Below are 56,049 nucleotides of genomic sequence, written 5' to 3' on the forward strand. Positions count from 1 at the left end.
GTAATCGAGATACGTGCCCATCATCGCCGTGAGCACCACGGCGAGCACCAGGAAGCCGAGGAAGATCGACAGCGGCACGCCGACGAAATAGACCTGCATCTGCGGCATCAGCCGCGCGAGAATCCCCAGCCCGATGTTGAAGACGAGGCCGAACACCAGGAATGGTCCGGAGAGTTGCAGACCGAGCCGGAACGCGGCAGCAAAGGCGCGCGTCGCAAGCGAGGCGACATCGCCGCTGGAGACGGTCTCGCCCGGCGAGAAGATCGCATAGCTGTCGTTCAGCGCGGCGATCACCAGATGATGGCTGTCGGTGGCAAACAGCAGCGTCACCCCGAGCATGGTCAGGAAATTGCCGACCAGCACGCCCTGCTGTCCCTGGGTCGGATCGACCGAGGTGACGAAGCCGAGCCCCATCTGCTGCGCGATCACGGAGCCCGCGACCTGGAGCGCCGACAGCGTCACGCGCGCGGTCGCTCCCAGCACGATGCCGATCACGATCTCATGCAGCATCAGCACCAGCAGCGGCGCGAGCGATCCCATGTCGACCTGATAGGCGTTGCGGTGCAGCGGCAGAATGATGAGCGTGAGCAGCAGCGCGATCGACAGCTTGATCCGCGTCGGAATGTTGGTCTCGCCCAGCCCCGGCAACAGCATCACCATCGCGCCGACCCGGGCGAAGGCGAGCATGAAGGACGCGGCAAGCGCCGGCAGCAGCGAGACGTCGATGCGCATAGCGCTCGCATTGTGCCTCAGCCGCCGATGATTCGCGACGATATCCGCAGCATGTGGGCGTGGAGCGAATCGGCCATGAACGGGAGCGCCAACAGCATCGTGGCGAAGATGGCCAGGATCTTCGGCACGTAGATCAGCGTCTGCTCCTGGATCTGCGTCAGCGCCTGGAACAGTGACACGATGACGCCGACCACGAGACCGACCACCATCAGCGGCGACGACACGATCACGATGGTCCAGATCGCATCACGCGCGACATCGAGGGTTTCAGGTCCGGTCATTTCAAACTTCCATTCTCGTTTGTTCGATACATCAGACAGCGCAAATGGCGCGTAGCGAATGGCGATTGGGAACTCCCTAATTCGCTACTCGCCATACGCCACTCGCCAAAATCAGATCGGCATCTTCATGATGTCTTCGTACGCCGAGATCACGCGGTCGCGGACCGAGACCAGCGTGGACACCGCGACGTCGGTGTCGGCCACCGCGGTCACCACGTCCATCACGTTGGCCTTGCCGGCGGCCATCGCCACCGTCTGGGCGTCGGACTTGCGGCCGGACTCCATGACGCTGCCGACGGCGTCCTTCAGCAGCGAAGCAAAGGACTGCCCGTTCGGCTCGCTGCCCTTGCCTGCTCCGCTGTTCTCCAGCACGCGGGCAAGGCTGGCATAGGCGTTGGCGGCGATTGTCGGTGATGCCATGGCTCAATTGTCCTTGTTCAGCTCTTGAGGATGTCGAGCGTGCGCTGGATCATCCGGCGCGTCGCACTGATGATGTTGAGGTTGGCCTCGTAGGACCGCTGCGCGTCGCGCATGTCGGTCATCTCGACCACCGAGTTCACGTTGGGGTATTTGACGTTGCCGGTCGCATCGGCCGCCGGATTGTTCGGCTCGTATTTGGTGCGGAAGTTGGACTGGTCGGGCTTGATCCTGCCGAGGGTGACGACCTGCGCGTCGAGCGTGCGGTCGAGCGCGGAGGAGAAGGTCGGAACCTTGCGCCGGTAGGGATCGCCGCCGGATGTCTGCGACGTCGAATCCGCGTTTGCGATGTTTTCCGAGATCACCCGCATGCGCCCGGCCTGCGCGCGCAGGCCCGAGGTCGCGATCGCCATCGAGCGGGCAAAGTCGCTGCTGTCATTGGCCATGATGTTCCCCTAGCTCTAGCCCTTGCCGATCGCGGTCTTGAGCAGATGCAGGCTCTTCGAATAGAGCGAGGTCGCCGCCGCATAGTCCATCTGGTTGCTGGCAGCCTTCATCATCTCTTCTTCGAGATTGACGGCGTTGCCCGCGGGACGGGTCTCGAAACCCACATTCTTGTTCTGGTCGAAGCTCGAGGCCGCGCCCGACGGTGTCATGTGGGAGCCGCTGGTGCGGGTCATCGCCAGGGGGCCCATCGAGCCGGTAACGGCGCCCGATTTGTCGAGCTTCGGCTCGACCAGGTCGCGCGGCCGGAACTTCGGTGTGTCGGAATTGGAGACGTTCTCGGACAGGACGCGTTGGCGTTCCTGGTGCCATTGCATCTTGGTGCGAAGCGCCGACAGCACCGGAAGATCGTTGATGGACATCGTTGCGGCTCCTTCCGCCTCTCTTCGGACCTTCAGGCCCGAAGCTAGGCAGAATTTGCCGCGTGTATGGTTAACAGGTGGTTAAGGTTGCTACCGGCACATGTCTCCTGTCGGGACACGAGTCTGTGCCTCCGTGATTCTACGCATCCAAAAGCGGCATTAACCCAACCGTTTGGCGGGCCATGCACAGGCCAAGAAGTCGTTTTGGATCGAGCGATTCATGGGTTATTAAGAGTTGGGGACGGCAAAACTTGCCGTGGGACGTTAAGAAATCGCAGTTTTGGGGCATCCTACGCCGGTGGTTGGCGCATCTGACCATGGGCACGAGAAAAGCGCCATTTGCCGGGGACAAGTATGCAAGGCAGCCCTATCACCTTCATTGTCGCGTTCATCGTCGTTCTGGCGTTGATCGGCCTCGCCGCTTGGCTGGTTCGCCGATTCGCCAACACGCGGCTCGGCGCCAACACCCAGCGTGGCAGGATGCCCCGCCTCGCCGTGATCGATGCGGCCGCAGTCGACGGCCGTCGGCGTCTGGTGCTGGTGCGGCGTGACAATGTCGAGCATCTCCTGATGATCGGCGGCCCTACCGATATCGTCGTCGAGCCGAACATCGTGCGCGCCGCGCCCGGCCGCGACCAGATTCCGCAGCGTCCCAATGCCGCCGAGCCGCCGCGTCTGGCGCCCATGCCCGATACCAGCAGCTGGGCCGACGAAGCGCCGCCGCGGCCCGAGCTGCTCGATCATCCCGAGCCGCAAATGCCCGAGCCGCCGCCGCGGCCCGCACGTCCCTCCTTCGCCGACGAAGTGCGCCGGCCCGCGCCCGCTTTGGCCGAGCGCCGCAACGAGCCGCCGCTGGCCGGCTTTCCGCCCGAGCCGATCGCGCCGCGCCCCGAGCGCGAGCCGCGTCCCGAGCCCATTCCGCCGCGCATCGCCCGCAACGAGCCCCCGCTGATGCCGCGCCCGCCGCGCCAGAGCGAGCCGGTGAAAGTACCGCCGGTGCGCGCCGAGCGCGCGGCCGCGCCGCCGCCTCCTCCGCCCGTGCCGCAGGCTCCGCCCGTTCCACCGCCGGCCCCCGCCGCCGCTGCGCCCTCGAGCGCCGAGCAGAATCTCGCCGAAATGGCGCAGCGTCTCGAAGCTGCGCTGCGCCGCCCCGCCGGCGAGACGGTCGCGCCTCCGGTTGCACCCGAACCGCCCGCTCCGCCGCCGCCCCGCGCCGCACGCAGCGAGCCGCCGGCACCACCGGCCCCGCCCGCAAAGCCGGCCGCGGAGAAGACCAGCTTTGAAAATCTCGAAGACGAGATGGCCTCACTGCTCGGCCGTCCGAAGCCGTCTTCGTGAGGCTGCCGGCCCTCCCGCGTAGAGTTCTTTTTCTTTCTGTCCTGATCGCCGCGGCTTCGCTCGCGAGCCTTGCGTTCGCCCCGGTTGCGCATGCGCAGGACATCAGCATCAATCTCGGCGGCGCTCAGGGTGGCGGCGGCGTCACCGAGCGCGCGATCCAGCTCATCGCGCTGCTCACGGTGCTGTCGATCGCGCCGTCGATCCTGATCATGATGACCTCGTTCACGCGCATCGTGGTCGTGCTGTCGCTGCTGCGCACCGCGATGGGCACGGCGACCGCGCCGCCGAACTCGGTGATCATTGCGCTCGCGATGTTCCTCACCTTCTTCGTGATGGGGCCCGTCCTGCAAAAATCCTACGACGACGGCATCCGCCCGCTCGTCGCCAACCAGCTCAGTGTCGAGGACGCGCTCCAGCGCGCCTCGGTGCCCTTGCGCGGCTTCATGCAGAAGAACGTGCGCGAGAAGGACCTCAAGCTGTTCCTGGATCTCTCCGGCGAGCCGCCGCCGGCCACCCCCGACGAACTGGCACTTCGCATCCTCGTCCCTGCCTTCATGATCTCCGAGCTGAAGCGCGCCTTCGAGATCGGCTTCCTGCTGTTCCTGCCCTTCCTGATCATCGACCTCGTCGTCGCATCCGTGCTGATGTCGATGGGCATGATGATGCTGCCGCCGGCCACGATCTCGCTGCCGTTCAAGCTGATCTTCTTCGTGCTGGTCGACGGCTGGTCGCTGGTGGCGGGGAGCCTGGTGCAGAGCTACGGGGGAGGATGACCTCCCCGCTCCCGCACAATTGCGAGGAGCCCTTGCGACGAAGCAATCCAGGCTGCCTCCGCGGAAAGATTCTGCTTCGCTCCACACAGCAATGACTGAGCATGTGGCGACCAGTCGGGCCGCTCTTGGCGAGGTCGCCGAATTCCTACCGCGTCATCTTGATCTGCCGCACGGCCGGAATCTTCGGCAGCGAGCCGGTATGGTCGGACTCGTCCTTGGCCTGCGGCGAGGCCGGCGCGCGGGCGGTGGCATCGGGGAAGCGCTGCTTCATCTCGCGCAGGAAGCCGTCGAGCGTGTCGACGCTGGCGGCGAGCTTGGCGATCTCGGCGAATTCGGCGCTGGAGGACGCCGCCGGCTTGCTGGCGATGTCGAAGGCGAGACGGTCTGCGCTCTCGCTCATCAACGGCGCGTATTTCTCGCGGAAGCGCGACAGGCCGATCGAGTCGTCGGCGAGCGCATAGCCGACGGCGGCGCGGATGATGTCGCTCTTCTCCACCGCATTGAGCGGCTTGAAGTCGCGGAAACGGTCGCCGTAATAGAGCTCGATCTGCTCGGCGGATTCGCGCCAGCGCCGCGCCGCCCAGAAGATGTCGGAACGCAGGCGCAGCACCTCGCGCCCGGAGACGTTGGACACGATGTCGAGCGCGAGATCGTGGCGGCCGACGTCGCTCTGCGCGCGCGCCTCGAGCAGCAGGCGCTGCTGCCGCAGCTCGCCGGAGAGATCGCTGATGCGGCTCGCGCGCAGCGCCGAGATCGCCATGTCGGGCTTGCGGTTGGCGAGATAGATCATGGACAGGCGCGCGGCGACCTGGGCGCGCGCGGCGCCTTCGAGGCGGTGGTCGACCTGGTATTGCAACAGCTCGGCGGCCTGGTCGAGCAGGTCGATCGAGGCGAGACGATCGGCAAGGCGCCGGATCAGCTCATCGCCGCGACGGCCGATCGGCGTCAGCTCGCGGAACTCGTAGAACATGCCGAGCGCCTCGACCGGCGGCAGCTCGTCGCCCTTGGGCCCCAGGAAGATCTGCGTGAACAGGTCGGAGGCGAGGTCCTGTGCCTGGCGCGAGGCCTCGGCGTTCGGCTGGAGCCTGGTCGCGGTCCGCGCCGCCGCGAGCGCGTCCCGGTAACGCCCGTTCTCGGCGTAGATCTTCGACAGCATCTGGAGCGTCTTGACCTCGATCGAGTCGCCCCGCCAGGTCATCGACAGCGTCTCGAGCTCGCGCAGCGCGTCTTCCTTGCCAATCTCGTCGCGCTTCTGCCGCAGCGCCACCTCGAGCTGCTTGGCCTCGGCCGCCGCCTGACGATCGTTGGAGGCGACCGCGAACTTGTAATCGTCGAGCGCGTCCTTGTCGTGGCCGAGCGCCTCGGCGAGCCGGCCGCGCAGCACGGCGAAGCCGGGCGCTGCCTCGGGCGAGATGCCGACCACCTCGATCTCGCCGCGCCGCTTGGAGGCGCCGGCATAATCCTTCACCTCGAGCGAAGCGCGCATCGCCTCCATCGTCACGATGCGCTGGATGTCGATCGGCAGCGAGGCGATCGCGAATTCGACGTTCTTGAATTTTTCGCGGGCGTCCGCCCATTTGCCCTGGCGCGCATAGGCGAGCGCCTTCCAGAGCTGGGAATCGTGGCTGTTGCCGATCACGGGATTGGCGAGGTCCTTCAGGCCCTGCGCCGGACGGCCGACCAGGATGCTGGCGATCGCATGCATGATCAGCGCGCCGCTCTCCTCCTTGTTGAGGGGATCGCTCAGCATCAATTCGGTGACGGCCTTGGCTTCGTGATACATGGCGCGCGACATATAGAACTGCGCGAGATCGAGCCGCGGCAGCGAGCGCTGCGCCGGATCGACCGTGGAGATCGCCGTGATCAGCTCGCTCTGGCGCGCCATGAAGTTTTCCGACTGGCCCTTGCGCCAGCCTTCCGGACTGAAGACCGGCCGCACCGCGGTCGGCGCCCGCTCGGCCGAGATATCGACCGGCGACAGGGTCAGCCCGCCCTTCTTGCCGAGAATGACCTTGTCGGATCCGACCTCGACGCCGACCTCGTCGGAGTTCGGCCGGATCGCGATGCCGTGCGCGGATTCCAGCAGCGAGAGATCGACGAGATCCTGCCGCTTGATGAAGCCGCGGACCGGCCGCTGGCCCGTGACGACATAGAGCATGTCGCCGGCATCGGGATCGGTCAGCTTGTGCAGCAGGCCCGGATTGGCGAAGGGAATCGCGATGTTGGCGAGCGCGGGGTCGGTGATGTTGCGCGACATCATCAGCGGCAGCGGCGTCGCCGGGATCTTGTCGGCGAGCGTCAAGAGCCAGTTGGTCTCCTTGCCGACCTCCTCGCTCGACAGCGAGTAGACCAGCGGCCGGGTGAGACGAATGCGCACCGCCTGCCCCTTGTCGAGCGGCATGCGGCCGACCTCGCCGATCATCGCGCCGCCCCTGGCGCGGATCGCCTCGACGTCGATCGGCTTCGGCGTATCGAACACCAGCCACACCGTGTCGCCGCGGCGGAACGCCGCCGCGGGCGTTGAGACCTGAAGCGGGAACATCACACGCAGGCCGTCGCTGTCGCGGCGGACATCGACGCTGGCCACAGTGGGCTGGGGCGCGGCCGGCACCTCGGCAGGCGCAGCCTTGACCGGCTCCTTCGCAGCCTCCGTCACGCCCCCCTTGGGCGCTTCGACGACGGCAGGCGTCATCGGCTTGACGGGCGCGGCCGGCGCCGCGGCCTCCGCGGGCTTGGGGCCTTCCTTGAGCGCTTCCGCAGCATGCGGAGCTTCGGCCGCGGGAGCCGGCGCAGGCTTCGGTGCTTCGACGGCCGGCATCGCCCCCGGCGCTTCCGGCTTCACCTCGGGCTTCACCTCGATTTTGGCTTCGCGCGCGATCGTCTCCGACGTGGGCGGCGCGATCTCGCGATGGACTTCCTTCGGCTTCTCGGTCGCGGGCTTCTCCGGGGCCGGGCCATGACCGGCAGCAGGCTTGGCCTGCGCAATCACGGACTCGGCCGTTGCGGCGATCTTGCCCTTGTCGGGCTGGAAGGAGATGTCGACGACGTAATTCTTGTCGTCGCGGAAGGAATGCACGTCGGAATCGCCGATCAGCGCGATCTCGACGCTGGTCTGGTCGATGTCGGCCTTCTGCTTGATCGAGGCGACGTTCGGGGGCGCGGCGACGACGGCGTCCGCCAGATCGAAATTGAGGCCCGCGTTGAAGGCGAGCGTGAGCTTCTGCTCGTTGAGCACGGAGGAGACGCCGACGCCGTCGGGCATCTCGAACACGAAGCGCACGAAGGTCGGTTGCACCGAGGCGCGCACGCGGATCTGCGGACGCTTCCTGGTCTCGGCCGCGGCACGCTGGGCGCGAAGTGCGCGTTCGGCGACACGCGCGCGCTCGGCCAGCTCCTTGACCACGTCCATCGGCAGGCTCGGCGGAGGCCCCTTCCAGCCCTCCGGCAACAGGTCGATGAAGGTGCGCTCGCCGGCATTCATGGTGTTGACGGTGACGCGCCGCGCCAATGACAGGCGGATGGCGCCGCCATCGGGATCGCGGCGGGCCGAATTGACGTAGTCGGGCGCGCCTTCCGGGACGCGGTCGACGGGAACGTCGACCGCCCGGTCGAAGCGGATGATGAGAATCGAGCCGGCCGTCGTCACCTCGGAAGGAACATCCTCGCCGAGCCTGATCACCAGACGGGCAAAGCCGCCGCCGGCCGAGAAGGTCGCCTCGCCCCGGATGGCATCGGCGGAATGGGCAGGCGCGGTAAAGCCGATCAGGAGGCAGGCCGCCGCAAGGCGCGCTTTCCGGACATGACGCGACAGCCCCAGCGCCAAAGCGCGGGCTCGCGACCACAATCCATCGGCAGCCTCTCGCGCCATTTGCGGCATGTCTTCCGGTTCGACGGTCCACGCCGGCACTGGTGCCGGCCCCTGCCCCCGAATGTAGGTTTTGCCAATTAAGGACTTCTTAAGTATGAGCCCTCAATTCGGCTTTTGCGTCGGCTTGCCGTCGATCTTCGGCAGTTCGCCGGCCGAGGCGGACTGATCCCCGCCGCCATTGGCCCGGCGGGCCATCTCGACCGTCAGCCGCTCGGCGGCCTCCGGCGACATCACGCCCATGATGTCCGACATCTTTCGCGGCGCGATCTGGGAGGCGATCTCGATCAGCACGCCCATCTCGAGCCGGTCGAACACCCGCGCGGCGTCCTTGGGCTTCATGCCCTCATACATGGTCACGAGGCCCTTCATGCGCTGGGCCTCGGCGGCCTTCTGCTCGGCCTGCGTCGCGGAGATGCGGGTTTCCACCGCCTTCATCTCCTCGACCTTGTTCTCGATGCGCTTCTCGGCCGACTTCAACAGGCTCTCGCGGATGTCGATCTCGCGCTGGCGGGCCTCGATCTCCTGGCGACGGGCCTGCAAGCGTTCCAGGATCGCGCGCTCGGAGGCTGAGACCTGCGGCTGGGCCTCGTCGATCTTGACCACGGTGCCCTCGGCCTTGGTCTCGGGCGCGGCGGGCTTCGGCGCCTCCTTCGGCGCGCCATGGGTCGAGCCCGTGATATCGGGGTCCTCGCGGCCGGTCGGGAAGTTCAAATTCTCCTGCGCCCAGGACTTCTTGGCCTGGCTCGGCTTGTAGTCGAACACATAGCCGCCATTGATCACGAGGCCAGCGACCTTCAGCGTGGCGAGGCCGGCGACGGCGACCAGGACGACCGGAATGACGCGGATGTTACGAAAGGACTTCATACCCTGACTTTATGCGGCAAGACCGTTGGATCGTCGGCGCTCGGAGAAGGCTTCGGCCGCAGCCGCCACCGCCTTCGCCGATGAAGGCTTGGCCGTCGGCGGCGCAACCGTTTCCGGGCTCGTCACGGGGCGCGCGGCGATCGCGATCTTGGACAGGCGCCGCACCACGCTGTCGGCTTCGCCGAGCTGCTTGTAGAGCTGGTCCGACATCTGCGTCGCCGCGGCGAGCTGGCTGCCGAGGTTCTCGTTGACGTCGCGCACGGCGAGCTTCAGCCCGCCGATCGCCCGCTCGGCGATCTCGGTCGCGGTGATCAGCTCGCCGATCACCGCCTTCAGCGAATGCTCGTCCGCCTTCAGCCGCGTCAGCCGCTTGTTGAGCATGACGCAGTAGACGATCGTCAGCATCAGCAGGATAGCCACCAGCGTCTCGATCGCCATTCCCAGGGAGTGGTTCATGGGGCCTCCATCATCTTGTTCTGCTCGTCGACCTTTTCAAACATCGCAAGTGTCGTACTTGGCTTGCGCAAGGGTTTCGTCACCCTTATGGCGACGCGGTCGCCGACCCGGCCCATCCGCCCCTCGGTGAGGGTGACGTCGCCGCAGCGCACGGTCACGGCGGCATCCGCGCGCATCTCGAGCGGCAGCGTGTCGCCGACCTTGAGCCGCATCAGCTGCTTGAGCGGAATGTCGGCCTCGTAGAGCACGGCATCGACGGCGATTTCGGCCTGGTTGATCTCGGTGGCGAAATGGCCTTCCCAGATCTGGTCGCGGCCGAACTTTTCGCCCATGAACATCTGGAGCAGGACGCCCCGGATCGGTTCGATGGTCGCATAAGGCAGCAGCAGCTCGATGTTGCCGCCGCGATCTTCCATGTCGATGCGCAGGCGCACCAGGATCGCGGCGTTGGCGGGGCGGCTGATCGCGGCGAAACGGGGATTGGTCTCGAGCCGGTCGATCGTGAAGGTCACCGGCGACAGCGGCCGGAACGCCTGCTCGGCGTCGGCCAGCACCACTTCGACCAGCCGCTTGACCAGCTCGGTCTCGATCGTGGTGTAGGGCCGGCCCTCGATGCGGAGCTGGCTCGAGCCGCGGCGGCCGCCGAGCAGCACGTCGATCATCGAGTAGATCAGGCTGGAATCGACCGTCGCCATGCCGAAGTTTTCCCACTCCTCGGCCTTGAAGACGGTGAGCACGGCCGGCAGCGGGATCGAGTTCATGTAGTCGCCGAAACGGACCGAGGTGATGCGGTCGAGCGAGACTTCGACGTTGTCGGAGGTGAAATTGCGCAAGCTGGTCGTCATCAGCCGCACCAGGCGGTCGAAGACGATTTCGAGCATCGGCAGACGCTCGTAGGACACCATCGCCGAATCGATGATGGCGCGAATGCCGGAATGGTCGTCGAGCGTGACGTCGCCGACGGTGAAGCCGAGGAGGTTGTCGATCTCCTCCTGCGACAGCACCCGCTCGCCGGAGTTCTTGCCGCTTCCGAGATCGCGGCTGCCGTCCTCGACCATGGCCGCCCATTGCAGGGCCATGGTCTCGGATAGTTCGTTTTCGGCAGCAGCCTTCGCGGCCTCCGCGGGATCCTCGGAATCGAGCGAGGCCTCCCATTGGGCGGCAATTGCATCCTGGTCTGGTTGGTCGGTGCCTGCCATGATCCCTAGCCCATCATGCTCACTGGATCACGACTTCCTTGAACAGCACCGCGCTGACCTGGACCGGAGAAACCGCCGCGTTGACGCGCTTGGTCAGCTCTTCCTTGAGGCGGAAGACACCGGCGGAGCCGTTGAGGTCGGAGGAGCGCAATTCGCGCACATAGGTCTGGAAGATGTCGGTGATGCGCGGCATCGTCGGCTTGATCGCCTCGATCTGCTTCTCTTCCTTCAGCTCCAGCACGATCTTGAGCTTCAGATATTGCACGCGCTCGCCCGGCGCGCCGGCGAGGTTGACCATGATGTCGGGCACGTCGACGAAGGCCGGCGGCTTCGGCGGCGGCGCCGCCTCGGCGTGATGCTCGTCGTCGCCATGGCGGAAGAAGAAGAACCAGGTCGCAGCACCGCCGCCGAGCACGGCGAGCAGGCCGACGGCCATGATGATGAGCTTGAGCTTGTTCTTCGGCGGAGCGGCTTCTGCGCCCTCAGTGGCTGCGCCGCCTTCAGCTTCGTTCTCTGCCATGGTCGACGGGCCCGCTCATCTCATAAGGGTCGAAAGAGCGAAGCCTCCTGGCAGACAGTGACGCGATACGAATGCCCCAGCGCAACGCGCTCCTCTTGCACGCAAACGCTACGGTAATAATGGTTAACGGTTTCTTTCGATTGGGCGTCAGCTAGGAAAAATCTGCCGGGCAAACATGGTCAACAGAACCTTTCTGCCGCCTCCCCACACCCGTCAAAAACCGACAAGATGTTGAAATCACGCAATTTTATGAGTTGGCACGGCTTTCGCTGAGAAAGGACCGAGACCGGAGGGTTTGGGAGAACCCGACAGTCTCGTTCACGGGGTCGGCCAAGGCGCTTGGGAGAGCGAGGTGGCAGGCTCACTCAGGGGAGATTTCCGATGCAGAACGCGCTTCTGATCGGCTTGTCACGGCAGATGACGTTGGAACGGCAGATGGATGTCATCGCCAACAACGTCGCCAATGCCAACACCAACGGCTTCAAGGCCGACCATTCGCTGTTCGAGGAATTCCTCAACTCGAACGCGCGTGAGGACAATTTCATCGCGTCCGACCGCCGGGTCTCCTACGTGCAGGACCGCGGCACCTTCCGCGACACCGGTCCGGGGCCGATGGAGATGACCAAGAACCCGCTCGACATGGCGATCACCGGGGACGCCTATTTCGCTGTGCAGGCCAATGGCGGCGAGCGCTACACCCGCGACGGCAAATTCTCGCTCAACAGCACCGGCCAGCTCGTCACCTCCGACGGCAACCTCGTGCTCGGCACCGGCGGCCCGATCACGTTCCAGCCGACCGACCACGACATCAACGTCGCGCCGGACGGCACCATCACGGTGCTCGAGGGCACGGCCAAGACCGATTCGATCCGCGGCAAGATCCGCATGGTGTCGTTCGACGATCCGGCCCGGCTGACCAAGCTCGGCGCCAACCTCTACGCCGCCGGCTCCGCCACCCAGCAGGCCGCCACCAAGTCCACCGTGCAGCAGGGCTATGTCGAGAAGTCGAACGTGAACTCGGTCGGCGAGATGAGCCGCATGGTCGAAGTCATGCGCAGCTACACCGCGATCGCCAACCTGCTCCAGCAGCAGAGCGATATGCACAAATCGGCGATCGAGAAGCTCGCCGACGTTCCGGCCTGATTGAAGGAGAACTGACATGCAGGCGCTTCACACCGCAGCAACCGGAATGGCGGCACAGGAACTCAACGTTCAGGTGATCTCCAACAACATCGCCAACCTGCGCACCACCGGCTTCAAGAAGCAGACCGCGTCGTTCCAGGACCTGATCTACGAGCACGTCCGCCGCGTCGGCGCGCAGGCCTCGGACCAGGGCACCATCCTGCCGGTCGGCGTCGACATCGGCGGCGGCGTCAAGACCGTGGGCACGCCGCGCAGCATGACGCAGGGCACGCTGTCGCAGACCGGCAACGACCTCGACCTCGCGCTCTCGGGCGAAGGCTTCTTCAAGATCCTGATGCCCGACGGCAGCTATCAGTACACCCGCGACGGCACCTTCCAGATGGACAATCAGGGCCGCGTCGTCACCGCGCAGGGCAACCCGGTGCAGCCGACCATGACCATCCCGAACAACGCCTCGGGCCTTGCCGTGAGCGAGCAGGGCCAGGTCTCGGTGACGCTGCCGGGCTCGTCGACCTCGACCATCGTCGGCCAGCTCGGCGTCACCCGCTTCATCAACAAGGCCGGCCTTCAGCCGGTCGGCAACAACCAGTTCACCGAGACGCCGTCGTCCGGCGCGCCGCAGGACGGCACCGCGAACTCCGAAGGCTACGGCAAGATCACGCAGGGCAGCCTGGAGCAGGCCAATGTCGACGTCGTCTCGGAAATGAGCGACCTGATCGCCGCCCAGCGCGCCTACGAGATGAACGCCAAGGTCATCAGCGCCGCCGACCAGATGATGCAATCGACCACGGCGCTGTTCCGCTGAGGTAATGACGATGATCCGCACTACAATCGCCACGATCTCCGCGCTGCTCGCGCTGGCGCTGCCGGCGCAGGCCGCCGACGATTTCATCGCGGCCCCGACGCTGCGCGCCAGCGTCACCGTCACCGCGGACGTGGTGCGGGTCGGCGATCTCATCGACAATGCCGGCTCGGCCGCGCTGATCGCGGTCTACCGCTCGCCCGATCTCGGCACCACCGGCGCGCTGCCGGTCGCGCAGGTGCTGAGCGTGTTGCGCGCCAAGCAGGTCATCGGCGTGATGACCGGCGACATCACCGAGGTCCAGGTCACCCGCCTCGCCCGGACGCTCGCGAGCAAGGACCTCGAAACCGCGGTGGCCTCGGCGCTCGAGCGCCGCTTCGGCCTCGGCGACGCCGCCAACATCAACGTCACCTTCGACCGCGGCATCGCCGACATGCGGCTCGATGCCTCCAACACCGGCGCATTGCAGCCGATCGCAACCCGCTACGACGCGCGCAACGGCCGGTTCGACGTCGCCTTCGAGATCAACAACGACCACAATCCGACGCCGACCAAGCTGCGCTTCACCGGCACCGCGATCGAGACGGTGGAAGTCGCCGTGCTGACGCGCGACATCGACCGCGCCGATCTCCTGAAATCTTCCGACATCGCGCTGGAGCGCCGGCCGAAGGCCGAGGTCACCGGCGAGCCCGCCTCGCGCGACCGCACCATCGGCATGCAGCTGCGCCGGCCGATGCGCTCGGGCACGCCGATCCGTGTTGCCGACATCGTCAAGCCCGACTTCGTGCTGCGCGACCAGAGCGTCACCGTCATCTACCAGGTCCCCGGAATCTACCTCACCACCCGCGGCAAGGCGATCGAGAGCGGCGCCGAGGGCGACACCGTGAGCGTCCTCAACCTCCAGACCAAGCGCACACTGACCGGCGTCGTCACCGGCCGCGGCCAGGTGACGGTGCAGGGCGCCAGCCAGTCCACGCCGATGGTGGCCGCCGTCGAGCAGACCTCCTCGCTCAAGCGTGACGAGGCACCCGCTCCCGTCAACACCGATGCCCTCATCCGTAAACTGGTCCAGGCCCCTGCGTCGCAAGCTCAAGTCGCACAAGCCCAGATCCCGCAAACTCGCGTTTCGCAAGCTCCAGCCAAGTCAGAGTAAGTCATGTCCTCGTTCAGTTCGGCTTTTCGTCTTCGTCGCATCGCGATCTCTGCCCTGCTGCTGGCCTCTTGCGCGCTGGGCGGCTGCTCCTCGATCGACCGCCTGTCGCAGATCGGTGAGCAACCGAAACTGTCGGCGATCGACAATCCGACGACGCAGCCCGGCTACAAGCCGGTGCAGATGCCGATGCCGAAGCCCGAAGTCGCCTCCTACAATCCGAACTCGCTGTGGCGCAGCGGCAGCCGCGCCTTCTTCAAGGACCAGCGCGCCCACCAGATCGGCGACCTTCTGACCGTGACCGTGAACATCACCGACAAGGCCAACCTCTCCAACGAGACCCAGCGCAGCCGCACCAATTCGGAAGATTCGGGGATCACCGATTTCATCGGCGCCAAGACGCTCGGCGCGCAGGCGCAGAAGGTGCTGCCCGGCCGCATCCTCACCGCCGACTCCTCCGCCTCCAGCGATGGCAAGGGCTCGGTCAACCGCACGGAAGCCTTGCAGACGAACGTCGCCGCCGTCGTCACCCAGGTGCTGCCGAACGGCAACCTCGTGGTCGAGGGCAAGCAGGAAATCCGCGTCAACTACGAGATCCGCGAGCTCGTGGTCGCCGGCATCGTCCGCCCCGAGGACATCCAGAGCGACAACACCATCGATTCCACCAAGATCGCGCAGGCCCGCATCGCCTATGGCGGCCGCGGCCAGATCATGGACGTGCAGCAGCCGCGCTACGGCCAGCAAGTCATGGACGTGCTGCTGCCCTTCTGAGCTTCTCCCGAGCTCCCACATCGTGTTCGCGAACCTAGGCGCGAACGACGATGTACGACGCGGCCCTTGCTAGCTCCCCTGGCAAGGGCCGCATGTATTTTGCCTGCGCCGCCTGAAGCGGCGCAGGCAACTCTCACAAGAGCATGATCCCGCGTGCCTGCGCCCACCGCGCGAGGATCTTGCTCTCCTCCGCGAGCGGCGGGCGGTTTGCAAACCCGCGAACCTGAACCGCCCTGAAACGGGGATCCAGTTCGATGGTCAGCAGCCGCTGGACACTGCCCGCGGCACGGCGACGGAGCGACCAGATCGACGCGTGCCCGGCAATGCACTTTGTCGCGTAGCTGGCGACGCAGTGACGCATGCCCCGCGTTTCGGCCACGAGGGCGTCCGCGGTCCGCAACTGGACCACGACATACTCCTCACGCTTGGCCCGGTCCTTGGACGACGTCGTCCATGACCAGTCCGCGATCGCTGCACCGAGCCAACGGTCCTCGATCTGCTCGGATGCTACTGCCAGCCCTCGCGCACGGTTTCGCGCAGCCTCGGCGCGACGGCGTGCGGCCTCGATGCGAGCGATCGCATCGAGATCGCGATGCCATTCGCGCATCTGCCGGCCAAGCGAGATCAGTGAACGCCCCTTGAGGGTGTACTCCGGATCACGCCGGTGGCAATCGGCGAGGTAATCGTGGAAGTCATCCATGTCCTCGACCGTGGTGGGATGCGCGCAGAAGAAGCGCACCACCTCGCGCCAGAAGCGATGCTGAGCGCGCGGCGTCTGCGTGATCCTGGTGCGCGCGATCCGCAGCGCAACGCCCGGATCGTTCGCATGGGATCGCGCAATCGCCTGCCAGATCGCAGCCTCGAAGCCGACGTCCCCCATGGGATTGAGGAACGCATGAACCTCCTTGCGAGACAGCCACTCGGCCGCACCGGCACCGTAGAGCGAACCACCACCGGCCGCCGCGATGTACCAGCGCTTGCGCAAACGGATCTCGTCCGCGCCCAGTCCCGCGCCGTCGACCCAGATCTGCTCCAGATGTTCTGCGACGGGATAGCGCGCGAAGAGATAGCGGGCCGCGGTAAGACGAAGACGCGCGGCATCACGAGTCTTCATCCGCGGCTTCCAGGCCTCGGCATCGCGCACGATGTCGGCCTCGAAGCCACGCTTGGCCTCGTAGATCGCAGTCTCGAAATCCGGTGGAGGGCGCGTCCGCTGAGACACATGCCGCAGCGACAGCTCGTAGGCTTCAACCCGCGCGCGCTCGGCCTCCCGCCGGCGCTGAATCAATGAATGGGCCATTGTCGTTCAACATGATTGGATGACTGTCAGCCGGACGCACTGAGAGCGTCGGCACGGAGCGTGTCGATCGCCACAGACTGTTCACGGCTGGTCTCCTCATTGTTGAACGCGCAGGTTGAATGGGAGGGGGCTCATATACCCGATCGCCAGCGCGCGCAAGATGTCTCGGTCTGATGGACCTAGAAACTGCGCATCGCGAGAGAGGCTCGCGACATTTTGGCAACGCTGCGGCCGCATACTCCGTCATTGCGAGCGACGCGAAGCAATCCAGACTGCCTCAGAGGAAAGACTCTGGATTGCTTCGTCGCAAGAGCTCGTCGCAATGACGGCCGAGAGAAGTCACGTAAACTCCGCCTCCACCGTCCCCAGCCCGTCCAGCTCCATCCGCACCTTGTCGCCGGCGTTCAGCCACAGCGTCTTGACGAGACTTCCCGTCAGCACGAGCTGTCCCGCGTGCAACCCCTTGCCCTCGGCGGCGAGATGGTTGGCGAGCCAGGCGAGGGCGTTGTGGGGATGGCCGAGCACGTCGGCGCCGGTGCCGTGGCTGACCTCCTCGCCATTGACGATCGCGCGGCCCTTGACCGATTTCAGGTCCGGCACCGACGAGCGCGGCACCACCTCACCCAGCACGCAGCCGGCGGCGAAGAAGTCGTCGGCGATCAGCGTCGGTGCGCCCATCGTCTCCCACTTCACATAGCGGTCGTCGACGATCTCGATCGCCGGATGATAGCTTTCAACGGCCTCGCCGACCCATTCGGCGGTGAATGGCGCCTCGCCGGCCGCAAGGTCCCGCTTCAGCCGCACCGCGATCTCGCATTCGACGCCGACCCGGACATAATTGGAGGCGGCGAGCTTCACGCCGCTGTCGTGGACGCCCTTCTGGAATACGCCGCCGCCGCAAGGATGCGGGATGCCGATATAGTCCTGCATCACCTGGCTGGTGCAGCCGATCTTGTAACCGACCAGCGGCCCGACATGCGGCAGCAGGAGGTCGTGCAGCGCGCGCTGGACCTCATAGCCCTCGGCTTCGTCGGCGGGCGGGTGATCCAGCGCCGCGAGCGGGGCGTGGTTGCGGCGCGCGAGCGCAATTGCCTTTGCGGCTTTGAGAATATTGTCCATCGGCGCCGCCTCCCACGCATCACAATCGAGGTCGGCACTTCAGCATCCCCGCCGGGGCGTGACAAGCGCGGGCCAAACGGCCCAAGGGCGCCCTCAGTTCTTGACGAGGCCGAGCCGGATCAGGCTCTCGGCTGTCGAGAGGATCGTTTCGTCGTTGGAACGGGCCTGCCAGCCGAGCAGCGCGCGCGCCTTGGCGCTGCTGGAATGCCGCACCTTTCCGAGCATCGGCACAACCGCGCGCAGCAGCGGAATCCGGTTGGCAGCGAGCCGCACCAGCCAGTCCGGCGCCTCGAGCCGCGGAACCCGACGCGCCCGAGGTCCCAGTTCCCGCCGCAGCACCCTGGCGATGTCGAGGATCGACATCGTCTCGCCGGAGACCGCGATGAAGCGTTCCCCCTTCGCCTCGGGCGCGATCATCGCCCGCAGGTGCAGATCGGCGACGTCGCGCACGTCGACCACACCGAAATAGACCCGCGGCACCGCCGGCATGGCGCCGTCGAGCAGCGATTTGACGATCTCGATCGAGCCGGAGAAGTCCGGCCCCAGCACCGGACCGAAAATGCCGGCGGGGTTGATCACCGACAATTCGAGCCCACCGCCCTCGCGCGCGACGAAATCCCAGGCCGCCCGCTCGGCCAGCGTCTTGGACTTGATGTACGGCTGCAGGTCCGCGCCATCCAGATTGGTCCAGTCGGTCTCGTCGAACGGTTTTTCGCGCGGCTTATGGCCATAGCCGATCGCACCCAGCGACGAGGTGATGACGACGCGTCTGACGCCGGCCTCGCGCGCGGCCCGCAGCACCCGCAACGTGCCGTCGCGGGCCGGGATGATCATCTCGTTCTCGTCCTTGGGCACACTGGTCGACAATGGCGAGGCGACATGGAGCACATAGTCGCAACCCGTCACCGCCTGGCGCCAGCCGTCGTCGGCGGTGAGGTCCGCGGTAAAGAAGGACAGGCTTTCGGGCGACGCCGCCCCGCCTTCGCGCAGCATCGCCAGCACGTCGGCCTGCCGGTCCGGCCGGCGCACCGTCGTCCGCACCGTATGGCCGGCGGCCAGAAGTTGCACGATGACATGGATGCCGACGAAGCCGGATCCGCCGGTGACCAGAACAGTGCTCATTGCCAAATTCCCCTGACTGGGCAGGCCGGCAAACTGGTTCCGCCGCCCTGCTCAAGGCGGCATCTGGTCACTATCTCCCGGGGGAACAAGTAGAATGGATTTCGAGACCAGTATGGAAAACCTGACCAGCGTTTGCGACGGCGACTGCGATTGCAGCCCCGACCCTGCCCTGCTCGCCGACTTCAAGCGCGCCATCCACGCGCTCGGCGGCAAGTGGAAACTGGAGATCCTGTTCGCTCTGATGAACGGCGCTATCAGGTTCGGCGCGTTGCGGCGATCGATCGGCGGCATCACCCAGCACATGCTGACCACGCAGCTGCGCGAGCTCGAGCAGGATGGGCTGGTGTCGCGCACCGCCTTCGCGGAGAAGCCACTGCGGGTGGAGTATGAGCTGACGGACGCGGCCTACGGCCTGCTGCCGGCGTTTAAGGAAATATTGAGCTGGTCCAGGCTTTATGGGGAAGCGCGCCTCGTGGCGTCCCCACGGGCCTGATTGCAGCGATGCGTGAAGCTGCTGGATCAGCGTCTCAGCATCCGAGCCGATCTCGTTGATGCGACTCGCAAAACTCGCCCCACCTGAAGTAAAGGCTGTTTCTCATCCGAACTCACGTGAGCTCGGAGGAATGGGCTCTAGCCCATTGATCGCGATTCACTTTTCGCGATCGCGCGGATGCACATCATGTCGTGGCGCCTGAAGCGGCGCCACGACACGAGGACCGAAGCTGCTCGCCTCAGGCGTAATCCAGCGCCATCCGGATCGCGATCTCGACCGGCGAGTAGCTGCCATCGCTACGGTCGAGCCGGTACGGTTCGGCCGGAGGCAAATCCGGCTGCGCCATGAAGCGTGGTGTTTTTCCGCGATGCCTTTGCGCGGCATGCACCAGGAAAGGGTGACACAGATAAACCGTGCCGGCGTCGCCGGTCGCCAGCGCGATCGGGCAATCGGCGCCCATCTCGTCCAGCACCATGCGCGACCGTCCGGCCTCGCCCGCAGGCGCGAGATACCGCGCCATCGGCATGTGCGAGCCGACCCTTATCCGCGTCGGCGCATCGTTCTCGCCGACATCGGAGAACAGGAACAGCATCAATAGCGCCCGACCGCGCGAGACAATGTTGGCCCGCCACGCCGAGAATTCGTGCCGCTCGTTAGGATCGCAATCCTCGCCGGGAAAACTGAGGTCGATATGCCAACCGGCGTCGCCGGGATCATCGGGGTGCGGGAAGCGCACCGCAAAGGTGCCGCCGATGTCCCTGCGCGGCCGCCAGCGACCGACGCCGACCAGCTGGTCGAACGCGCGATGCAGCACCGGCGTGTTGGCGATCTCCGGAAATGGCGGATTGCCATAACCGGACAGCCGGATCACCGGGCGCGTCCAGGTCGACGGATCGTGCTCCCTGCAGGGCAGATCGCGCCACAAGATGGCACGGCCCTGCTCTGCGAGCTCGCGGGGAAAGGCGTTGTCGATGCGGACAAAGCCCTGTTCGATGAATTGCTGGATTTGCGCAGCGCTCAGCGCACACGCGTCGTCGGGGGCGGTCATGATTGTCTCTCTCAAGCTGTCGCCAGCAATCGTCGGTCCGCGTCATGCGGAACCTGGCCGGCTCATTCGGTTCACTGGAATCCCGCGCGCGAAAGCCGGCGGGGTCGATCAGCGCTTCCGTGCGGAAGCGGGATCAGCCCAGGAAGAAGACCGAAGCGATATTGAGAGTGCAAATCATCATGGCGGCGCGAGTTTACGCGCCAAAACAGCGGCGCTCAAGCGGCACCGGGAGCCCAAAAACAAAGAGCCGCATCGCTGCGGCTCGGATTCTATTCGTCGCGATAGACCTTCTCGCGTTTCTCGTGGCGCTCCTGCGCCTCCACCGAGAGCGTCGCGATGGGCCGGGCTTCGAGCCGCTTCAACGAGATCGGCTCGCCGGTGTCCTCGCAATAGCCGTAGGTGTTGTCCTCGATACGCTGGAGCGCGGCGTCGATCTTGGCGATCAACTTGCGCTGGCGGTCGCGGGCGCGGAGTTCGATGGCGCGGTCGGTTTCGGACGATGCCCGATCGGCAAGATCGGGGTGGTTCACGTTCTCCTCCTGCAAGGCTTGCAGGGTGAGCTTGGACTCTTTGAGGATCTCATCCTTCCAGGCGAGGAGCTTCAAACGGAAGTACTCCTTCTGCCGGTCGTTCATGAAAGGCTCTTTTTCGGTCGGTCGGTAGTTTTTCAACTTTTCCAAGGGCGGCCTATCTGTCTAAGCAACGACTCGCAACGGAAACAGGGTCCGTTGAGCCGGGGCTTATATAGTGGCCTCCCGTGACAGACAATGTTTCCCTGAGCCGCCGGCTGGCGCCCCCAAACCCTTGCACAGGAAGGTTTATCCTGGAGGGCTTGGAGGCGGCCGAAGGCCTAGTAGCCGACCGTGAAACGCTGCCTCGGATGGGCCGGCCGCTCGATCTCGTCGGCCAGCGCGATGGCGTAGTCGGCGAAGCTGATCCAGCTCTTGCCGTTCGCATCTGCGAGAAGCTGATCGGTCCCGAGCCGGAACTTGCCCGTACGCTCCTCCTCGACGAACAGCGCCGACGGCGAGATGAAGGTCCAGTTCAGCTCCTTTTCCTGCCGCAGCAGGTCGAGGAAGGCACCGCCCGCCTCCGCTTCGGCCTTGTATTGGGCCGGAAAATTGGGAGTCGTCACCAGCTTCACGCCCGGGGCGACCTCGAGGCTGCCGGCTCCGCCGACGACCAGATAACGGCCGACCTTGGACTCCTTTGCCGCGCCGATCAGCTTGAGCGGATCGCTGGCCAGGAAGTGCACGGAACTCACAGCGACGTCGTGCCCGGCCCAGAGCTTGGCAAGACCGGCCTGATCGAGCACGTCACCCTTGGTGGGCGTGACGTTTGGCAGGGCCGCGATCTTCTCGGGGTTCCGGGCGATGGCCGTGACGGCGTGGCCGCGACGGGACAGTTCCTTGGTGATTTCCGACCCGGCCCGGCCCGAGGCGCCGGCGACTGCGATTTTCATGGAAGGCTCCTTTGCTTCTGTGGTAACTAGCAGTTACTAGATATCGCAAAGAATGCTGGTGTTAAGAGAGCACTTTGTGCTTACCTGATTACGCAGGAGTAACCCGGTCCCGGCCGGTGCGCGCGACGGCAAGCGACTTGAATGGCAAACGACTTGCAGACGGCTTGCAAACGACTTGAAAGGATCGTGAGGACCCGACGATGAAGCCAGACGTCTATGCAGCGAACTGCCCCACACGCCAGATCCTCGACCGCGTCGGCGATAAATGGGCGGTGCTGATCCTGTTGCTGCTGCGCGAGGAGCCGATGCGCTTCAATCAGTTGCGCCGCACGATTGAAGGCATTTCGCAGAAGATGCTGAGCCAGGTTCTCAAGTCGCTCGAACGCGACGGATTGATCAAGCGCCATGCCATCGCGACCGTGCCTGTGACGGTGGAATATTCGATCACGCAGCTCGGGCTGACGCTCGCCGCCGCCGTCGATCCGCTGCGCGATTGGGCCGAGCAGAATCTGAAAGACGTGCTGGCCGCCCAGCGCCGCTATGACGCGCAGCAGAAGGATGAAGCGGCGTAGGCGCTACGCCTGCCCGGCCTTCGCGAGCTCGACCTCGACGCGCAGCTCGATCTCGGAGAGCACGGAATCAAGACCCGCGTCGCCCGAGGACGATTTCAAATTCGCCGCCGCATCGCGCAGCCGCATCACGGTCGATGCGTCGAGATTGCCGGACAGGAGGCCCATCTTGAGATCGTCGAGCACGTCGAGCGCGGTCTTGCCGCGGGCGACCGAGCGCTTGCGGCGCTCGACCGGATCCTCCTCGACGCCCTGCAGCGCGAGCAGCCCATCGATGTTCGCGGCGGCCTTCGGTGCGGCGGCACTGCGCGTCTCCTGCGCCGACGCGGTATCCGGCAGCACGAAGGTGCCGGAGCTCGTCCGCCTGGCCTGGCTGGCCGGCGTTCCAAGCGTGGTGCCGTTCGGTCCATAGATGCGCATCGGAAGCAATCCGGGTGATCGATGCGCCACATTCGCCGTTTTATGGTTAACGGGCCGTAAACAGCCCGGCAAAATCTGCCGACAGGCGGCAGTTTCGCTCCTCACGGCGAACGCCCGCTGACGCCGGTGGAAACAGATTTATTCAACCTATTCAACCGCGTAACCCCTCTGCCCCGCGTTGGCACAGCCCTCGCAAGGACAGCGTCGGACCAGCTCGACATGGGAGTGTCGGGGTTGGTCCGAGATTTGAGGAGCCTTTTGAGGAGGCTTGGGGAGCAGAGATGCCAGGCGTTCGTTGGGTGAGGATTGTTGGGGTGGCCTGCGCCGCGCTGTCAGCGCTGGCGCTCTCGGTCACGTCGGCAAGCGCGACATCGCGCATCAAGGACCTCGCCAACATCGAGGGCGTGCGGCAGAACCAGCTCATCGGCTACGGCCTCGTCGTCGGCCTCAACGGCACCGGCGATACGCTCAACAACATCCCCTTCACCAAGCAGTCGCTGCAAGCGATGCTCGAGCGCATGGGCGTCAACATCCGCGGCGCCACCATCCGCACCGGCAACGTCGCCGCCGTGATGGTGACGGGCAATCTGCCAGCCTTCGCCACCCAGGGCACCCGCATGGACGTCACCGTCTCCGCGCTCGGCGATGCCAAGGATCTGCGCGGTGGCACCCTGCTGGTCACCCCCCTGCTCGGCGCCGACGGCAACGTCTACGCGGTCGGACAAGGCTCGCTCGCGATCTCGGGTTTTCAGGCCGAGGGCGAAGCTGCGAAGATCGTGCGCGGTGTTCCGACCGTCGGCCGCATCGTCAACGGCGCCATCATCGAGCGCGAGATCGAGTTCGCGCTGAACCGGCTTCCGAACGTGCGGCTGGCACTGCGCAACGCCGACTTCACCACGGCCAAGCGGATTGCGGCCGCGATCAACGACTATCTCGGCGTCAAGACCGCCGAGCCGATCGATCCCTCGACGGTGCAGCTTTCGATCCCGCCGGAGTTCAAGGGTAACGTCGTTGCCTTTCTCACCGAGATCGAGCAGCTCCAGGTCGATCCCGATCTCGCGGCGAAGATCGTCATCGACGAGCGCAGCGGCATCATCGTGATGGGTCGCGACGTCCGCGTCGCCACCGTCGCGGTCGCGCAAGGCAACCTCACCGTCACGATCTCGGAAAGCCCGCAGGTCAGCCAGCCCAACCCGCTATCGCGGGGGCGCACCGTGGTTACGCCGCGCACCGGCGTCAGCGTCACCGAAGACGGCAAGAAGTTCGCCGTCGTCAAGGACGGCGTCTCGCTTCAGCAGCTCGTCGACGGCCTCAACGGCCTCGGCATTGGCCCGCGCGATCTCATCAGCATCCTCCAGGCGATCAAGGCCGCCGGCGCGATCGAAGCCGACATCGAGGTGATGTGATGCAGGCCGGCACGATCAACACCCCGCGCGTCGCCACCTCCTCCGCCTTCTCGGTCGAGAGCCGCAACGGCCGCCCCGACTTCGAGCTCGCGAGCGCCCTGCAAAAGGTCTCGCCGCAGCAGCAGGCCAAGGCGCAGAAGACCGCGACCGATTTCGAGGCGATGTTCCTCAACAGCATGTTCTCGCAGATGACGTCTAGCCTGAAGGGCGAAGGCCCGTTCGGCGACACGCCCGGCACCGGCGTGTGGCGCTCGATGCTCACCGAGCAATATTCCAAGAACTTCGCCCAGGCCGGCGGCGTCGGCGTCGCCACCGAAGTCTACCGCACCCTGATCATGCAGCAGGCGAAAACGATCCGCACGGCATAAGGTCAACCGAGATGAACCACTTCAACGCCTCACGTCAGCCGATGCAAGCGCAACGCCAGAACACCGCGCCCGGCAGTGCCGAGGCGCGCAAGGTCGCCGAGCAGCTCATGGATGCGATGAGCGCGCTGCTCGGGCTGATCGAGCGCGAGACCGAGCTCGTTCGTGCCGGCAAGGTCCGCGAGGCCGTGACGCTCGAGGGCAAGAAGCAGGAGCTGTCGAGGAACTATGTCGTCGCCGTCAGCGAGTTGAAGGCGAACCAGGCCCAGCTCGCGAAATCCGCGCCCGAGCTGCTCTCGACGCTGCATCGGCACCACGACGCGTTCCGCGCGATGCTCCAGGTCAACCTCACCGTGCTTGCGACCGCACACGCGGTCTCCGAGAGCGTCGTGCGCGGCGTCAACGCCGAGATCCAGAAGCGCAACGTGCCGAACACCTATACGGCTGCCGGTCGCCGCGCGGCGCCAGGACCGCGCCACATCACCCCGCTCGCGGTCAGCCGCTCGCTCTGAGCACGCGAAAACTGCATTCAATTTTACGAAAAATCGCGCGGCGATGTCGTCGCGCGGTTAGTCACGTTTCCTTACCGGGTCTTCAGTCCTGGTGTTCCATGGTTGCGTATTGAGAGGGGTTGGGATTTGACTCACGACTAGGCAACCAGGAGGCTGCCCATGAGTACAGATTTCAGCATCAGGCCGGTGGGGATCCCGGCCCCCGCGCAGATCGTGACGACGTCGAATTCGGCGGCGAACGAGGCCGTGCAAACTGATTTGCCGGTGAGCCAGACGGTCGCCGCGGGCGATACCAGCGCGCCCGTGCGCAACGATTTGCCGAACCACGAAAACGTCTCGCGCCAGGTCGTGTTCGACCAGGCGGCCGCATCCTTCGTGTTCCAGGTCGTCAACGACAGGACCGACGCGGTGGTCAATCAGTTCCCCGACGAAGCCATGCTGCGCCGGCGGGCCTATTTCCATGCAGAGGATCTGAAGTCCCAGCCCTCGCGCCCGCTCAGCACGGACGTCAGCGCCTGACGCTCACGTCGCGCGCGTGGCGACGGCGGTGTCGAGATAGGTCGAGCCGGTCGCGGGATCGGTGACGACGTTCTTGACCTGGGCCTGGCCGGCACCGGTCAGGGTGAACTTCGTATTGCCGAACTTGAACGAGGAGTCCTTGATCAGCACCTGCTGGTACTGGGACGTCGCGCCGCTCTCGTAGTGCACCTGGGCGCGAAAGCCGTCGACCTGCGAGATGCTGATCGAGAACTTCTTGCCGTCGGAATACTTGCCGCTCCACGAGCCCTGGTAGAGCGTCGGGTCGACCGCGACGTATTTGGTCTTGCTCGGCACCGACAGCCCGGCCGCCTTGTACGAGCTCGACAGGATGCTCAGGACGTCGGCCACGGCGCGGCTCCCGCTTACGACCTGCCGGACAGGCCGGCAGCAATGTTGCGGTTGATCTCGATCAGCGGACGGAAGTGATCGAACTGCGGGGCGAGCTGCAGCGCAGCGGTCTGGCTCAGCACGAACACGCTGATGTTGGCGATCTTCTGCCGGACGTCGAGCGGCTGCGGATTGGTGTCGCGCATCGCCTCGCTCAGGAAGATCGTCCAGAGCTTGCGGTTGAACATCAGGGCCTGCATGGTCTGCTCGCTGAGCGGATCGGCGCTGTTCATCGCGTCCTGGAGCTTGTTGGCCGCCTTCAGCAGCGTCTGCGCTTCAACGTCACGAGGAGACGCAGTGGCCGTGGCTACACGCGCATAGGCTGAAGCAGCAGAACTCGACATTGATCACCCTGGAGGTTACCTCGCCCGTTGCACAGGCTTAAGGATTTGTTTCCCAACCCTAGGCAGCACCGCTTAAGATTTGCTTACGTGAGTGATTGGAAGCACTCCGGACAAATACGGGCCGCAGAGTTCTTCCTCGCCGCAAGGTTAGATGCGTGCGTGCACGCTGTAAACTTGCTTCGTATCGCCACGTCGATTGCGGCTAATCTTGTCTTAGCGATCTTCCTCAAAACAACGGCGGGGCATTAGCCCCGCCGCGATATCTCGACGAGCGAGCTTCCGGATTAGCGGAGCAGCTGCAGCACGCTCTGCTGCGACTGGTTGGCCAGCGACAGCGCGGACACCGCGATCGACTGGCGAGTCGACAGCGCCTGGCTGTTGGCCGCTTCCTCGTTGGTGTCGGCCAGCGTCAGGTTGGACGAGCCGGTCTGCAGCACGTTGATCAGGTTCTTGGAGAAGTCCTGGCGCACCTGCACGATCGAAAGGTTGGAACCGAGCGCGGAGGCCTGCGAGCGCAACGTGCTGGAGGCCGCGTTGAGGCTGGTCAGCACCCTGTTGGTCGCGCCGTTGTCGATGAAGTCGGTGCCGCTGACGAGGCTGCTGAGGCCGAGACCCGCGGCGTTGAAGACCACGCCGTTGATACCGAGCGTCGAGCTGCCGGTTTCGTTGAAGACGAGCTTCAGCGTGTCGCCGTTGAGCAGGTTGACGCCGTTGAAGGACGCGTCCTGCGACGTCGTGTCGATCTGCTGCAGAATGTTGTTGAACTGGTTGACGAGGTTCGCGCGCGCCGTCTGCGCGACCGGATCCTCGACCGGCGGCTGGGCCGTCGAGAACGTCAACGTGCCGGTGATCGTGCCGCCGATCGCGCCGCCGGCGGTCAGGGACCCCAGCGTCGAGGACGCGAATTCGTTGACGGTGGTGACCGTGAGCACGCCGTTGGCGTCGATCGTGGCCGTCAAGTGGTTCGCTTGCAGCGCGACGTTCAGCTGGTTCAGCGTCTTGACCGTACCATTGGTGCCGTCGCCGAAGGTCACGTTCACCGGCGTACCGCCGTTGAAGGCGGTGAAGGTCAGGGTCTTGCCGCTGATACCGCCGACGCCCGAATTGCGGGACGCGGTGAAGGCCGAGGCCGTGCCGGTGTTACCGGCGAGGCCGAGAACGGGGAGCGCATTGCCGGTGCTGGTGATCGCGAGGTCGGCATTGATGCCGGTCGAGATCTTCAGCGCTCCGCTCGGCGCGATGGTGGAATTGGTCTGGCCGGCCGCGGTTGCCAGGGTGCCGCTGCCATTGCCGTTGAGGGTGAAGGTCTGCACGCCGGTCGCGAAGTCGATCGCCTTCAGGACGTCGGCGACGCTTCCCTGCTGGAGATAGACGGTGGAGTTGCCGTTGCCGTCGGTCACGACGTTGCCGGACACGCCGAGCGTGGATCCGACGGAGGCCGCGGTCGGTGTCGGTGCATCCTTGAAGGTGATGACCTTGCCGTCGACATTCAGGGTCGAGCCCGACTGCACCAGCGAAGCAAGGCTGGTCGGTCCGGTGACGCGGGGGGCGGTGATGCTGACGGTGCCGCCGCCGCTCGATGTCGTCAGACCGAAGCTCTTGAGCAGGTCGGCCTTGCCGGACAGGCTGAGGTCGGAGCCCGTCGACGATTTGAGCGTAGTGACGCCCGCCGCGATGCTCGACAGGGTCTGGCCGGCATTGGCCGTGACGGTGCCGCCGTTGTTGTAGGCAACGCCGCTGGCGAGGTCGATCGCGCCGAGGACGTCGTTGACGGTGACGGCGGTCGAGGTCGTGCTGGCGCCGAGATAGATGGTCGAATTGCCCGAGCCGTCGGTGACGACGTTGCTGCCGACCTGCGATGATCCCGCGGGCAGGCTGGCCGGAAGGGCCGAGGTCTTGAACGTGATGGACTTGCCGTTCACGGTGAAGGTGTCGCCATCGGCATAGGGCGAGGACGTCGCCAGGGAACCGGTCGCGCCGAACAACGTGGTTGTTCCGCTGATGCTGCCGGCGGCAATCGGCGCCGTGGTGCGCGTGGCAGTGTTCGAAGTCGTCAAGCCGAGCTTTGCGAGGGTGCCGGCCGACGTATCGGTCAAGGCAATATTCGCATTCAGACCGGTGTTCAGAACAAGTGCACCGCTACCGTTCACACTGGATGCGTTGGTCGTGTTGCCCGTGATCGCATCGACGGTTGAAAGCAGGTTGCCGACCGTCTGGTCGATACCGATCGTGTAATTGCCGTTGGCATCCACAGCAGCGGCGCCGGATGCCGTGAAGGTAATCGTCTTGCCGTTCACGGCAAACGCATTGCCCGCAGTCAAGGCACCGCCGTTGGCCGTGCTCAACACCGTTGCAGAAGTGGTGGCCGCGTTGATGACCGAGCCAGTGGTGGCTGCGTTGACGTAGGTCGTGCCCGTCGCCGCGGCGCCGGCCAGGGTGCCGGGGGTGCCGCCGAGCGTGGTCGTGAGGGTCGCTGCGGTCGTGCCGCCGACCGTGCCGTTGTACAGCACGTTGCTGGAGGCAATTGCGCTCGTGAAGCTGGTGGTGCCGCGCAGGTCAGCGGGCGTCGCACCCGGGATCGTGGTCGAGACGTTCGACTTGGTCGAGTAGCCGACGGTGGTCTGGAGCGCCTGGTTGGCGATCGATTTCGCGCTGTCGATCAGCTTCTGCAGCGAGGTGATGCCGGTATTGGCGGCCTGCAGCACCTGCACGCCGTTGTTGATACCGTCGAGAAGGTTGCTGATGTCGCTGGCGCGGTTGTCCAGCCCCTGCGCCGTGAAGAAGTTGGTGGGGTTGTCGAGGGCCGTGTTGACCTTCTTGCCCGTCGCCAGGCGCTGCTGCGTCGTGGCCAGGAGATCGGCCGTCGACTGGAGCGACAACAGGTTCTGACGAACCGAGGCCGAAAGAACGATGTTGGACATTGCGGGTCTTCCTCTTGAAGCGACACCGGATACGAATCAGGGCTCGCCGAGTTCCAGAACGAGCTTTTGTCCAGTTGTAGGGGGTCTCCTTTAAAGTATGGTTAACGCCGGCTTAAGCGGTACGGTTAACGGAGGGTTAACGCTGCGCCCGGCCCTGGATCGGGGACGAAACGCCCTCTCCCTGCGAGCTCCCCGCCCAAAAGAAAAGCGGCGGGGCCGAAGCCCCGCCGCCATATCTGTTAGGTGATTGCTGCCGCGGATTAGCGGAGCAGCTGCAACACGCTCTGCTGCGACTGGTTAGCCAGCGACAGCGCGGACACCGCGATCGACTGGCGGGTCGACAGCGCCTGGCTGTTGGCCGCTTCCTCGTTGGTGTCGGCCAGCGTCAGGTTGGACGAGCCGGTCTGGAGCACGTTGATCAGGTTCTTGTTGAAGTCCTGACGGATCTGCACGATCGACAGGTTCGAACCCAGAGCCGACGCTTCCGTACGCAGTGTGCTCGAGGCAGCGTTGAGGCTGGTGAGCACCTTGTTGGTGGCTGCGTTGTCGATGAAGTCGGTTCCTTGGGTCAGGTTCGCCAGGCCGAGGCCGGCCGAGTCGAAGGTCACGCCAGTGATGCTCAAGGTCGACTTGCCGGTCTCGTTGAACACCAGCTTCAGGGTGTCGCCACCCAGCAGGTTGACGCCGTTGAACGAAGCGTCCTGGGCAGTCGTGTTGATCTGCGACAGGATGTCGTTGAACTGCTTCACCAGGTTGGCGCGGGTGCTCTGAGCGCCGGCGTCGACGGTCGGAGCAGTCGCCGTCGAGAAGCTCAGGGCGGTGGTCAGGGAGCCCCCGATGACGCCGCCGGAGACTGCATCACCGAGCGTCGACGAAGCGTAGTCGTTGCTCGCCGAGATCGTCAGCTTGCCGGTGGAGTCCAGCGTCGCGTTCAGGTTGTTGGCCTTCAGCGAAGCATTGAGCTGGTCGAGCGTCTTGACCGTGCCGTTGGTGCCGTCGCCGAAGGTGACGTTGACCGCCGTACCGCCGTTGAAGGAGGTGAAGGTCAGGCTCTTGCCGTTGACGCCGCCGGCAGCCGAGTCACGCGCCGCCGAGAAGGCGGTGGCGTTGCCGGTGGTGCCGTTGAGGCCGAAGGCGGCCAGCGCGTTGCCGGTGCCGGTGATCGACAGGTCGGAGTTGACGCCGGTGCTGAGCTTGAGCGTGCCGCTGGCGCTGAGCGAAGAGTTCGCCGCACCGGTTGCCGTGGTCAGGGTGGCACCCGTTGCAGCCAGGGTCGCCGTCTGCACGCCGCTGGCGAGATCCACGGCCTTCAGCAGGTCGGCAACGGTCGCCGATTGCAGGTAGACGGTGGAGTTGCCGAGGCCATCGGTCTCGACATTGCCGCTGATGCCGGTGTGGCTCGCCGAAGCAGCCGGGGTCGGGGCGTTCTTGAAGGTGATGACCTTGCCGTTGACGTTCAGCGTCGAGCCATCCTGGACGAGCGAGCCGAGGGTGGCGGCGCTCGTGGTGCGCGAAGCGCTCACGATCGCAGTACCGGAGCCTGACGCGGTCGTCAGACCGAGGGCCTTCAGCGCGTCGGCCTTGCCCGACACGTTGAGATCAGCACCCGTCGACGACTTGAGCGTGGTGACGCCCGCGGAGATGCTCGACAGGGTCTGGCCGGCGTTGGCCGTCACGGTGCCGCCATTGTTGTAGGCAACGCCGCTGGCCAGGTCGATCGCACCGAGCACGTCACCAACCGTGGCGGTGGTCGAGGTCGCGCTGGTGCCGAGGTAGACGATCGAATTGCCGGAGCCGTCGGTGACGACGTTGTTGCCGACCAGCGAGGAGCCGGTGGGAGCAGTCGTCGGAGCCGCCTGCGCCTTGAACGAGATGGTCTTGCCATTCACGCTCAGCGTATCCCCGTCAGCGAATGTCGAGGCGGTGCTCGACACCGCGAGGCCACCGGTCGCCGCAAACAGCTTCGTGGTACCGCTGATGTTGGCGCCCGCACCGGTGGTGCGCGTCGCGGTATTCGAAGTCGCCAGGCCGAGCTTTGCGAGGGTACCGGCCGACGTATCGGTCAGAGCAATGTTCGCATTCAGACCGGTGTTGAGCACGAGCGCGCCACTGCCGTTCACGCTGGATGCGTTGGTCGTGTTGCCCGTGATCGCATCGACGGTTGTAAGCAGGTTGCCGACCGTCTGGTCGATACCGATCGTGTAATTGCCGTTGGCATCCGCAGCGGCGGCGCCGGACGTCGTGAAGGTGATCGTCTTGCCGTTCACCGCGAACGCATTGCCCGCAATCAAGGCACCGCCGTTGGCCGTGCTCAACACCGTTGCCGACGTGGTGGCCGCGTTGATGACAGTGCCCGTGGTGGTCGCGTTGACGTAGGTCGTTCCGGTGGCAGCGGCGGCGGCGACGGCCGAGCCGGCGAGACCACCGAGCGTGTCGGTGAGGGACGCAGCGGTCGTGCCGCCCGCGGTGCCGTCATAGATCACGTTGCTGGTGCCGGTCGCGCTGGTGAAGCTCGTCGTGCCGCGCAGATCGGACGCGGTCGCGCCGGTGATCGACGCCGAGACGTTCGACTTGGCCGAATAGCCCGTGGTGGTCTGGAGTGCCTGGTTGGCGACCGACTTGGCGGAATCGACCAGCTTCTGCAGCGAGGTGATGCCGGTGTTGGCGGACTGCAGAACCTGCACGCCGTTGCCGATACCGTCGAGGAGGTTGTTGATGTCACCGGCGCGGTTGTCGAGACCCTGGGCGGTGAAGAAGTTGGTGGGATTGTCGAGCGCCGAGTTCACCTTCTTACCGGTCGACAGACGGGACTGGGTGGTGGCGAGCAGGTCGGCGGTGGACTGGAGGGAGAGCAGGTTCTGACGAACCGACGAGGAGAGAACGATACCGGACATGATGTTACCTTTCTGGTAGCTACGCGTCTTGCCTGGCACTTCTGACCAAGCGACCGCGGAAACCTGCCTCCAAGGCTCTAAGAAAGGGTGAAATGAAGCCGGCACTTTCCAGCCAACCTCGTCGCCGGACCTGCTTCGCGCCCTGGACACGGCCGCGCGGCGGATCGCACTCCGTTGAGATTGCTCGCGATTTCTGCTGATACGGGAGGCGTTTACGCCGCGTTAACCATATTCGGCAACGATTGCCGCCAAATCAGGGTTCGGCACCATTATCTGCCGGGGCGCAACGGCCGCTCATCGGAACACGAGTTGACGGAGAACAGGTATGGCCCTCAAGGTCGAGCTCAGGCCCCACGAACGCATCATCGTCGGCAATTGCGTGATCACCAACACGGATCAGCGCGCCCGATTTCTGATCGAGGGCGATAACGTGCCGATCCTGCGCGAGCGCGATATCCTGACGCCGGAGACGGCCGACACGCCGGCCAAGCTCGTCTACCTGGCGGTCCAGCTCATGTACATCTCGCCGGATCCGCAGACCCAGCACGGCACCTATTTCAACCTGGTGCGCGACATCGTCACCGCGGTGCCGAGCGCCTGGCCGATCATCGAAGACATCAACAACAACATCATGAGCGGCGATCTCTATCGCGCGCTGAAGGATGCCCGCAAGCTGATCGCCTATGAGGAGAAGCTGCGGAGCCAGTTCGAGGCCACGCATCCCAAGGACGAAGCGGGCAAGCACGACGTCAGCTCGGCCGCCTGATCCATCCGAGCGCTCTGAACGACAACGGCCCCGGATCATCTCCGGGGCCGTTGTCGTTTCGACTTGCGTGTCCTGCTCACTGCGCCGCGAGGGGCGGCGCCTCGACCTCGATCATTCCGTCGCCGCTCCGCCGTGCGCCGAACTCCAGCACCGCAGCCACAAGCGCATCGATGTCGGTTTCGTCGGTCCGGTGATTGACGATGGCGGCGCGAATCGCGAACTTGCCGTCCAGCGTCGTGCTCGACGGCGCCGCGACCCCGGACTCCTGGACGTCGGCGACAATCTCGCGATTGACCGCGTCGTCGGCGCGATAGCGGAAGCAAACGATGTTGAGATTGACCGGCGCGAGCAGCTCCAGCCGCGGCTCGGCCAGCACGCGCGTCTCCAGATATTTCGCCAGCGCGCAGCTCCGCGCGATCACCGTCCCGAGGCGGTCGGTGCCGAACGTCTTCAGCGTGAACCAGGTCTTCAGCGCACGAAAGCCGCGCGACAGGTCGGGGCCGAGATCGCAGGGCCAGACCGCGCCCGCCGCAAGCCCCCTCGCCTCGCGGCGCAGATAGGCCGCCGGCTGCGCAAAGGCCTGCCGATGCTGCTCGCCATCGCGCACCAGCAGGAAGCCGGCGTCGTAGGGCACCTGCCCCCATTTGTGGAAGTCGAGCGCGATGGAATCGGCGAGTTCGATCCCGCAGAGCAATGGCGCGAGCTCGGGCGAGAGGATCGCGAGCGCACCGAACGCGCCATCGACGTGAAACCAGATTCCTTCTTCGCGGCACAGCTCCGCGATCGCCTTGAGATCGTCGACCGCGCCGATGTCGACCGTACCCGCGGAAGCGACGACGAGGAACGGCTTGAAGCCTACCTCGCGATCGATTGCGATCTGCGCCCGCAGCGCGGCGACATCGATGCGATGATCGGCATCGACGCCGATCTTGCGCAGCGCATCGGTGCCAAGCCCCGCGATATCCATCGCCCGCGAAATGCAGCCATGCGCGGCGTACGATGTATAGGCCGTGAGCAGCGCGCCGTCGTTGCCGGTGCCGTGCTGCCGCGCCAGCGTGCCGAGCGCAGCAGTGCGCGCGACCAGCACGGCCATCAGATTGGCCATCGACGTGCCGGTGACGAAGATGCCGCTCGCGCCTTCCGGAAAAGCGAACAGGTCGCGCATCCACGCGACGATCTGGCGCTCGACCTCGATCGGCATGTGATCGCGTCCGCCGAGATTGGCGTTCAGGCCGGCTGCGAGCATCTCCGCGAGCATGCCGACTGCGGTGCCGCCGCCATGCACCCAGCCCATGAAGCCGGGATGGACGTTGCCGGTCGCATAGGGCGCGACATGCTCGGCGAATTCACGATAGACGTCGGCGAGATCGCTCGCCTCGCGCGGCACGTCGGCCTTCATTGTCGCGCGGACGCCGTCGGGGATCGGCTGCCAGACGGGGCGCGCACGAACATTGGCGATGCCGTCGATCGTCTCGTCCAGCATGCGATGGGCGAGCGCGCGGAATTCGTTCCAGTCCTGCGGATCGAGCGAGGTATGCGCGAGCGAGCTTTGCGTGTTGCGGATGATCTCGTTCATGCTGCACTCCCCTCGCCCGCTTTTGCGTGGCGCGACAGCATCGCCGTGAACGCGGCAAAGATCTTGCGCATCTGCGGCGGCTTGTACGGAAACACGACCGGCGAATCCATGTTGTGCACGACGGCGGTGTTGTCGGCTTCGAAGACCAGCAGCTCGCCGTTCTGGTTCTCGGCGCAATCGACGATGAAATAATCGAGGCCGACGCGCCTGCCCATCTCGTCGAGCGCGCTTCTGTGGCGCGCGGCAAAGGCATGATCGAAGTCGAGCATGAAGGCGGCCTCCTCGGCGCGCTTCTCGTCGCTGAACATCATATCGGCGTTGAGATACCAGATGTCCCAGCGCTCGGCGATCGCCATGTGACAGGCATAGGGCTTGCCGTCGACCATCGTGAGCCGAATCTTGCGGTAGAGCCCGTCGGGGCTCGCATAGTCGACGAAACGCGCGACGAAGAAATCCTGCTCCTGCCGCTCGGCAAGATAGGCCGCGAGCGCCGGAACGTCGTCAATCTTCGCAAGCCCGACGCCGGCATGCGTGCCGCGCGGCCGCACGATCATCGGAAAACGCAATTCGCCCGTGATGTCGGCGCAAGCGATCCGCCCCTGCACGAGATCCGACAATTGCGCGCGCGTCGCGTGGGCGGTCACGGGAATCTCGAGACCTCGAATGTCCGCCAGCAGCCGATACAGCTTGTCGCGATCGAGATTGCCGATCAACTCGGGGCGATTGAGCAGCGGCCGCGGCCAGTTCGGCGCGGCCTTCTCGATCAGCGCGAGCGCTTCGCGGCATTCCTCCGAGTCCGATGCGACCACGATGGCGACGTCGTGATCGGGCAGATTCTCCGGAAGACCGGCGCCCTTGACCACATAGAGCGTCAGGAGCTCGATGTCGGAGCCCTCGAGCAGGAACTCGATCGGCGTATTGCCGCCCATGTCGATGTCGGCCGCAAGCGCCAGCACGCGCAAGCCGGGCTTCGAAGCCGCGGAGGGCGTGCGAAACAACTGGTGGAAGGTGAGCACCTCCGACTGGATCGCAAGCCCCGCCGCCTTGTCGCCCAGAAGCTGGACGATCAGTGACAGGTCGAGGCCTTCGCCTGCGTGCGCCGCCCCTGCCGTAATCCGCTCAACGAGTTGGTCACGCAGCGGCTGCAGATTGACGCCTTCGAAGGCCTGGCGCGTCAGCTGCGCAAAGCCCATTCGGTCGGCATAGTTCGGTACGGTCACGCCGAGCGGCGCGGAAACTGGATGCTGCATCTCACACCTCGAACGCGGGCTTCTCCGGCACCGCCATGCCACGGTCAAGCAGCAGATCGATCTTCACCAGCACGTGGGCGATACGATCGAGCACGTGCTGCACGTTGCGTTGCGCCTGCGCCATGTCGGGCGACCAGGCCTCCGTCACCAGCCGGGCGCCGACGCAGAGGCGCAACACGGCCTGCGGCGTCTCGTCCTGCCGCTCAAGCCGGACCGGCCGGCCGATCAGGCAGCGCTGCACGGCGACCTGCCGGTCCGCTGCGCTGCCGCTGATCGCCTCGTTCATGTCACGCGCCAGCGCCCGATGAACGGCGCCGGTCTCGGCAATCGAGACCGGCTTGCCGTCGCGCAGCAGCGTGAACGGAAAGATCGTGCGTTGCGCGAACTCCTCGTCGTCCGCCGCGCGGTTCTCGATTGCGCCAGGAACGGCGCGAACCGCGGGCGACAACGCGATCATGCTGTCGATGCCGGCGGCAAGCTCGGCCAGTGTCCTGGCGCGGAAAGCCCCCGGCACGGAATAGTAGCCGCCGATCTCCGCGAGGGCCGCCTCCCAGCGCAGCCATTGCCCGAAATTCGGCCGGCGCTCGAAGCGTGAGCGCAGGGCCGTCCAGGCCATCGGCCAATCGCAGCGGCCGGCATAGTCGAAGATACCAGGCGCGATCCCGTCGATCCGGTCGAGCGACCGCGACAGCCCCTTCGGCACCAGCAGCGCACCGCTGAAGGCCGGCCCGCCGAAAAACTTCGAGCCGGTCATCAGCACCATATAGCCGCGGTCGAGATAGGAACGCAGCCGGCGGCGGCCGAGCCGCGCCTGACAGGCATCGACGACCACCTGAACCTTGCGCGGCCAGCGCCGCGCGATCTCATCGAGGCAGGCAGCACTCGGCGCGCGCCAGCCGAGTTTTGACGAATCCATGATGTGCAACAGAACGCGGCGGCCTTGCGCGAGGCTGGCCTCGACCGCGCGCAGCACCGCAGCGTCCGCATCCGCGCGCATCGCGACGCCCGACGCGGCCGCGAGCAGCGGCACCGCGATGCTGTCGCCGGCAAGGCCCGCGACCGCGCCGTCCTTGCGCACGGCAATGCCGCCTGCCGTCATCGCGCTGAAATGGTGACCGCGCGCGGTATGGACCGTGCCGCTGCCGGTCTGATCAGCGCCGACCACGATCGTCACCGGCGGAGCGCCGAGCACCGCGCGCGCCAGGAACAGGGCGTGGAGCTGGGAGTCCGTCCCGGACGGCGAAAACACGATGTCGACGCGCGGCGCCAGCTGGAGATGGCCGCGCAGCTCCTCGCGCATGTCCTCGCAGCGCGCGTCGAAGGCGATCTCGACCTCGTCGAACAGGCATCTGTGCATCAGCTCTTCGCGCGCCAGCGCGGCGCGGTCATAGGCCATTTGCGAGATCGTCGACGCGGTCGAGGAGGCGAAATTCCAGATCTCCGGCTCCGGCGAGGCCGCACAGCCATAGGCGTTGACGCGATCCTTCGGGTCGAGCGCCAGCCGCGGATCTCCGCCGGAGACGAGCAGCGTGTCCAGCGGTGTGAAGAGATCGCGCAGGCGATAGCGCGAGCCGCCGCCGGGCGTGCGCTCCGTGTCCGACAGACGGGATGCGCCGGCGCTCATCCCGGATGGCTCAGGCCGCGTCGGCCGCCGCCGCGGGCGCGGCGGCGAATTGCGAGGTGATGTCGCCGTGGAATACCGACGGCCCGACGTGATCGAGCGAGCTCTGGATGTCGGCCCAGATCTCGCCGCCGATATCGGTCCAGCGCTTGCAGAAGGCGAAGTCCTCGGAGAGATAGGTGCCGGTCGCCGGATCGATCATGCATTCGAACAGCGCGAACCGATTCTGGCTCAATGCCAGCGTATCGTGCGAATGCTCGCGGAAGAATTGCAGATTGGCGTAGTCCGGATGACGGCACATCGCTTCCAGCACGTGGCGGCGGATCATCAGGAAGCCGGTGCCGGCGTAGCGCACGCGGGTGAACCCGTTGACCACCACGATGCGGTCGGGGTCCTCGATCTCGAGCACGTAGTCGAGCGATGCGGCCGGCACGTCGGTGCGGCCGGCCTCGATCGCCCGCTTCGCCTTGTCCCAGTTGACCCGCTTGATCGGATAGCAGCCGGCGACGACGTCCGCGCCGCACTCGATCAGCCGGAACACCTGCTCCGGCTTGAATCCGATGTCGGCATCGATGAACAGGAAATGGGTCGCGCTCGGATCGTCCAGGAACATCGCAGCCAGATTGGCCCGCGCGCGGGTGATCAGCGCATCACCGTCGCGCAGCAGCACCTTGAGCTCGAGATTGGACATGCCGTGCACGGCACGCTGGAGCGCGAAGATCGAGCTCGCGTAAATGCTCGACACCTGCCCGCCGAAGCACGGCGTGGCCACCACCAGCTGCATCTTGTCCGACATTGACGGCTCCGCCCCCGGGCTCAAATCCTCACCAAGAGGTAAAGAGGCATGGTTAACGACGCCTTAATGCATCCTTACAGGAACTTGACGAGCGAGAGCTGCGAGAGGTTCGAGGTAACCTGGTAGGACGCCTGCAGCGCGTTCTGAAGCGCCAGGATCTCGCTCGCCACCTGGTCCGGCGAGGCCGACTCCGCCTGGTCGATGATGGACTGGAGCTGCGCCTTGGCCTGGGTCTGGCGCGTGCCCGCTTCCTTCATCGTGTTCTGGGACATCGCAAGGTCGGTCTGGATGTCCTCGAGGCGCTGCTGTCCCGGCTGTTTCGTCAGCGCCTGCGTCACCCGCAGGCTCAGCGCGGAGACCTGCCCGCCCGCATATTGCCCGGTCGGCGAGGTCGAGAACGTCCCGAACACGGCGACCGCCTGCAATTGCTGGCGGATCGCGTCCTCGTTGGCCTGCACGCCATATTGCACCGTGACGGAATCGTCGACCCGCGCCATCGCGGTGGAGCGCGGCGAGCCGGGCCCGTCATTGCCGGTGTACCATTTCACGGTATTGGCCGAGCCGTTGACCAGCGTCGTTGCCGAGCTCGCCGGCGAGGAGCCGACGCGGAGCGGCGGCTGCGTGGCGGTCACGGGCGTCGAGGCGAAGCCGAGCGAACCCAGCGCGCCCGTGTTCGAGGTCGTGACGTTGAGGCTGGCCGCATCGTCGGTGTTGATCGTGATCGAACCGCCATGCACGGTCGATGGCTTCGACGTGCCGGTGATCGCGTCGATCTTGCTCATCAGCGTCTGGACGCTGTCGCCGACGTTGAGCTGGTTGCCGGTCGCGCCCGAGCTGACGAAGGTCAGCGTGGTGCCGTTCACGGTGATGGTGTCGCCGGCGACGAAGCCGGGCGAGATCGAATCCGAAGGGCTCGCGCCGGACAGCGTGGTTGCTCCGGTGACGGGAGCCGGCGGTGCCGCCTGATTGTTGACGGGCGCACCGATCGCCGAGCTCGCGGTGTTGAAGAAATTGTCGCCCGCGACGACCGCGGATGCCGCCACCAGCGAGGTGTTGGCGAGCTTCGTGATCGCGGTGTTCAGCGCGGTGTTGAGATTCGCGGCGGTGTTGTTCGGGTTGACCGGGACGCTCGCATCGATCGCGAAGCTGCCGAGCGGCGTCGGCGTGGCCGTGGACGCGGTCAGGTCGATCTGCTCGGTCGAGCCGTCCGGCAGCGTGAACTGGACGCTCAGCTTGTCGCCGTTGTTCGGGTTGACGCCGTTGAGATCGACCGAGAACGACACCGGCGAGCCGCTCGGACCGGTGACGGTCGCTCCCGTCAGCGTCGAGGACACCGCCGAGAGCTTGAGCCCGAACGGCGATCCCGCGACGTCCTCGGACACCTGCACCGAGCTCGGCGTCGGCTGCGTCTGCACCAGCCGTCCCGTGCCGCCAGCGCCGAGATCGGCGGCCTGGCGTTCCGCCATGACGGTCTTGAAGCCCGCCTGCGTGGTGGTGCCGTTGATGATGTCGCCGGCATTGGCGACCGACTGCGTGTTGAACGCCGTCCCGGAGAACAGATAGCGGTTGCCCGACTGCGTGTTGAGAACGCCGACCATCGAGCCGAATTGCGCGGCGGCCGTGTTCTGCGCGACGGTCTGGCCGTTGACGTTGAGGTCCTGCGCCGTGCTGGCGGAGCCGGTCTGCACCGTGTTGCGGATCGTCGTGAGCGACTGCAGCGCGGTGTTGGCGAGGTTGATGTTGACGTTCACGTTCGTGATCGTATCGGTATAGGCGGCGATGTTGGAGAGCTGCGCGCGCCCGGCGATCGCAAAGGCCTCGTTGGTGCCCATCCCGGAATAGTTCTGCGACAGCTTGCCGGTCGAAAGCTGCGTCGACAGATCGGTGAGCTGCTGATTGATGTTGCGAATCTGCGCGCCGAGGATCGACGAGGAGTAGTTGATGCTGCTGATCGACATGTTTCAGGACCCTGTACTGGTTACCCTTGAGCCTGGAGCAAGGTGTTCATCATGCTCTGCACCACCGACATCACGTGGGCGTTGGCGGCATAGGCATTCTGAAGCTGGATCAGGTTCGACATCTCCGAGTCCAGGTTGACGCTCGAGGTCGAGTTGAACTTGGCCTGGAGCGTCGAGACCACGACGCTCTGGCCCTGCTGAAGCTGGGTCGCCTGCGTCGCCGCATTGCTCTGGACGCTGAGGAACTGCTGGAGGTAGTTCGAGATGCTGCCGGTGAACGGCTGGCTCGACGAGCCGAGGCCGGTCTGCGGCGAATACGAGAACACCGCGCTGGTGAGCTGCGAGTAGAGATAGTCCGAACGCGTGGTGTCGCCGGTGGGCGTCACCGGCGAGGTGTTGTAGACCGACAGCTTGGTCGGGTCGGCGACCAGCTGCGTATTCACGGCGATACGCCCGGCAAGGCCCGTCATCTGCGAGCCCGATGCCGTGATGGCGCCGGTGTAGAGCGCCTGCCCGCCATCGGTGAACAGCGGCAGTTGCGGATTGCCCGAGGTCAGCGACGAGATCGTCTTGGTGGTCGAGGACGAATTGACCTTGGCAAGGCCGGTGTTGTCGTCGGTGACCCGCAGCGTCGTCGCCGTCGCCGGCGATGGAGCTGCGGAGAATGTCAGATGCGCGTTCGACAACGCGGTGTTGAGCGCGGAGGCGATCGCACCCATGCCGCCGGAGAAGTTCACGCCGATCTTCATCGGGTTGGCGCCGGTCGCGTTCTGGAGCGGCAGCGCGGCCGGATCGGTCACGTTGACCAGCGTGATCTGGCGCTGCGTGTTGGTGGTCGTGTCCGTATAGGTGATGTTGACGGTGTTGCCCGGCTGCGCGCCGGCAAGGTCGAGGTCGAAACCGGCCGGCGGACCGGACACCGCGCTGCCCGCCGTCGTCTTGTCCGACAGCGCGCTCGACATCGCGGCGGCGAACTGGTCGATCTGGCTCTGCGCCTGCACCAGCGTCTGGTCGCGCAGCTTGAGATCGGCCGCGATCTGGCCGGAAGAGACCACGCTGTTGGCGACGACGTCGACCGAGGAGCCGTTCGGCAGCTTGATGTTGAGAGCGCCGACGCCGGACTTGGCCGGATCGAGGTCGTATTGCGAGGTCGCCGAGAGCGCGCCGGCCGAGGTAAAGGAGAATTGCGAAGCAAGCCCCGCGCCGACGAGCTGGATGCCGGTGGTGGTGTAGATGTTGGCCTGGTTCGAGCCGTCGGTGGTGACGCGGACGTCGACATATTTCGACAGCGTGTTGATGGCCTGGTCGCGCTGGTCCATCAGCGTCGCCGCGGAGGGGTCGTTGGCCGACAGGCCCTGGAGCTTGATGTTGATGTCGGCGATCTGCTTCATCGCGACGTTGGCCGCCTGCGCCGAGTTGCCGAGATCCTGCTCGACGTTGGAGCGCAGCGACTGGATGCCCTTGGTGGTGACGTTGAGCTGCTGCGCCAGCGCCTGCGCTGCACCCAGCACGACGTTCTGCGCCGACGAGGAGCCCGCGTTGGTCGAGAGCGACTGGAGCGCGGTGGTGAAATTGTTGAGCGCGGTTTCGAGCGTGCCGCTGTTGCCGGGCGTGCCATAGACATTCTGAAGCTGCTTCAGGATGCTGGCCATCTGGTCGGCGTAGCCGCTGCCGCCGGTCTCGGTGCGGAGCTGGTTCAGCACATAGGTGTCGAGCTCGCGGCTGACGCCGGTCGTCATCGCCGTCGAGCCGAAGTCGCCGGTGGTGACCTCGATCTGGTTCGGCGTCTGGACGACGTAACCCGGCGTCTGCGAGTTGGCGACGTTCGAGGAGACGATCGAGAGCGCGGCCTGGTTGGCACGCAGACCGCTCATCGCACTGGCGAGGGCTGAACTCAAACCCATGTTACTTGCCGCCTTTGGTTACGTTACGCGCCGGTCAGCGCAACACGTTCAAGAGGTCCTGCACCATCGAATTCGCCGTCGTGATCACCTTGGTGTTGGCCGAATAGGCCTGCTGGGTCACGATCAGCTTGGTGAACTCGTCGGCGATGTCGGTGTTGGATCCTTCCAGCGACGAGCCGCTGATGCTGCCCGAAGCGCCTGCGATGGCATCTCCCGACTGTTCGGTCGCAGCGTAAGCGCCGCCGTCCATCGCCTTCAGGTAGTTGGTGCCGTTGAAGTGCGACAGCGTCACCTGAGCGAGGTTGAGGTTCTGGCCGTTGGAGAAGGTGCCGACCACGAGACCGCTGTTGTTGACGGAAACCGAGCGGAGCTGGCCGGCGGAGTAGCCGTTCTGCGTGATGGTGTTGATGGTCACCGCGCCGCTGGTGCTGGCATATTGCGTCAACCCGCCCGAGGAGATGTTGAAGGCCACCGAGCCGAGCGACTGGCCGCTGACGCTGACGTTGTTGATGGTGATGCCCGAGCCGCTCGGCGAGGTCAGCGAGCCGTCGTTGGCAAAGGTGAAGGCCTGCCCGGTGTTGACCCAGCCGACCGTCGTGCCGGTCGCATTCGGATCGGTCTGGTAGAACAGGTTCCAGGTGTCGGAATGACCGGCGCCCAGCGAGGCGCTGTCGGTCTTGGCCCAGCGCAATTGCAGGTTCACCGGCGTGCCGGCGGCGTTGTAGGCGGTGACCGCACCGCCGCTGATCGATTCCTTGGTGAAGGTCGAGATGTCGTTGCCGATCACGCCGCCGGTGCCGGCGGTGCCGCCGCCGTCGCGGTTCTTGGTGATGGTCGAGGTGAAGCCGAGCGCGGCGAAGGCGGCGCTGTTGGAGCTGGACACCGACAGGTTCGAAGCGGAGCCGGTGTTCAGCGTGATCACGCCGCCGGTGCTGACCGTTGAGCCCGAAGCGCCGGCGAGCGCGTCGATCTTGCCGAGCAGGGTCGTGATGTTGTCGGTGATGTTGATCTGGTTCGCACCCGACGCGCCCGAGGCCATGAAGGTCAGCGTCTGGCCGTCGACCGTGATGGTGTCACCGGCAGCGAAGCCCGACGACAGCACCTGGGCGCCGCCGGCCGTCGCGGTGCCGCTCAGCACCGTCGCGCCCGAGATCGCGGGCGAGGACAGCACGTTGCCGCCGCGCGTCACGCTGCTGATGCCGAGGGCCGTGGCCGCCGTGCCGCTGCCGATCGCCACGTCGGTGCCGGTGCCGCTCGATATCTGGATGTTGCCGCTGGCGGAGAGCGAGGCGGTGACGCCGGCGCCGCCGGCGGTCTGAATCGCGTTCAGGATACTGGCCACCGTGGCCGTGGTGCCCGCCCCGAGGCCGATCGTGGTGTTGTTGCCGACCGTCGTCACGGTGGTGCTGGTGTCGAAGGTGACCGTGTTGCCATTAATGGTCAGCGTCTGGCCGCTGAGCGCGGTGAGGATGCTTGAGGCGAGATGGGTGCCCACGGTGTTGTCGAGCGAGGTGGAGGTCGAGGCCACCGCGGACGAGTTGTTCTGGAGCGCAACCGTGCCCGTACCCGTCGTCGACGAGTAGGCCGAGCGGATGTTGCCGGTGGCGGCGGCACCGGACACCGTCGCGTTGGTATAGGGCGCGGGCGGCGTGCCCACCGGCAGCGGGTTGGCGGCGAAGTCGGACGGGTTGAGGCCGCCGGCCGCCAGCAGCGTGCCGGTCGCCGCGGTCGAACTCGCCGCGGTGTTCGGCTGGGTCGGCAGGTTCGCCGCGTATTGGATCGAGGTGGTCGCCTGGGCCGGGATGAAATTGTTCTGGAATTGCAGCACCGTCGGGACGCTGCCGGTCGGATTGCCCGTCTTGGAGTCGACCGCGACGCCCATCAGGTAATAGCCGGCGCCGTTGACCAGGTTGCCGTTCGCGTTGAGCTGGAAGTCGCCGCGCCGCGTATAGTAGGTGACGCCGCTGAACACCGGCACGTTGTCGACGATGCCGGTCGCCTTCTGGATCGAGAAGAAGCCGTCGCCGGTGATCGCCATGTTGGTGGCGACGCTGGAGCCCGAGATCGTGCCCTGCGTCGTGATGGTGGCCTTGGCGTTGGCCGTCACGCCGCCGGCGACCTGCTTGCTCGGCGTGGACGAGTCGGGAATGAGATCGACGAAGCTGGTGCCGATGCCCTTGTAACCGGTGGTGGATGAGTTCGCGATGTTGCCGGAAATGTTCTGCAGCGCGTAGGACTGCGCCTGCAGGCCACCCACCGAGGTGTTCATTGCATCGAAGATACCCATAACTTTGTCTCCAGATCCGATCTCGGCGGCCGGTCGACCATGGCCGCAGTCGGAAGAGACAGTCGCAAGGGCTATGCCAATGCAGGTATTCTCAGGAAATCAATGACTTAAATGGACATGCCCCGGTCGGATGACCGGGGCACAATTGCCGGGGCGGCAACAATTGCCGGGATGACACTGCGTTTTGGCCTTACGTGGCGGACGCCGCCGCCGGGTGGAATACCAGGCCGAAACCGTCGATGCAGTAGCGCAGGCCGGTCGGCTTCGGACCGTCGTCGAAGACGTGGCCGAGATGGCCGCCGCAGCGCCGGCAATGCACCTCGGTGCGGAGCATGCCGAACGTGCGATCCTCGGTCTTGCCGACATTGCCCTCGATCGGCTGGTAGAAGCTCGGCCAGCCGGTGCCGCTCTCGAATTTGGTGTCGGACGCAAACAGCGGCAGGTCGCAGCCGGCGCAGGCGAAGATGCCCTTGCGGTGCTCCTTGAGCAGCGGGCTGGAGCCCGGCCGCTCGGTGCCCTCCTTGCGCAGGATCTCGTATTGCTGCGGCGTGAGCTGGGCGCGCCATTCGGCGTCCGTCTTCTCGATCTCGAATTTTTGCGTGGCCTTCTCGCCAGCCTCGGCGGGCGTTCCTCTCAGCCAGCGGAAGGCCGAAAGGCCGAACAGGCCGGCGACAGTCGTTAGCAGGATGCGGCGGTCAAACATCTCATTCTCCGTGCGCGAGGAGTCACGCCCTGAGATACGGGCTCTAACGGCCGACGTTACACTTTCGGGCGAAGTTTTTCTCGGGCTTATTGCGGAACGCCGGTGTCCTGAGCGGCCGGTTCCGCGGCTTCAGCCGCTGGCTTCTGCGGCGGAGCCGGCCTAGGCCGAACGCCGGGTGGCGGCCGGCGCGGACCGGTACCGGCGGCCCGATTGGCTTCGGCCAGCCGCGCCTCGCGTTCCCTGTCCTTGATCCGGGCCCGTTCGCGGTAGCGCGCCAGCGAGCCCGCAGCGGCGGAACTCGCCCTGCCCCACACCCCCACCAACTGGCCCGCGACCCGTCCCGTGGCGCCACCCGCCCAGACCAGCTCGAACGGCGAGAACAGCTTCCAGCGCTCGTCGCCCCACAGAATGCTGCGCGCGATCAGCTGCCCGGCCATGGCCGAAGTGTTCATGCCCTGGCGGCCGAACCCGCTCGCCACCCAGAGGCCTTTGCGCAACTGGCCGATCTGCGGCATGCCGTGCACGGTCTGGCCGGTGGCGCCGCCGAACATATCGGTGATCTCGACATTGCCGAGCTGGGGAAAGATGGTGCGGATCCGCCGCCCGACGCTGCCCGCAAATCGCTGCGGACGCGCGGCCCAGGTGGTCTCCGGGCTCTCCCACATCAGCCGGTCGCCGTCGACGATGCGAAAATGATCGATGCCGTCGGAATCCATCACCGCCCCCTTGAAGGCGATGATCTCGTGCACGCGCTCGCCGAGCGGCGCGGTGATGCCGGCATAACGCCAGACCGGCAGCAGCGTCTCCGACAGACGCTTCAACGGCGCGCCGAGATGGATGTTGCCGGCGAGCACGATGTGCGTGGCGCGCAGGCGCGCCGACGGCGTGACGATCCGTTTGCGGATGCCGGAATGATCGATGCTGACCACCGGCGTATCCTCGAAGATGCGGGCGCCTGCGCGCCGCGCCAGCGCCGCGAGGCCATGCACGTATTTGCGGCCGTCGACCTGGAATCCCTTCGGATAGTAGACGCCGTGGAAGTAGCGATCGGTCTTGAGCACCTCGCGGACGCGATCGGCCTGCCAGCCCTCGACCTCGGTGTCGAAATCCTCGTTGAGCATCTGCAAGCGGCTGATCAGCCGGTCGCCGGCATCGACGTTGGAGACTTCGAGCACGCCGTCGCTCGGGCCGATCCCCGGCATGTTCTCTTCCGTGGCGTTGGCCCGGACGAACTCGGCGCCCTCCTTCGACAGCGTCCACAATGCGCGCGCGTCCTCGAAGCCGATGCGCTCGATCAGTTCAGTGAGCGGAAGCGCAAAGCCCGGCATCACGGTGCCGAGCTGGTTGCCGGAGGCGTTCCAGCCGACATGGCGGCCCTCGAGCACGGCGACGCTGGCCCCCAGCCGGGCGGCCTCCAGCGCGATGGAGAGCCCGGCAAGCCCTGCCCCGATGACACAGATGTCGGCGTCGAGGTCGAATGAGAGCCGTGTGCGCTCGCGAAAGCCGGCTTCGTCCTGGGATGCGCTTGTGAAAGTCTCGTTCATATCGTTTTCTTAGAGCATGATCCGGAAAAGTGTGCAGCGGTTTTCCTCGCGACAAACGCAAAATGCGTTTGCGCGGAGATCATGCTCAAAATAACAACCTAAGCCCATCGGGCGCTTGTCACCTTGTGCTCAGCCGGCGCCTGTAGATTATCCTTGATGTGGAACGATTCGAGAATGCCATGCGCCGTTTGATGCTGCTGCGTCACGCCAAGACCGAGACTGACGCGCCGAGCGGCCGTGACCAGGATCGCCGCCTCGACGGCCGCGGCCACAAGGATGCCGCGCAGATCGGGGACTGGATCGCCGCCCATCCCCCCTTCCCCGATGCCGTGCTGGTCTCGCATGCCGTCCGCGCCCGGCAGACCTGGGACATCGCCTGGGAGACGATGAAGGACCGCGTCCCGGCGCCGCAGGTCGAGGTGCTGCCGGAACTCTACGGCGCCGATCCCGCGCAGATTCTGGAATCCATTCGCACTGCAACCGCCCCGTCCGACCCGAAGCAATTGCTGCTGGTCGCCCACAATCCCGGCATGCACGAGGCCGCCTTGATGCTGCTGGGCGGCGGCGAACCGGCCGGCGCCAGGGCGCTCGCCGACAATCTGCCCACGGCGGGGCTTGCGATCTTCGACTTTGACGTCAAGGATTGGGGTGACGTGGCCTACCGCCGCGGCAAGCTGGTGCTGTTCGTCAGTCCCAAGCTGCTTCGATCGGATTGAGACGGACGGGCGCCGTCTCGAGCGGTTGATCCAGTTCGGTCAACAGGTGCTGAAGATTTGGAGGCGCAGATGTTCAAGTCCATTCTCGTGCCCATCGACCTCGCCGACACCGACCTCGCCAAGCCGGCGATCGCAACCGCCGCGACGCTGTCGCAGACTTGGAGCGGCTCGGTGCGCCTGCTCAACGTGCTGCCGATGACACCGGTGATGCTGGCCGAATACGTGCCGGCCGATTTCGACGAGCAGCAGCGCCAGACCTCGGAGGAAGCCCTCGCCATCGTCGCGCGCGAATCCGGCATCGAGGCCGGACGCATCTCCAGCGTGGTGCGCCAGGGCGGCATCTATCACGAGATCCTGGAGGAAGCGGTGCACATGAAGGCCGATCTGATCGTGATGACATCGCACCGGCCGGCGATGCGCACCTATTTCCTCGGCTCCAACGCCGGTCACGTCGTGCGCTACGCGAAGTGCTCGGTGCTGGTGGTGAGGCACTGAACTCGGAGCAATGCCGTGAAGCAATGGTGGCGGAGATGGACTTACGAAGTCCCGCTCGCGATCGGCGATGCGCTGTGGGATGTGCTGGTCGTACAACTGGCGGCCCTGCTGGACAAATTAACGGTGCGGAAGGTCATCGCCTTCATCCCCGTCGTCATCCTCGTCCTGGCCTACTACCACAGGATCCCGATTCCGCCTGAGCTGATTCTGCTCGGCGATCTCCTTGCCTATATCGACATCTTCTCGGTGCTGTTCCTGCTCGGCGTGCTGAGCCGGATCACGACAATCATGTTCGTCGTCAAACAGGCGACGGCGCGCATCGCGTTACTCGTCGGCGGCATCATCACGCATTTGCAGCGCCTGGATGTCCGGCATCGGCGCCAGCGCGGCGCTCCGACGCGGCCCGGCCGCCGACCCGCCCCGTCCGAGGACGACCGAGCTTATGGCGGCGTGTGGCGCCAGGTCGCTATCGCCTGATCCCGAGGGCAAGGCTCTGCACCGCCCCGGCCGTAGCCCGATGAGCAGAGCGACACCCGGGCTACAAGACCTTGCGTTGCCCGTCGGGCAAAACACCCAAATTGTCGGTCAATGCGCACCATCAAAAATATTCGCCTTTACAGAAATTCGGAATAGGCGGATGTTGCGCGCACTCCGGCCCAAGGAAGAGGGGCGTATCGCGATCGTCACGAACGCGGGCCGGACGGCGGTGGACGTCAGTCACATCGGCGCGAAGGGTTTCGCAGGGCAGGCAACTGTGAGCGAAAGGCCTCGCGCACACGACCGGTGTGATCGGCGTACGGCGAAATCGTGTGGTCCTGGCGCCCGGGGTCTGTGCGCCAAGTGTTGCGGTGATGTGGCGGCCCGACCGGGCGCGCGCGTCAGCCATCCGCAAGGCGACGGGGGCAATAGTGCATCGCTCCCCGGGGAGAGCACGACATAAGCCGTCAAACCACTGCGCAGGGAAGGCCGGATGTTTTGGCTTCACCTGTATGCCGCTGTGCAAATTCTTGTTGCCACCTTCCGCACAGTGGACCGTGGGTGCCCGGCCGGCACCCGGTCTTCCCTGCGCCCTCTTTCATTCGAGGGTGAAGAAACGAAGCAAAGCTCGGGCGAAACGCGCCGCGAGGATGCAGGCTCATGTCGGTCATTCAACAACGCTCTCGTGCCCCGGACGCAGCACAGCGTCTCTTCGACGGCGCGCTGCAGAGCCGGGGCCCATCCATCCGCGCGTTGCGTGGCCTCCTGGGTCCCGCCTCTGCGCAGCAGCGCAAGAACGCTGCAGCGCGTCCGGGACAGAGCAGCAATGCTCGCTCAACCAAGTCTCACAGATACCGCGTCAGCTCGGCCTTGAACTGCCCGTAGACGGCGTCTTCAATCTGGCTGCGCGTGATCCCGATGTCGCCCAGGGCGCGGTCGTCGAGTTCGTTCAGCGTCTTGACGGCGGTGCGGCGCTCCAGGCGGTCGAACAACGCAGTGGCGGCGTGGGCGAGCGTGCTGAAAAATCCGCTCGTCGAGGATGGGCGTAAACTCCGCCCGGCAGTTTGCGAGATCGTGGTCATTTTTCTTCTCCGGCTATCGTCCGCACGGCGAAGCAGGTGCCGTTGGCACAGACGCTGTCAGCGCCTGCACCTCATTTGCCACCGGATTGCTCTCGCTCTCCTCGGCTCAATCGCGGAACTTGATGGAACTTAAATGCTCCAGTACACTACTCGGAGCAAGTAAAACATTGCTCTCGGTGCAATAATGTCCAAGTTCGAGTACGTGAAGCTCGCCGATGCCATTGCGGCCGATATCACTAAAGGCACGTTAAGGCCCGGCGACCGGCTGCCCCCGCAGCGCAATTTTGCCTATGACCGTGGCATTGCCGTCTCGACCGCGAGCCGGGTTTATACGGAGTTGCTCCGCCGCGGCCTCGTGGTCGGCGAGGTCGGCCGCGGCACCTTCATCTCCGGCGACATCCGGCGCGAGGTCGAGGCGCTGAGCGAGCCGCGCGACGCGCGGATCGACTTCGAGGTCAATTATCCGTTATTGCCGCAGCAATGGGCGATGATCGCCAAGAGCCTTGCAGGGCTGGAGCGCGTCGATGCACTCGAATCCGCGCTGCGCGTCTCGACCAGCACCGGCACCAAGAGCGCGCGCAATGCCGCCGCCGCCTATCTCGCGCGCAAGGATTTCACGCCACAGGCCGAGCAGATCGTGTTCACCGCCAACGGCAAGCAATCGCTCGCCGCCGCGCTCGCCGCTCTCGTTCCCACCGGCGGCCGCTGCGGCGTCGAGGCGCTGACCTACCCTTACGTCAAGAGCATCGCGGCGCGTCTCGGCGTGACGCTGGTCCCGATTCCGATGGACGAGCACGGCGCGCGCCCCGACGCGATCCAGAAGGCGCATCGCGAGGCGCATCTGTCGGCGCTGTATCTCCAGCCCATCATCCAGAATCCGCTCGGCGTCACCATGAACGCGACGCGGCGCGCCGACATCATGCGCGTCGCCGAAAAGCTCGACCTCACCATCGTCGAGGACACCGTCTACGGCTTCCTCGCCGACGACACGCCGCTCGCCGCGCTCGGGCCGGACCGCTGCATCGTGATCGACAGCCTGTCCAAGAAGGTCGCGCCGGGCCTCGCGCTCGGCATCCTCGTCACGCCGCCGCACCTGCGCGAGAGCGTGATGAGCGCGGTCCGCACCGGCGGCTGGATCGCCTCGGGCCACGCGCTCGCGTCCGGGCAGCGGCTGATGGCCGACGGCACAGTCGCCGAGCTGACGCGGCTGAAACGGATCGATGCCGGACGCCGGCAGCAGACCGCGGCCAGGCTGCTGTCGGGCTACCAGCTCGCGGCCGACCCGCGATCCTATCATCTCTGGCTGACGCTGCCGCCGCACTGGCGCTCGCAAACCTTCGTCGCCGCAGCCGCCCGGCGCGGCATCGCACTGACGCCGTCCTCGACGTTTGCGATTGCGCATGGACATGCACCGAACGCGGTGCGGCTCGCGCTCGCCCCGCCATCGCCCGAGCAGCTCGATTCCGGCCTGCGCACGCTCGTGTCGCTGCTCGGCACCAAGGAAGAGGATTTCGACTCGACGGAGTAGCTCTCAGGTCTGCGGCCATTCCGCGATGAAGCCTTTCGCCCTGTACGGCTCGATCTTGTCCCATTCATGCAGCATGCGGCGGCGAAACTCGGCATCGGTGTGCCACAGCGCGCGCGGCGTTGCAAAGCTGTCAACCGTGAGCAGCATCTTCTCGACCTCGGGCCAGTGCCGGTGCAGCGTCATCGGGTAGCGGCGCGCGGTCCAGGTATTGCCGAGGCAGATCACGCTGCGGATGTTTTGCAGGCCGAGCGCCGCGTCGATGACCGGCAGCGAGAACATCACGTTCTCGCCGGTGTTCATCGCACGATGCTCCTCGAGGACAAGTTCCGCCGGAATGCCGGCGGCAACCATCGCAGCCTTGATGATGGTGCACTCCGATTGCTCCGAGCCCGGCGTCACGCCGCCGCTGACAATCGACCAGCGAAAAAGACCGTCGCGCCACAGCCTTGCGGCCGTATCGGCGCGCAGCGCGACGTCCTCGCGGGTGCCGAACATGAACAACAGGTCGGCCGGCCGAAGCGGCATATTGATCAGATGCGTGCGGTTGATCTCGGCGATCTCATCCGCCGTAAGCGTGCGCGCCGTGTGATGCATGGCTGACATGGCCGCACGATGCGACACCGGCGCGGGGCCGCGAAGTCACGTTTGATTGCGGCCGATTGCACCTCGGGCAGCAAGGCCTTCAGGGCAAAGCCTTCAGGGTAGCAACGCCTTGGGCACGCGATCGAAGCTGTAGCCCTGCGGCCGGTTACGCCGCACGAGGCCGCCGACCTGCCAAGCGAACAGCGCGGCAAAGCCGATGATGAACAGCGCGCCGGCGAATTCGCCGATCAGGAGCGCGCGGATCAGCAGCCCGGCCATGGCCACCGTCAGCACCGCGAGGAACGCCAGCACCGCCGCATAGGTCCTGCGCCCCAGGCCCGTGGTCAATTCGGCGCGGCTGCCCGCTCTCGCCATCCGCGCATGCAGTTCGACGATGAACGCGCGAAAGCCGTTGTCCTGCGGCGCCATCAGCGCCGCGGTCTGCCAGCTCGTCGACAGGATCGCGAGACAGCCGCCACTGGCGTGGCTGACATCGGCGCGAAAGCGGTGCTGCTGCATCGACACCGGGCGGAACGACAGCCGGATCGCCGATATCTCGTCGTAGCGCCACAGGCCGGAACGGCGGCCGATGCGCCAGGACAGGCCCTCGTCCGTCAGCTCGAAACGATGCGCCGAGCCGATCAGCGACGCCTTGTAGGCATAGCTCGCGCCCGTCGCCTCGGCTCCCGAAACCCGCATCCTCACGATCAATCCCGTCTGCGATCGGCTTGCGCGATTGCCCTCGCCCATCCTACAAGCGAGGCATGGCTGAGACGATGTTTTTTCCGCGCCGCCTGATTCTCGGCGCCGCCGTGATCTCCGGCGTGCTGCTCGCGCTCGCCGTGCACATGCTGGGCGCGCGCTACGGGCTCGACCTCGGCGGCCTCTGGCGCTCCGACACGCATGAATTCATCCCCGCGGGCGCGGCGATCGCCTGGTGGCTGATTGCGACCGTCGGCTGCTCCGGCGGCTATTTCACCGCGACATTGATGCAGAGCGCCGTCTCAGGCCAGATCCCGCAGCGGATGCGGCAGTTCCTGATCGCGGTCGGCGTGCTCCTGCTCGCCGGTGCCGGCCAGGTGGCCTCGGCGCCGAGCCCGGTCCCGACCGTCTCGGGCGTGCTCGCCGGGCTCGCCGCACTGTGCCTCGGCGCCGTGATGGCGTTCTGCGGCGCGCATTTCGCGCTGCGCCGCGGCTGAGCCCTACGCCGACGCACGCAGCCGCGGGCGTTCCAGCATCATCGCGACATCGGACGCCGGCCGCGGCTTGCTGAACAGATAACCCTGCGCCTGGGTGCAGCCCTCGCGCCGCAAGAGCTCGAGCTGCGCGTCGTTCTCGACGCCTTCCGCCGTGGTGACGATGCCGAGGCTGCGGCCGAGGCCGGTCACGGCGCGGATGATCGCCATCGAATCCTCGCGCGTCGCCAGCTCGGACACGAAGGAGCGGTCGATCTTGATCTTGTCGAACGGGAAGCTGCGCAAATAGCTCAGCGACGAATAGCCGGTACCGAAATCGTCGAGCGAGATCCGCACGCTCATGGCACGCAGCTCGTGCAAGGTGGTCAGCGTCGCCTCGCTGTTCTGGAGCAGCACCGATTCGGTGATCTCGAGCTCGAGACGGCGCGCCGCGAGCCCCGAGGCGGCCAGCGCGTCGGTCACGGATGCGATCAGGTTCGGGCTCTTGAACTGGATCGGCGACAGGTTGACCGCGACGTCGACGTCGTCGGGCCATGTGGCCGCATCGGCGCAGGCGCTGCGCAGGACGAACTCGCCGAGCTGGACGATGAGGCCGGTCTCCTCCGCCAGCGGAATGAAATTGATGGGAGCGATCAGGCCACGGTGCGGATGGTTCCAGCGCAGCAGCGCCTCGAAGGCGACGACCCGGTCGCTGGCGACGTCGCGGATCGGCTGGTAGTAGACCTCGAACTCGTTGCGCTGAAGCGCCGCGCGCAGATCCATCTCCAGCAAGCGCCGCGCCTGCGCGCGCGCATCCATGCCGGTCTCGAAGAAGCGATAGGTGCCGCGGCCGTCCGCCTTGGCGCGGTACAGCGCGAGGTCGGCGTTCTTCAGGAGCTCGTTCGGATCGCTGCCGTCCTGCGGCGACAGCGAGATGCCGATCGAGACACCGATGACGATCTGATGGTCGTCGATCTGGTAAGGCGCGGAGATCACCTCGACGAGGCGGCCGGCAAGGGCTCTCGCCGCGGCTTCCTCCGAGCGTCCGATCTGGACCACGGCGAACTCGTCGCCGCCAAGCCGCGCCACGGTGTCGCTCTCGCCGACGGTGGCCTGCAGCCTGCGGCCGACCTCCTTCAGCAGAGCATCGCCGATCGGATGGCCGAGCGAGTCGTTGATGTCCTTGAAGTGGTCGAGATCCAGACACAGCACCGCGAGCTGGTCGCTCGACTTCGCCCGGGGCAGGCCCTGCTCCAGCTGCTCGTGGAACAGCACGCGATTCGGCAGGCTGGTCAGCGCGTCATGGCGCGCCATGTGCGAGATCTTGGCCTGCGCCTCCAGCCATTCGGTGATGTCTTCGAACGTCGCGACCCAGCCGCCGCCCTGCATCGGCTGGTTGACGACCCGGACAGAGCGGCCGAACCGGTTGACGATGTCGGTCGTGGTGCGGCCCTCCCGCGCGTCGGCCACGAGGCGGGCAAAGAAGTCGTCGGCATCGCCCTGCCACTGGCCCTTGGCCTGCTCCTCCTTCAGCACATCGACCAGCAGACGGCCGGTGAGCAGGATATCGGTGCGGCGGAGCATTGCGGCATAGCGGTCGTTGAACAGCATGATCTTGCCGTCCGCATCGAACATGCACAGTCCCTGCGACATGTTCTCGAGCGCGGTGTCCAGCACCACCTGCTGGCGTCCCAGTTCGCCCTTGGCGCGGCGGTCGAGCAGAGCCGCCGCGAGCGCGATCGCGATGATGGCGACCGCGGCGCTGGCGGTGAGGACGGACAATGACGCCGGCGGGATCGAGAGGCCGCTGATGACGATCGCCGGATCCGGCGTCAGCTCCACCGCGCCCATGGCGGTGAAATGATGTGAGACGATGGCAAGCGTCAGCAGGGCCGTCGCGCTAAGCGCGCTCGCCAGGCTGTCATGTCGCCCCGCAACGACCAGGGCCAGCGATCCAAAGACGATGCCGAGAACGATCGAGACCGTCACGGTGCCGATCTCCCAGCCGACATGCGCGGGAATCTCGAGCGCCATCATGCCGGTGTAATGCATGGCGGCCACGCCACCACCAACGACGGCACCACCGAGCCCGATCAGGGTCGCGCGCGTCGACGACACCGAGATGCTGAGACCAATGAAGGTGACCGCGATCGCGAAGATCAGCGACAGGACCGTCACTGGAACGTTGTAAGCGCCGCCCGCACCAGGCCCGTAGGCCAGCATCGCGATGAAATGGGTTGCCCAGATGCCACAGCCGGCGACGATGGCATCAAGCGCGATCCATGCGACGCGGGCTCCCCCGCTCGCCGCGCGTGCGCGGAGGAACAGGCTGATCGCTGCCGCGCTGGCGAGCAGACACACCGCGCCGCCGAGTGCGACCAGGCGCCAGTCGTGCTGGTCCGTGAGACAGTAGAGAACTTGATACATTGCCGGCCCCTATTCCAAAGCGCACTAGAACCGGCAGAGATGGACAGTCGGTAACCGGCTGTGCCCCGGCTCCGGGAATGGTGAACGGAGAATGTGTGCGACCGCTCACATTGGGCGCGCTTGCGCCCTCGCGCCAAAGCCGATCACGCCAGCGGCAAGCAGCAGGACAGCCGCCGATATGATGAGCGTCTGGTGAAAGCCCGTCATGAACGCATCGTCCGAGGCCACCAATGAACCGAACAGGGCGACGCCGAGGACGCTGCCGGTCTGTCGCGTCGCGTTCAGGACGCCGGCGGCGATGCCGGAGCGCGCCTTCTCGACGCTGCCGAGCAAGGTCGAGGTCAACGGCGGCACCAGCAGGCCGAGTCCGCCGCTGATCACGATCATCTGCGCAAAGATGGCCCAATAGCTCGTCCCGGCTTCGATCCAGACCAGCCCGAGACAGCCGAGCGCCGAGGTACAAGCGCCGACGACGATGGTCGGGCACGGGCCGATGCGCTCGGCCAAACGCGGCGCCAGCAGATTGACCGGTAGCACCGCCCCCATCATCGGCACGAAGGCGAGCCCGGTCCACCAGGCCGACAGCCCGTTGATCCGCTGGAAATACAGGCTCAGCACGAAGATCAGACCGTAAATCGCGATATTGACGAGAAGACCGACGATCGTGGTCAGGGTAAACAGCCGGTGACTGAACAGCGCCAGCGGCAGCATCGGCTGCACCGCGCGGCTCTCGCGCCAGACGAAGAGCACGGCGAGAACGGCGGCCCCGACCAAGGCTGCGATCACGGCCGGATGGCTCCATCCAAGCGCGCCAGCTTCGATGATTGCCCCGGCAAGCGCGCCCAGCGCACCGATCGCAGCGAGTTGGCCGGGCAGATCGATCTCGCGCGAGCGCGCCCGCGAGGTCTCGCTGGCATAGCGCCAGCTCAGCCACAAGCCGGCGAGCCCGATCGGCAGATTGACCAGGAAGATCGCGCGCCAGCCGACCAGCGTGATCAGCGCGCCGCCGACGAAGGGGCCCGCGGTGAGCGCAAGGCTGGCGCCGGCGGCCCAGACCGCGACGGCGCGGCCGCGCGCGCG

The 56,049-nt window shown here is 65.8% G+C and carries 53 protein-coding genes (2 of these 53 cut by a window edge); 18 read left to right on the forward strand and 35 right to left on the reverse strand.

What is annotated here, in order from left to right; translation table 11 throughout:
* The 5 genes from fliR to flgB form a co-directional block, all read right to left on the reverse strand.
* Positions 1-732 carry the 5' portion of a flagellar biosynthetic protein FliR gene (gene fliR / locus I3J27_RS25070; RefSeq protein ID WP_270161459.1) on the reverse strand. 39 nt of this gene lie to the left of the window's left edge, so the window shows 732 of its 771 coding nt (coding positions 1-732); it begins with the start codon at positions 730-732; its stop codon lies off the left edge, out of view.
* Between the two features lie 17 nt (positions 733-749).
* Positions 750-1,013 carry a flagellar biosynthesis protein FliQ gene (fliQ, locus tag I3J27_RS25075; RefSeq protein ID WP_011088555.1) on the reverse strand — a complete coding sequence of 88 codons (264 nt, stop codon included), beginning with the start codon at positions 1,011-1,013 and terminating at the stop codon, positions 750-752.
* A 111-nt stretch (positions 1,014-1,124) separates the two neighbouring features.
* Positions 1,125-1,433 carry a flagellar hook-basal body complex protein FliE gene (gene fliE, locus I3J27_RS25080; RefSeq protein ID WP_270161474.1) on the reverse strand — a complete coding sequence of 103 codons (309 nt, stop codon included), beginning with the start codon at positions 1,431-1,433 and terminating at the stop codon, positions 1,125-1,127.
* A 17-nt stretch (positions 1,434-1,450) separates the two neighbouring features.
* Positions 1,451-1,876, reverse strand: a complete 426-nt coding sequence (gene flgC, locus I3J27_RS25085; RefSeq protein ID WP_014494020.1) for a flagellar basal body rod protein FlgC — start codon at positions 1,874-1,876, stop codon at positions 1,451-1,453.
* A 15-nt stretch (positions 1,877-1,891) separates the two neighbouring features.
* A complete protein-coding gene (flgB, locus tag I3J27_RS25090) occupies positions 1,892-2,296 on the reverse strand; it encodes a flagellar basal body rod protein FlgB (RefSeq protein ID WP_270161484.1) in 405 nt (134 codons plus the stop codon).
* 354 nt (positions 2,297-2,650) lie between these two features.
* Between flgB and I3J27_RS25095 the strand changes: the two genes are divergently transcribed.
* Both I3J27_RS25095 and fliP read left to right on the forward strand, forming a co-directional pair.
* Positions 2,651-3,634, forward strand: coding sequence for a flagellar biosynthetic protein FliO (locus tag I3J27_RS25095; protein WP_270161494.1), 984 nt, complete (start codon positions 2,651-2,653; stop codon positions 3,632-3,634).
* Positions 3,631-4,407 carry a flagellar type III secretion system pore protein FliP gene (fliP, locus tag I3J27_RS25100; protein WP_270161495.1) on the forward strand — a complete coding sequence of 259 codons (777 nt, stop codon included), beginning with the start codon at positions 3,631-3,633 and terminating at the stop codon, positions 4,405-4,407. The genes I3J27_RS25095 and fliP overlap by 4 nt, the downstream gene beginning before the upstream one ends.
* A gap of 145 nt (positions 4,408-4,552) precedes the next feature.
* Here fliP and I3J27_RS25105 read toward each other — a convergent pair whose 3' ends face one another.
* The 5 genes from I3J27_RS25105 to fliL form a co-directional block, all read right to left on the reverse strand.
* Positions 4,553-8,275, reverse strand: coding sequence for a tetratricopeptide repeat protein (locus I3J27_RS25105; protein ID WP_270172880.1), 3,723 nt, complete (start codon positions 8,273-8,275; stop codon positions 4,553-4,555).
* Between the two features lie 102 nt (positions 8,276-8,377).
* The gene (locus I3J27_RS25110; protein ID WP_270161497.1) at positions 8,378-9,139 is read right to left on the reverse strand and encodes a MotE family protein; all 762 of its coding nucleotides are present in this window, start codon (positions 9,137-9,139) and stop codon (positions 8,378-8,380) included.
* Between the two features lie 9 nt (positions 9,140-9,148).
* Positions 9,149-9,595: a DUF6468 domain-containing protein gene (locus I3J27_RS25115; protein ID WP_270161500.1), complete on the reverse strand. Its 447-nt coding sequence runs from the start codon at positions 9,593-9,595 to the stop codon at positions 9,149-9,151.
* Positions 9,592-10,794 carry a flagellar motor switch protein FliM gene (gene fliM, locus I3J27_RS25120; RefSeq protein ID WP_270161504.1) on the reverse strand — a complete coding sequence of 401 codons (1,203 nt, stop codon included), beginning with the start codon at positions 10,792-10,794 and terminating at the stop codon, positions 9,592-9,594. Before fliM ends, I3J27_RS25115 begins: the two co-directional genes overlap by 4 nt.
* A 19-nt stretch (positions 10,795-10,813) precedes the next feature.
* Complete coding sequence (gene fliL, locus I3J27_RS25125; protein ID WP_270161505.1) at positions 10,814-11,314, reverse strand: flagellar basal body-associated protein FliL; 501 nt, start codon at positions 11,312-11,314, stop codon at positions 10,814-10,816.
* Positions 11,315-11,695: 381 nt separating this feature from the next.
* Here fliL and flgF point away from each other — a divergent pair, with 381 nt between their 5' ends.
* The 4 genes from flgF to flgH are packed head-to-tail and all read left to right on the forward strand — an operon-like array spanning position 11,696 to position 15,180.
* Positions 11,696-12,457, forward strand: a complete 762-nt coding sequence (gene flgF, locus I3J27_RS25130; protein ID WP_270161508.1) for a flagellar basal-body rod protein FlgF — start codon at positions 11,696-11,698, stop codon at positions 12,455-12,457.
* A gap of 16 nt (positions 12,458-12,473) precedes the next feature.
* Positions 12,474-13,262 (forward strand): flagellar basal-body rod protein FlgG, encoded by a 789-nt coding sequence (gene flgG / locus I3J27_RS25135; protein ID WP_270161515.1) that lies wholly within the window; start codon positions 12,474-12,476, stop codon positions 13,260-13,262.
* Between the two features lie 10 nt (positions 13,263-13,272).
* The gene (gene flgA, locus I3J27_RS25140; RefSeq protein ID WP_270161518.1) at positions 13,273-14,412 is read left to right on the forward strand and encodes a flagellar basal body P-ring formation chaperone FlgA; all 1,140 of its coding nucleotides are present in this window, start codon (positions 13,273-13,275) and stop codon (positions 14,410-14,412) included.
* Between the two features lie 3 nt (positions 14,413-14,415).
* On the forward strand, positions 14,416-15,180 hold the full coding sequence (flgH, locus tag I3J27_RS25145; RefSeq protein ID WP_270161520.1) for a flagellar basal body L-ring protein FlgH: 765 nt from the start codon (positions 14,416-14,418) through the stop codon (positions 15,178-15,180).
* 133 nt (positions 15,181-15,313) lie between these two features.
* Here flgH and I3J27_RS25150 read toward each other — a convergent pair whose 3' ends face one another.
* From I3J27_RS25150 to I3J27_RS25160, 3 genes are all read right to left on the reverse strand, one after another.
* Complete coding sequence (locus tag I3J27_RS25150) at positions 15,314-16,480, reverse strand: PcfJ domain-containing protein (RefSeq protein ID WP_270161523.1); 1,167 nt, start codon at positions 16,478-16,480, stop codon at positions 15,314-15,316.
* A gap of 339 nt (positions 16,481-16,819) precedes the next feature.
* The gene (locus tag I3J27_RS25155; RefSeq protein ID WP_270161525.1) at positions 16,820-17,599 is read right to left on the reverse strand and encodes a 2-keto-4-pentenoate hydratase; all 780 of its coding nucleotides are present in this window, start codon (positions 17,597-17,599) and stop codon (positions 16,820-16,822) included.
* Positions 17,600-17,692: 93 nt separating this feature from the next.
* Entirely contained in the window at positions 17,693-18,721 is a 1,029-nt protein-coding gene (locus I3J27_RS25160; RefSeq protein WP_270161532.1) for an SDR family oxidoreductase, read from the reverse strand.
* Between the two features lie 94 nt (positions 18,722-18,815).
* On the opposite strand from I3J27_RS25160, the gene I3J27_RS25165 reads away from it, so the two are divergent.
* Entirely contained in the window at positions 18,816-19,214 is a 399-nt protein-coding gene (locus I3J27_RS25165) for a winged helix-turn-helix transcriptional regulator (protein WP_270161534.1), read from the forward strand.
* 238 nt (positions 19,215-19,452) lie between these two features.
* Here I3J27_RS25165 and I3J27_RS25170 read toward each other — a convergent pair whose 3' ends face one another.
* The 3 genes from I3J27_RS25170 to I3J27_RS25180 all read right to left on the reverse strand — a co-directional run bounded on the left by I3J27_RS25170 (position 19,453) and on the right by I3J27_RS25180 (position 21,724).
* The gene (locus I3J27_RS25170; protein ID WP_270161536.1) at positions 19,453-20,262 is read right to left on the reverse strand and encodes a phytanoyl-CoA dioxygenase family protein; all 810 of its coding nucleotides are present in this window, start codon (positions 20,260-20,262) and stop codon (positions 19,453-19,455) included.
* A 269-nt stretch (positions 20,263-20,531) separates the two neighbouring features.
* The gene (dksA, locus tag I3J27_RS25175; protein WP_008554760.1) at positions 20,532-20,897 is read right to left on the reverse strand and encodes an RNA polymerase-binding protein DksA; all 366 of its coding nucleotides are present in this window, start codon (positions 20,895-20,897) and stop codon (positions 20,532-20,534) included.
* A gap of 215 nt (positions 20,898-21,112) precedes the next feature.
* Entirely contained in the window at positions 21,113-21,724 is a 612-nt protein-coding gene (locus I3J27_RS25180; protein ID WP_270161555.1) for an NAD(P)-dependent oxidoreductase, read from the reverse strand.
* A gap of 200 nt (positions 21,725-21,924) precedes the next feature.
* Between I3J27_RS25180 and I3J27_RS25185 the strand changes: the two genes are divergently transcribed.
* Positions 21,925-22,296 (forward strand): winged helix-turn-helix transcriptional regulator, encoded by a 372-nt coding sequence (locus I3J27_RS25185; protein WP_270161557.1) that lies wholly within the window; start codon positions 21,925-21,927, stop codon positions 22,294-22,296.
* A 3-nt stretch (positions 22,297-22,299) separates the two neighbouring features.
* Here the strand turns inward: I3J27_RS25185 and I3J27_RS25190 are convergent, their stop codons facing one another.
* Positions 22,300-22,713 carry a flagellar assembly protein FliX gene (locus I3J27_RS25190; RefSeq protein ID WP_270161559.1) on the reverse strand — a complete coding sequence of 138 codons (414 nt, stop codon included), beginning with the start codon at positions 22,711-22,713 and terminating at the stop codon, positions 22,300-22,302.
* 281 nt (positions 22,714-22,994) lie between these two features.
* On the opposite strand from I3J27_RS25190, the gene I3J27_RS25195 reads away from it, so the two are divergent.
* From I3J27_RS25195 to I3J27_RS25210, 4 genes are all read left to right on the forward strand, one after another.
* Positions 22,995-24,119, forward strand: a complete 1,125-nt coding sequence (locus tag I3J27_RS25195) for a flagellar basal body P-ring protein FlgI (protein WP_270161561.1) — start codon at positions 22,995-22,997, stop codon at positions 24,117-24,119.
* A complete protein-coding gene (flgJ, locus tag I3J27_RS25200; protein WP_270161563.1) occupies positions 24,119-24,487 on the forward strand; it encodes a flagellar assembly peptidoglycan hydrolase FlgJ in 369 nt (122 codons plus the stop codon). The genes I3J27_RS25195 and flgJ overlap by 1 nt, the downstream gene beginning before the upstream one ends.
* 11 nt (positions 24,488-24,498) lie before the next feature.
* Complete coding sequence (locus tag I3J27_RS25205; RefSeq protein WP_270161565.1) at positions 24,499-24,996, forward strand: hypothetical protein; 498 nt, start codon at positions 24,499-24,501, stop codon at positions 24,994-24,996.
* A 159-nt stretch (positions 24,997-25,155) separates the two neighbouring features.
* A complete protein-coding gene (locus tag I3J27_RS25210) occupies positions 25,156-25,515 on the forward strand; it encodes a hypothetical protein (RefSeq protein ID WP_270161567.1) in 360 nt (119 codons plus the stop codon).
* A gap of 3 nt (positions 25,516-25,518) precedes the next feature.
* On the opposite strand, the gene I3J27_RS25215 is transcribed toward I3J27_RS25210, so the two are convergent.
* The 4 genes from I3J27_RS25215 to I3J27_RS25230 form a co-directional block, all read right to left on the reverse strand.
* A complete protein-coding gene (locus I3J27_RS25215) occupies positions 25,519-25,884 on the reverse strand; it encodes a hypothetical protein (protein WP_270161569.1) in 366 nt (121 codons plus the stop codon).
* Positions 25,885-25,898: 14 nt separating this feature from the next.
* Entirely contained in the window at positions 25,899-26,267 is a 369-nt protein-coding gene (flaF, locus tag I3J27_RS25220; protein WP_270161571.1) for a flagellar biosynthesis regulator FlaF, read from the reverse strand.
* Positions 26,268-26,551: 284 nt separating this feature from the next.
* Positions 26,552-29,188 (reverse strand): DUF1522 domain-containing protein, encoded by a 2,637-nt coding sequence (locus I3J27_RS25225; RefSeq protein WP_270161574.1) that lies wholly within the window; start codon positions 29,186-29,188, stop codon positions 26,552-26,554.
* 260 nt (positions 29,189-29,448) lie between these two features.
* Positions 29,449-32,082 (reverse strand): DUF1522 domain-containing protein, encoded by a 2,634-nt coding sequence (locus I3J27_RS25230; protein ID WP_270161576.1) that lies wholly within the window; start codon positions 32,080-32,082, stop codon positions 29,449-29,451.
* A gap of 325 nt (positions 32,083-32,407) precedes the next feature.
* Between I3J27_RS25230 and flbT the strand changes: the two genes are divergently transcribed.
* Positions 32,408-32,848 (forward strand): flagellar biosynthesis repressor FlbT, encoded by a 441-nt coding sequence (gene flbT, locus I3J27_RS25235; RefSeq protein ID WP_270161578.1) that lies wholly within the window; start codon positions 32,408-32,410, stop codon positions 32,846-32,848.
* Positions 32,849-32,924: 76 nt separating this feature from the next.
* On the opposite strand, the gene I3J27_RS25240 is transcribed toward flbT, so the two are convergent.
* The 9 genes from I3J27_RS25240 to I3J27_RS25280 form a co-directional block, all read right to left on the reverse strand.
* Positions 32,925-34,424 (reverse strand): pyridoxal phosphate-dependent decarboxylase family protein, encoded by a 1,500-nt coding sequence (locus tag I3J27_RS25240; RefSeq protein ID WP_270161579.1) that lies wholly within the window; start codon positions 34,422-34,424, stop codon positions 32,925-32,927.
* Complete coding sequence (locus I3J27_RS25245) at positions 34,421-35,674, reverse strand: ATP-grasp domain-containing protein (protein WP_270161580.1); 1,254 nt, start codon at positions 35,672-35,674, stop codon at positions 34,421-34,423. Before I3J27_RS25245 ends, I3J27_RS25240 begins: the two co-directional genes overlap by 4 nt.
* Before the next feature lies 1 nt (position 35,675).
* Entirely contained in the window at positions 35,676-37,298 is a 1,623-nt protein-coding gene (locus I3J27_RS25250) for a hypothetical protein (RefSeq protein WP_270161582.1), read from the reverse strand.
* Between the two features lie 10 nt (positions 37,299-37,308).
* Positions 37,309-38,091 (reverse strand): hypothetical protein, encoded by a 783-nt coding sequence (locus I3J27_RS25255; protein WP_270161583.1) that lies wholly within the window; start codon positions 38,089-38,091, stop codon positions 37,309-37,311.
* A gap of 74 nt (positions 38,092-38,165) precedes the next feature.
* A complete protein-coding gene (locus I3J27_RS25260) occupies positions 38,166-40,049 on the reverse strand; it encodes a flagellar protein (RefSeq protein ID WP_270161585.1) in 1,884 nt (627 codons plus the stop codon).
* A gap of 20 nt (positions 40,050-40,069) precedes the next feature.
* Positions 40,070-41,953, reverse strand: a complete 1,884-nt coding sequence (flgK, locus tag I3J27_RS25265) for a flagellar hook-associated protein FlgK (protein ID WP_270161587.1) — start codon at positions 41,951-41,953, stop codon at positions 40,070-40,072.
* Positions 41,954-41,987: 34 nt separating this feature from the next.
* A complete protein-coding gene (locus I3J27_RS25270; protein WP_270161589.1) occupies positions 41,988-44,240 on the reverse strand; it encodes a flagellar hook-basal body complex protein in 2,253 nt (750 codons plus the stop codon).
* A gap of 190 nt (positions 44,241-44,430) precedes the next feature.
* Positions 44,431-44,943 carry a peptide-methionine (R)-S-oxide reductase MsrB gene (gene msrB / locus I3J27_RS25275; protein WP_270161592.1) on the reverse strand — a complete coding sequence of 171 codons (513 nt, stop codon included), beginning with the start codon at positions 44,941-44,943 and terminating at the stop codon, positions 44,431-44,433.
* Between the two features lie 86 nt (positions 44,944-45,029).
* Complete coding sequence (locus I3J27_RS25280) at positions 45,030-46,487, reverse strand: NAD(P)/FAD-dependent oxidoreductase (RefSeq protein ID WP_270161594.1); 1,458 nt, start codon at positions 46,485-46,487, stop codon at positions 45,030-45,032.
* A 179-nt stretch (positions 46,488-46,666) separates the two neighbouring features.
* Here I3J27_RS25280 and I3J27_RS25285 point away from each other — a divergent pair, with 179 nt between their 5' ends.
* The 3 genes from I3J27_RS25285 to I3J27_RS25295 all read left to right on the forward strand — a co-directional run bounded on the left by I3J27_RS25285 (position 46,667) and on the right by I3J27_RS25295 (position 48,175).
* A complete protein-coding gene (locus I3J27_RS25285; protein WP_270161596.1) occupies positions 46,667-47,203 on the forward strand; it encodes a SixA phosphatase family protein in 537 nt (178 codons plus the stop codon).
* A 69-nt stretch (positions 47,204-47,272) separates the two neighbouring features.
* Positions 47,273-47,698, forward strand: a complete 426-nt coding sequence (locus I3J27_RS25290) for a universal stress protein (protein ID WP_270161597.1) — start codon at positions 47,273-47,275, stop codon at positions 47,696-47,698.
* Between the two features lie 15 nt (positions 47,699-47,713).
* Positions 47,714-48,175, forward strand: a complete 462-nt coding sequence (locus I3J27_RS25295) for a hypothetical protein (RefSeq protein ID WP_270161599.1) — start codon at positions 47,714-47,716, stop codon at positions 48,173-48,175.
* Positions 48,176-49,020: 845 nt separating this feature from the next.
* Here I3J27_RS25295 and I3J27_RS25300 read toward each other — a convergent pair.
* Positions 49,021-49,257 carry a DUF1127 domain-containing protein gene (locus tag I3J27_RS25300; protein ID WP_270161601.1) on the reverse strand — a complete coding sequence of 79 codons (237 nt, stop codon included), beginning with the start codon at positions 49,255-49,257 and terminating at the stop codon, positions 49,021-49,023.
* Positions 49,258-49,441: 184 nt separating this feature from the next.
* Here I3J27_RS25300 and I3J27_RS25305 point away from each other — a divergent pair, with 184 nt between their 5' ends.
* Positions 49,442-50,785: an aminotransferase-like domain-containing protein gene (locus I3J27_RS25305; RefSeq protein WP_270161603.1), complete on the forward strand. Its 1,344-nt coding sequence runs from the start codon at positions 49,442-49,444 to the stop codon at positions 50,783-50,785.
* A gap of 3 nt (positions 50,786-50,788) precedes the next feature.
* Here I3J27_RS25305 and I3J27_RS25310 read toward each other — a convergent pair whose 3' ends face one another.
* Together I3J27_RS25310 and I3J27_RS25315 are read right to left on the reverse strand one after the other, a co-directional pair.
* Positions 50,789-51,388: a YdcF family protein gene (locus tag I3J27_RS25310; protein ID WP_370691864.1), complete on the reverse strand. Its 600-nt coding sequence runs from the start codon at positions 51,386-51,388 to the stop codon at positions 50,789-50,791.
* Positions 51,389-51,481: 93 nt separating this feature from the next.
* On the reverse strand, positions 51,482-52,066 hold the full coding sequence (locus tag I3J27_RS25315) for a hypothetical protein (RefSeq protein WP_270161606.1): 585 nt from the start codon (positions 52,064-52,066) through the stop codon (positions 51,482-51,484).
* Positions 52,067-52,131: 65 nt separating this feature from the next.
* On the opposite strand from I3J27_RS25315, the gene I3J27_RS25320 reads away from it, so the two are divergent.
* Positions 52,132-52,566 (forward strand): hypothetical protein, encoded by a 435-nt coding sequence (locus I3J27_RS25320; protein ID WP_270161609.1) that lies wholly within the window; start codon positions 52,132-52,134, stop codon positions 52,564-52,566.
* A 3-nt stretch (positions 52,567-52,569) separates the two neighbouring features.
* Here the strand turns inward: I3J27_RS25320 and I3J27_RS25325 are convergent, their stop codons facing one another.
* Together I3J27_RS25325 and I3J27_RS25330 are read right to left on the reverse strand one after the other, a co-directional pair.
* Entirely contained in the window at positions 52,570-54,969 is a 2,400-nt protein-coding gene (locus tag I3J27_RS25325; RefSeq protein WP_270161611.1) for a bifunctional diguanylate cyclase/phosphodiesterase, read from the reverse strand.
* Positions 54,970-55,074: 105 nt separating this feature from the next.
* On the reverse strand, positions 55,075-56,049 hold the 3' portion of the coding sequence (locus tag I3J27_RS25330; protein ID WP_270161613.1) for an MFS transporter. 444 nt of this gene lie beyond the right edge of the window; only the last 975 of its 1,419 coding nucleotides appear in the window; its start codon lies beyond the right edge, outside the window — the gene reads right to left on this strand; the stop codon is at positions 55,075-55,077.

This window comes from Bradyrhizobium xenonodulans, assembly GCF_027594865.1.
GTDB lineage: Bacteria > Pseudomonadota > Alphaproteobacteria > Rhizobiales > Xanthobacteraceae > Bradyrhizobium > Bradyrhizobium xenonodulans.

Bases quoted from the DNA above. Each gene is read 5' to 3' on its own strand.
- flgH (WP_270161520.1), top strand. From the start codon at position 14,416: ATGTCCTCGTTCAGTTCGGCTTTTCGTCTTCGTCGCATCGCGATCTCT.
- flgG (WP_270161515.1), top strand. From the start codon at position 12,474: ATGCAGGCGCTTCACACCGCAGCAACCGGAATGGCGGCACAGGAACTC.
- I3J27_RS25320 (WP_270161609.1), top strand. From the start codon at position 52,132: ATGGCTGAGACGATGTTTTTTCCGCGCCGCCTGATTCTCGGCGCCGCC.
- I3J27_RS25095 (WP_270161494.1), top strand. From the start codon at position 2,651: ATGCAAGGCAGCCCTATCACCTTCATTGTCGCGTTCATCGTCGTTCTG.
- fliE (WP_270161474.1), bottom strand. From the start codon at position 1,433: ATGGCATCACCGACAATCGCCGCCAACGCCTATGCCAGCCTTGCCCGC.
- flgK (WP_270161587.1), bottom strand. From the start codon at position 41,953: ATGGGTTTGAGTTCAGCCCTCGCCAGTGCGATGAGCGGTCTGCGTGCC.
- flgB (WP_270161484.1), bottom strand. From the start codon at position 2,296: ATGTCCATCAACGATCTTCCGGTGCTGTCGGCGCTTCGCACCAAGATG.
- msrB (WP_270161592.1), bottom strand. From the start codon at position 44,943: ATGTTTGACCGCCGCATCCTGCTAACGACTGTCGCCGGCCTGTTCGGC.
- I3J27_RS25165 (WP_270161534.1), top strand. From the start codon at position 18,816: ATGGATTTCGAGACCAGTATGGAAAACCTGACCAGCGTTTGCGACGGC.
- I3J27_RS25170 (WP_270161536.1), bottom strand. From the start codon at position 20,262: ATGACCGCCCCCGACGACGCGTGTGCGCTGAGCGCTGCGCAAATCCAG.
- flbT (WP_270161578.1), top strand. From the start codon at position 32,408: ATGGCCCTCAAGGTCGAGCTCAGGCCCCACGAACGCATCATCGTCGGC.
- I3J27_RS25195 (WP_270161561.1), top strand. From the start codon at position 22,995: ATGCCAGGCGTTCGTTGGGTGAGGATTGTTGGGGTGGCCTGCGCCGCG.
- fliQ (WP_011088555.1), bottom strand. From the start codon at position 1,013: ATGACCGGACCTGAAACCCTCGATGTCGCGCGTGATGCGATCTGGACC.
- flgF (WP_270161508.1), top strand. From the start codon at position 11,696: ATGCAGAACGCGCTTCTGATCGGCTTGTCACGGCAGATGACGTTGGAA.
- fliM (WP_270161504.1), bottom strand. From the start codon at position 10,794: ATGGCAGGCACCGACCAACCAGACCAGGATGCAATTGCCGCCCAATGG.
- fliL (WP_270161505.1), bottom strand. From the start codon at position 11,314: ATGGCAGAGAACGAAGCTGAAGGCGGCGCAGCCACTGAGGGCGCAGAA.
- I3J27_RS25205 (WP_270161565.1), top strand. From the start codon at position 24,499: ATGAACCACTTCAACGCCTCACGTCAGCCGATGCAAGCGCAACGCCAG.
- I3J27_RS25315 (WP_270161606.1), bottom strand. From the start codon at position 52,066: ATGCGGGTTTCGGGAGCCGAGGCGACGGGCGCGAGCTATGCCTACAAG.
- I3J27_RS25270 (WP_270161589.1), bottom strand. From the start codon at position 44,240: ATGGGTATCTTCGATGCAATGAACACCTCGGTGGGTGGCCTGCAGGCG.
- I3J27_RS25155 (WP_270161525.1), bottom strand. From the start codon at position 17,599: ATGGACAATATTCTCAAAGCCGCAAAGGCAATTGCGCTCGCGCGCCGC.
- flgA (WP_270161518.1), top strand. From the start codon at position 13,273: ATGATCCGCACTACAATCGCCACGATCTCCGCGCTGCTCGCGCTGGCG.
- I3J27_RS25190 (WP_270161559.1), bottom strand. From the start codon at position 22,713: ATGCGCATCTATGGACCGAACGGCACCACGCTTGGAACGCCGGCCAGC.
- I3J27_RS25115 (WP_270161500.1), bottom strand. From the start codon at position 9,595: ATGAACCACTCCCTGGGAATGGCGATCGAGACGCTGGTGGCTATCCTG.
- I3J27_RS25160 (WP_270161532.1), bottom strand. From the start codon at position 18,721: ATGAGCACTGTTCTGGTCACCGGCGGATCCGGCTTCGTCGGCATCCAT.
- I3J27_RS25325 (WP_270161611.1), bottom strand. From the start codon at position 54,969: ATGTATCAAGTTCTCTACTGTCTCACGGACCAGCACGACTGGCGCCTG.
- I3J27_RS25280 (WP_270161594.1), bottom strand. From the start codon at position 46,487: ATGAACGAGACTTTCACAAGCGCATCCCAGGACGAAGCCGGCTTTCGC.
- I3J27_RS25185 (WP_270161557.1), top strand. From the start codon at position 21,925: ATGAAGCCAGACGTCTATGCAGCGAACTGCCCCACACGCCAGATCCTC.
- I3J27_RS25310 (WP_370691864.1), bottom strand. From the start codon at position 51,388: ATGTCAGCCATGCATCACACGGCGCGCACGCTTACGGCGGATGAGATC.
- I3J27_RS25225 (WP_270161574.1), bottom strand. From the start codon at position 29,188: ATGTCCAACATCGTTCTTTCGGCCTCGGTTCGTCAGAACCTGTTGTCG.
- I3J27_RS25250 (WP_270161582.1), bottom strand. From the start codon at position 37,298: ATGAGCGCCGGCGCATCCCGTCTGTCGGACACGGAGCGCACGCCCGGC.
- I3J27_RS25105 (WP_270172880.1), bottom strand. From the start codon at position 8,275: ATGGCGCGAGAGGCTGCCGATGGATTGTGGTCGCGAGCCCGCGCTTTG.
- I3J27_RS25255 (WP_270161583.1), bottom strand. From the start codon at position 38,091: ATGTCGGACAAGATGCAGCTGGTGGTGGCCACGCCGTGCTTCGGCGGG.
- flaF (WP_270161571.1), bottom strand. From the start codon at position 26,267: ATGTCGAGTTCTGCTGCTTCAGCCTATGCGCGTGTAGCCACGGCCACT.
- I3J27_RS25290 (WP_270161597.1), top strand. From the start codon at position 47,273: ATGTTCAAGTCCATTCTCGTGCCCATCGACCTCGCCGACACCGACCTC.
- I3J27_RS25245 (WP_270161580.1), bottom strand. From the start codon at position 35,674: ATGCAGCATCCAGTTTCCGCGCCGCTCGGCGTGACCGTACCGAACTAT.
- I3J27_RS25305 (WP_270161603.1), top strand. From the start codon at position 49,442: ATGTCCAAGTTCGAGTACGTGAAGCTCGCCGATGCCATTGCGGCCGAT.
- dksA (WP_008554760.1), bottom strand. From the start codon at position 20,897: ATGAACGACCGGCAGAAGGAGTACTTCCGTTTGAAGCTCCTCGCCTGG.
- I3J27_RS25110 (WP_270161497.1), bottom strand. From the start codon at position 9,139: ATGAAGTCCTTTCGTAACATCCGCGTCATTCCGGTCGTCCTGGTCGCC.
- I3J27_RS25240 (WP_270161579.1), bottom strand. From the start codon at position 34,424: ATGAACGAGATCATCCGCAACACGCAAAGCTCGCTCGCGCATACCTCG.
- I3J27_RS25180 (WP_270161555.1), bottom strand. From the start codon at position 21,724: ATGAAAATCGCAGTCGCCGGCGCCTCGGGCCGGGCCGGGTCGGAAATC.
- flgC (WP_014494020.1), bottom strand. From the start codon at position 1,876: ATGGCCAATGACAGCAGCGACTTTGCCCGCTCGATGGCGATCGCGACC.
- I3J27_RS25300 (WP_270161601.1), bottom strand. From the start codon at position 49,257: ATGACCACGATCTCGCAAACTGCCGGGCGGAGTTTACGCCCATCCTCG.
- I3J27_RS25230 (WP_270161576.1), bottom strand. From the start codon at position 32,082: ATGTCCGGTATCGTTCTCTCCTCGTCGGTTCGTCAGAACCTGCTCTCC.
- I3J27_RS25260 (WP_270161585.1), bottom strand. From the start codon at position 40,049: ATGTCGATCAGCAGCATCAACTACTCCTCGTCGATCCTCGGCGCGCAG.
- I3J27_RS25285 (WP_270161596.1), top strand. From the start codon at position 46,667: ATGCGCCGTTTGATGCTGCTGCGTCACGCCAAGACCGAGACTGACGCG.
- I3J27_RS25150 (WP_270161523.1), bottom strand. From the start codon at position 16,480: ATGGCCCATTCATTGATTCAGCGCCGGCGGGAGGCCGAGCGCGCGCGG.
- I3J27_RS25210 (WP_270161567.1), top strand. From the start codon at position 25,156: ATGAGTACAGATTTCAGCATCAGGCCGGTGGGGATCCCGGCCCCCGCG.
- flgJ (WP_270161563.1), top strand. From the start codon at position 24,119: ATGCAGGCCGGCACGATCAACACCCCGCGCGTCGCCACCTCCTCCGCC.